A 56,573-nucleotide genomic window follows, 5' to 3' on the forward strand; every position below is an offset into this window, starting at 1 on the left:
CTGCGTTCGCTCTTGCAAGCAGGGCAAGGCGGTGGCAGGCAAGCTGCGCCGTCGATCGCCTCGCACACCCGGTCCAGCCCGAGCGAGGGCCGTAGCGCCTGCACGAGGTGCGCACGCTGGCGCCTTGTCAATGTACTTAATTGCCTTAGCCATAGTGTGAAGCGTCTTGCCTGCATGCCAGACTCCGCTAGATGGTCGAATGGCAGTTCGACCTCGCTAGAGCCCAGCAGTTCAATTTCTACACGTAGCGGTGACAGCGCCAAATTCTTACAGGGGATGGGTGCCCCGGCGCCGGTCAGGACGATGGCGCCGGGTAGGTCGTCGCGCTTCGGGGCCGGTGGCCCGTGTTGCAAGGACGCCTTTTTCGGGGGCAGACCGGGCGCAGTTGCGCCGGCCGGCCGGGAGCGTCGCCTAGTCGTTCTTGACCACGATGCTGGGAAACTTGCTCGTCATGTCTTTCGCCCGCTCGGCCACCTTGACGGCCACCTTGCGTGCGATCGCCTTGTAGACGCTTGCCACGGCGCCGTCCGGATCGGCGACCACGGTCGGACGGCCCGAATCGGTCTGCTCGCGGATCGACATCGTCAGCGGCAGCGCGCCCAGGAAGTCGACGTTGAAATCCTTGCACATCTTCTCGCCGCCGCCATGGCCGAAGATCGCTTCGGTGTGGCCGCAGTTCGAACAGATATGGGTGCTCATGTTCTCGACGATGCCGATGATCGGGATGCCGACCTTTTCGAACATCTTCAAGCCCTTGCGCGCATCGAGCAGCGCGATATCCTGCGGCGTGGTGACGATCACCGCGCCCGTGACCGGCACTTTCTGCGACAGGGTCAGCTGGATGTCGCCGGTGCCTGGCGGCATGTCGACGATCAGGTAATCGAGGTTGCGCCAGTTGGTTTGCTCGAGCAGCTGCTGCAGCGCCTGGGTGACCATCGGGCCGCGCCAGACCATCGGCTCGTCCGGATCGATCATGAAGCCGATCGAGGACACCTGCACGCCGTGGTTTTCCAGCGGCTCCATGGTCTTGCCATCCACGCTGTCCGGACGCGCATTAATACCGAGCATCATCGGCTGGGAAGGGCCGTAGATGTCGGCGTCGAGGATGCCGACGCTCGCGCCTTCGGCGGCCAGGGCCAGGGCCAGGTTCACGGCGGTGGTCGATTTGCCGACGCCGCCCTTGCCCGACGCGACCGCGATGATGTTCTTCACGTTCGGCATGACCTTCAGGCCGCGCTGCACCGCGTGCGACAGGATCTTTACCTGAACGCTGACGCTGACGTTGCCCACGCCGGGAATGGTTTTCACGCCGTTGACGACGGCGGCGCGCAGCAGCGCGATCTGGCTCTTGGCCGGATAACCGAGTTCGAGGTCGAAAGCGACGTCGGCGCCGTCGACCTGGATGTTCTTGACCGATTTGGAGGACACGAAGTCCTTGCCCGTATTAGGATCGATGACCTTTGCCAGTGCGGCCTTGACGTCGTCTGCAGTGATGCTCATGTATTTCTCCAATGTGATGGCGCAGTGTAGCAAAAAATGCTGCACCCCTCCTCCATCAACTTCGCAAAACCCGGGAATACCCCCTGCGCGTTCAGGGCCATCCACTGGTAAAATGTTTTTTTTCATCCCTACAATAGCGTTTCGACCATGACCCGCAAGCTGTTCGTCACTACCGCCCTGCCCTACGCGAATGCCGCCTTCCACATCGGCCACATGATGGAGTACATCCAGGCCGACATCTGGGTCCGCTTCCAGCGAATGCAGCGCGATGGCGACGCACGGCGCCAGGTCCACTTCGTCTGCGCCGACGACACCCACGGCACGCCGATCATGATCGCCGCCGAAAAGGAAGGCATCACGCCGCAGGAATTCGTGGCGAAGATCGCCGCCGGCCGCGCCCAGTACCTGGACGGCTTCCATATCGCCTTCGACAACTGGTATTCGACCGATTCGCCGGAAAACGTCGATCTCTCGCAAGGCATCTACCGCAAGCTGCGCGACGCCGGCCTGATCGTCACGAAGACCGTCGACCGCTTCTTCGACCCGGTCAAGGGCATGTTCCTGGCCGACCGCAACATCAAGGGCGAATGCCCGCAATGCCACGCCAAGGACCAGTACGGCGACAACTGCGAAGTCTGCGGCGCCGCCTACGAGCCGACCGAACTGGTCAAGCCCTACTCGGTCTTCACCGGCTCGACCCCGATCCTCAAGCCCTCGGAGCAGTATTTCTTCAAGCTGTCCGACCCGCGTTGCTTCCACTTCCTGAAAGCGTGGCTGAACACCCCGGGCCGCCTGCAGCCGGAAATGGTCAACAAGGTCTCCGAGTGGCTGGGCGAAGACGGCGAAAAGCTGGCCGACTGGGACATTTCCCGTGACGCCCCCTATTTCGGCATCCCGATTCCCGATGCGCCGGGCAAGTTCTTCTATGTGTGGCTGGACGCGCCGGTCGGCTACCTGGCGTCGCTGAAGAATTATTTCGACAGGCAGGGCCTCGACTTCGGGGCCTTCCTGAACGACCCGCAGGCCGAGCAGGTCCACTTCATCGGCAAGGACATCGTGTCCTTCCACCTGCTGTTCTGGCCGGCCATGCTGCACTTCTCGGGCCACCCGATCATCGACAAGCTCAAGGTCGCCGTCCATGGGCACCTGACCGTCAACAACGAAAAGATGTCGAAATCGCGCGGCACCGGCATTTCGCCGCTGCGTTACCTGGAACTGGGCATGAATCCGGAATGGCTGCGCTATTACCTGGCCTTCAAACTCAATGCCCGGGTCGAGGACCTGGATTTCAACGGCGACGATTTCGTCGCCCGCGTCAACAGCGACTTGATCGGCAAGTATGTCAACATCGCCAGCCGCTGCGCCGGCTTCATCGCCAAGAAATTCGATGGCAAGCTGGCCACGTCCCTGTCCGATGGCGCCCGCGGCTGGATTGCCAAGGCCTTGACCGCCGACGGCGCCGAGCGCCAGGCCGCGATCGCGGCGAGCTTCGAGGCCCGCGAGTTCGGCCGCGCGCTGCGCGAAATCATGGAAATCGCCGACGTCACCAACCAGTTCGTCGACGAAAACAAGCCGTGGGTCCTGGCCAAGGACGCATCGAAACTGGCCGAACTGCACGAGGTCTGCACCACCGCGCTGATCCTGTTCCGCCAGCTGACGATCATGCTGTCGCCCGTGCTGCCGCAGGTGGCCGCGCGCGTCTCGGAATTCCTCGGCGACGCCGCCTTTTCCTGGGCCGATACGCAAGGCGCGGCCGTCCACGAGAGCATGCTCGGCCGTTCGATCGGCGCCTACCAACATCTGATGCAGCGCATCGACGCCAGGATGGTCGAGGACCTGTTCGACAAACCCGCCGTTGCCGATCCGGCCACGGTCGTGTCCAGCGCCGGGCTGGCGGCCGCCGCCCTGGCGCCGGTCGAAGCCGCGGCGCCCGCGGTCGCCGCCGGCATCGAAGAGCTCGCTCCTGAAATCTCGATCGACGATTTTTCGAAGATCGACCTGCGCGTCGCCCGCATCGTCCATTGCGAACACGTCGAAGGCGCCGGCAAGCTGCTGCGCCTGACGCTGGACGCGGGCGAAGGCCGCCACCGCAATGTGTTCTCGGGTATCAAATCGGCGTTCAAGCCCGAAGAGCTGGTCGGCAGGCTGACGGTGATGGTGGCTAACCTGGCGCCGCGCAAGATGAAGTTCGGCATTTCCGAAGGCATGGTGCTGTGCGCATCGAGCGCCGACGAGAAGGCGAACCCGGGCCTGTACCTGCTCGATCCGATGGCCGGCGCGGCCCCGGGCATGCGCATCCGCTGAGCCCGGCGCGCTTCGACAACGCCCCTGGAGCAGCCGTTCCCGGGGCGCATGGCGGCGTTATAATGCCGTTTTCCAAAAGAAACACGCGCCAGGATTGGCTGGAACCCGCCCTACAAACTCTTTAGAGAGGTAGCTAATAACATGACCGAACTCACTCCCCTCCGCCACATCCCGACCGCCAACGTGTTCCGCAAGGGCGACGTCTTCGTCCTCTTCGGCGAACTGTTCGGCCGCGGCTATGCGAACGGCCTCGTCGACGAGGCGCGCTCGGCGGGCATGACGATCGTCGGCATCACGGTCGGCCGCCGCGACGAAGGCGGGGCCCTGCGCGCCCTCAGCGCGGAAGAACACCTGGAAGCCGAAGAAAAACTGGGCGGACGCATCATCAATGTGCCGCTGATGGCCGGCTTCGACATGGACGCGCCCGAAGGCGAGCAGAATCCGACCGAAATGCTGGCCGGTATCCGCCTGCAGACCTGGCAGGAAGACAAGCTGGACTGGGAAAAGATCGAGCGCTGCCGCGAAGCCGGCGTGCGCCGCTTCACCACCAGCGCCGCCCAGGCCATGGACGAGATCGACAAACTGATCCCGGCGGGCGCGAACGTCTTCTTCGCCCACACCATGGCCGGCGGCATTCCGAAGATCAAGGCATTCCTGGCCATTGCCAACCGTATCTACAAAGGCCGCGGCGAACGCTTCATGTCCTCGCGCGCCCTGCTTGAAAGCGACCTGGGCAAGTTGATCCTGATGAATTTCGACGAAGTCACCGCCAACACGCTGAAATACCTGATCGACGCTTCGAGCAAGATCCGTACGCGCGTGGAGCAGGCCGGCGGCGAAGTGCGCTACACGGCCTACGGCTACCATGGCACCGAAATCCTCATCAAGGGCGAATACGTCTGGCAGACCTATACCAACTACACCCAGGGCTACGCCAAGATGCGCCTGGAAAGCGTAGCCCAGGCCGCGTGGAAGTCGGGCGTCTTCGCGACCGTCTTCAACTGCCCCGAGATCCGCACCAATTCTTCCGACATTTTCGTCGGCGTCGAGCTGTCGCTTTTCCCGCTGCTGATCGCGCTGAAAAAGGAAGGCGGCGGCGCCTGGGCCGACCGGCAGTGGCAGATCTGCCAGGATTTGCTGGGCGAAGGCACCTCGCTCGCGTCGCTGCTGGCGACCATCGAGCAGTACAACAACGACCCGACCAGCGCCCAGTTCCGCAACTTCGAAGCCTGGCCAATGGACAACACGCCGGCCCTGGCCGAGGTCATGATCGGTACCTCGGAAGCCATCACCGGCCTGCACAAGGACAAGAAAGCCCTGATCACCGACCACCTGTCGTCGCTGGTGCTGGAAGGCGCCGGTCCGCTGATGTTCCATGGCGCTTCGGAAAAAATCGCGCCCGTCGTGTGGCTGAACCACGACATCATCGCACGCCAGCTCAACGCGCTGCACCCCTAACCCTTGACGCCGGGACGCGTGGGCAGAACAATCTGCCTCGCCGTCCCGGCTCTCATTTTTACTGCACACACCCATGCCTAAATTTAACGGTTACGTATCCGACCACACGAAGTTCATCGAAGAGTTGAAGGCGAAGACGCCGGGTATGGAACAGCGCCAGCAGGAAGGCCGCTCGCTGCTGTGGGACAAGCTGCCGATTTCGCTCGACGAAGAAGCGCGCATCAAGCAGTCGCGCCTGCGCCAGAACGCCTATCCGTACCAGAACAAGTTCTGAAGGCCCGCGGCATGCTGCCTGAGCAGGCCGCGCCGGAAGCGCCGGCCGTCGACGCGGGTACCGGGCTTGCGGACGACGGCGCCTTGCCGCCGGCAGCGTCGGATGGCGCCGCCCTCGACGATGCCGCCGCGGCTGCGATCGCGCGCCTGTACGGCGAGCCGCTGCTGCGCATGCCCAACGACCTGTACATCCCGCCCGACGCGCTCGAAATTTTCCTCGACGCCTTCGAGGGTCCCCTCGACCTGCTGCTTTACCTGATCCGCAAGCAGAACTTCAACATCCTCGACATCCCGATGGCGCAGGTCACGCTGCAATACCTGGTGTATGTCGAGCAGATCCGCAAGAGCAACCTGGAACTCGCCGCCGAGTACCTGTTGATGGCGGCGATGCTCATCGAGATCAAGTCGCGCATGCTGCTGCCCAAGCGCGAAAACGACCTGGTCGAGGACGTGGGCGACCCGCGCGCCGAACTGGTACGGCGCCTGCTGGAGTACGAGCAGATCAAGATCGCCGCCCTCAACCTGGGCGCCATGCCGCAGGAAGGACGCGATTTCCTGCGGCCGTCGCTGCCGGTCGAGCAAAGCCTGGAGCCGGTGTGGCCCCAGGTCGATCCGCACGACTTGCAGCGCGCCTGGCTCGACGTGCTGCGCCGTGCCAGACTGACCCAGCACCACCGCATCGGACGCCAGGAATTGTCGGTGCGCGAGCACATGTCGGCCATCCTGCGCACCCTGCAGTCGCAGCGCTTCGTCGAATTCGGCGAACTGTTCGCCGGCCAGGAGACGGTGCCGATCGTCGTCGTGCACTTCGTCGCCCTGCTCGAGCTGGCCAAGGAAACCCTGGTCGAAATCACCCAGGCCGAACCGTTCGCGCCGATCTACGTGCGCCTGGCATACTCGCCGGCATGAGCCGAGCGAACAACTTTACGTATTCACACCATGAAAATCATCACGACCATTGAAGAGCTGCGCGACCAACTGCGCGGCCAGCTGCGCACCGCCTTCGTCCCGACGATGGGCAACCTGCACGAAGGCCACTTGTCGCTGATGCGCCTGGCGCGCAAGCACGGTGACCCGGTGGTCGCCTCGATCTTCGTCAACCGCCTCCAGTTCGGGCCGAACGAAGACTTCGACAAGTATCCGCGCACTTTCCAGGCCGACGTCGAGAAACTGGAAAAGGAAGGCGTCTACGTGCTGTTCGCGCCGACCGAGAAAGACCTGTATCCGGAGCCGCAGGAATACCGGGTGCAGCCGCCCGACATGCTGGGCAATACGCTGGAAGGCAAATTCCGCCCCGGTTTCTTCGGCGGCGTATGCACGGTCGTGACCAAGCTGTTCTCCTGCGTGCAGCCGCGCGTGGCCGTGTTCGGCAAAAAGGATTACCAGCAGCTGATGATCGTGCGCAACATGACGCGCCAGTTCGCGATGCCGACCGAAATCATCGGCGCCGAAACCTTTCGCGCCGACGATGGCCTGGCTTTGTCCTCGCGCAATATGTATCTCTCGCCCGACGAGCGCGCCGAGGCGCCGGCCCTGTATGCAGGCCTGAACTTCGTTGCCAACGAAATCCGCAGCGGCCATCTCGACCTCTTCTCGGTCGAGCGCGAAGCGATGGCCCAGCTGGCCGCGCGCGGCTGGAAGCCGGACTACATCTCGGTGCGCAAGCGCATCGACCTGCAGCCGCCCTCGGCCGGCGACCTGGCCGAAGGCGCACCGTTGGTCGTGCTGGCCGCAGCCAAGCTCGGCACTACGCGCCTGATCGACAATCTCGAAATCTGATCGCCGCGTCGAGGCCGGCGCGCCACGGCCGGCCTGATATTTTGCAAATAACTCTTAACTTTTTGCAACATCAAGCGTTGCCGTCTATACTGTGAGGCTATACGGCATGTACGCCGGACTTCGCCGGCCACCATGCCGTGATTTCGCCGCAAGGATTGCCTCCGTGACCGACACCTCGCTTCCCCTGCCCCGCAAGGGCCCGCCCCGTCCCGCGGACATGCTCGAGCGCATCACGCCGCAGGCCGCGCCGCATGAGATGCGCGACCCCTTCGACATCGGCGAGACCTTGTCGAACCTGGCCGACTCCGGCGAGGCCATGACGATCTATCCTGCGGGACTGGGCGCGCCGATGCTGGCGCGCATCGCCTCCGTGCATCCGGAAGACCCGCGCTTCACCTTCGACGTGGCCGGCGCGGGCCCGATTTCGCCCGGACGCGCGACCTTCGTGGCGGCGCTGGGAGGCAACGCCAAGCTGCAGTTCGAGCTCGAAAGCGACTGGGCCAGCCTGCCCGGCCAGCCGAACCTGGTGCCGGCCGTGTTCCCCGATACCTGCCTGGTCCTGAACCGGCGCGCCGCGCCGCGCCTCGACACGCCCGTCAACGGCAGCTACGCCGCCACCTTCACGCTCCTGAACAAGCTGTTCGAGCTGCCGCTGTGCGACTACTCGGTCGGCGGCGTCGGCCTGCGCGCCACGCCCGACCAGGCGGCGGAACTGTATCTGGGACGGAAATTGAAAAGCGTGCGCCTGCAGCTCGGGCCGGCGCTGGCGATCGTGGCCGACCTGGAAATCCGCCTGCTGCGGCCCTTCCGCAGCTTCTTGCTGGGCGAGCAGGTGCAGATCGGGTGCAGCATCGACAATATCGAGATGCAGATGTACCAGCACCTAGAGCGGCTGGTGACGTCGAATCGCGGACGAACCTGAAGCGGCCGGCGAAGTGCCGCCGCCGCGACCGGCGAAGGCTTGTCCTCCCGGCTACTGCGTCACCGCCTGCGCCCACGCCAGCGCCGACAGGTGCGCCTTGTTCACCTCCAGCGGGCTGATGTCGAGCGACCCCGCCAGCGAGCCCACCAGGTTCGAGCTCAGCTCGCAAGCCTCGGCCAGCGCCAGGTAGGGTCCGTACATCCCCTCGCGCGCCATCAGCGCGCGCACCACTTCCGGCGGTAGCGGGATGGTGTCGAGCACCTCCTTCATCGGCAGGCCGAGCAGGCGGTCGAGCAGCGAGAACATGCCGGCGACGAACAGGTGTTCGGCCTCGCCCTTCGGCAGCGCATGCAGCCCCAGCAGTTCGGTAAGGCGGCCGCGCACCACGGCCGTTTCCATCAGCACCGGCGAGTAGCCGCTCGCGCTGGCGCTGGCCAGCAGCATGGTCAGCCAGCGGTACAGGGGCGCATAGCCCATCAGGCTAATCGCCTGGCGGATCGACTGCACCTCGCGCCCCGCGCCGAAGCCGGCCGAGTTGATGTTGCGCAGCAGTTTATAGGTGAGCGCCGGGTCGCGTTTCAGCACGCTTTCGAGCTTCGGGATGTCGTCGTTGTTCTGCACCATCTGCATCAGTTGCAGGATGATGGCCTGGGCCGGGTTCAATCCCTTGACCGGATTGCCGGGGCGCGGGGTCAGGTGGAGCTTGCCGACGAAAGCGTCCAGGCCGAGCATGGCGCAGGCGTCGTAGTCGACCCAGTTGGTGACCGGGCGCCCGACCATGCGCAGCGCCGACTGCTTGGCGGCGGCATAGGCGCGCGCCTGCGCGGCCACGTCGGTGCCGGCGAAGCGCATCTCGAGGTGCGAGGCGTACGGTGCGAGTGCGGCCGTCAGGTGCTTGACCTCGAGGCCGCGCAGGGAAATGCCGACGCCGCCGGCGCGCACGGCCTGGATAGCGGCGCGCGCGCCCGGGTCCATCAGGTGGCGTGCCTGCAGGCTCAGGACGGTGCGCTCGGGCGGCAGCTCGAACAGGGCGTCGGTGGAGAGCATCGCCGGCACGGCGTCGAGGAACAGTTGCTTGTCGCGCAGCAGCCAGCCGTGCTCGGCATGGTTGACATGTTCGGCGACGAAGCCGACCAGTTCTTCGAGGTCGGCGTCCGGCGTCGCCTGCCCGCGCTGCTGCCAGAGTAATTCGTAGCCGATGACGCGCTGGGCGGAATCGAGCAACGGTTCGCGAACAATATAATTGGTGTGATGCATGGAAGTGGCCGCGATAAAACAAGGGCGGCGAGGCGCCGCCGGGTGCTCAGGTACTCAGAAGCCCAGGCTATCGAGCAGGTCGTCGACCTGGCCCTGGTTCGCCACCACCTCGAGATTGTTTTCCGGCTTGATCTGCGGGCCATTCAGCAAGCCACTGTCGAGCTCGCGCTTGATTTCGCTGGGGGCGAAATCGATCAGCACTTGCACCAGCTGCTTTTCCAGGTCTTGCGCGATCGAGGTGATCTTGCCGATCACCTGGCCGGTCAGGTCTTGGAAGTCCTGGGCCAGCATGATGTTCATCAGCTCGGCACGGGTGGCGGTGGCGGCGCGTTCGTTCTCCGCCATCATCGCGACGGTGCGCTCGGCCAGGGAGCGCAGGCCGCCATCGAGGGCGGCGTCGCTGTCGAGCAGTGCCTGCCAGGCGCCGCGCACGTCGGCGCTGCGACTTTCGACCGCATCCTGCAAGGGGCCGGCCGTATCGGTGGCGTCGAGCACGCGCTTGGCGGCCTGTTCCGACAGCCGCGCCACGTAATCGAGGCGGTCGCGCGCATCCGGGATGTCGCTCGCCGCTTTCTCGACCAGCTTGTCCAGGCCGAGTCCGCGCAGGCTGTCGTGCAGCGCACGCGTCATGTGGCCGACCCGGCTCAGGACTTCCTCGTGTGCAACCCCTTCCGAAGCAAACGCAGCGACCGGCTCGTGCATGATCAGGCCTTTTCCATTTTCTCGAAGATCTTGTTCAGTTTCTCGTCGAGGGTGGCCGCGGTGAATGGCTTCACCACATAGCCGCTCGCGCCGGCCTGGGCCGCCGCGATGATGTTTTCTTTCTTCGCTTCGGCCGTCACCATCAGCACCGGCAACTTGGCCAGCGCGGGATCGGCACGGATGTTTTGCAGCATCGTCAGACCGTCCATGTTGGGCATGTTCCAGTCCGAGACCACGAAGTCGAATGGTTCGCTGCGCAGCTTGGCCAGCGCCATCACGCCGTCTTCCGCTTCATCGACGTTGGCGTAGCCCAGTTCTTTCAACAAATTCCGGACGATACGGCGCATCGTCGAGAAATCGTCAACCACCAGGAAACGCATCTTTGGATCAGCCATGAAATACTCCGTTGATTCTTGTACTTAAGGTTAGTGTGGCTTGGGTCGCTGCGACAAGCAACCTCAAGAATAGCATTTTTGTTGCCGTACGGCGATAAAACAGAGAGAAAAGGCGCGATCCGGATCAAACGCGCAACGCTCGTCCGCCGTGGGCCGACAGGTGGTCGAGCACCAGGCCGGGCAAGGCCGTCAGCGGCGCCACTTCGTGGGCCGCGCCGATGGCGATCGCTTCGCGCGGCATGCCGAAGACGACGCAGGATGCCTCGTCCTGGGCAAAATTGTGCGCGCCCGCGTGCTTCATTTCCAGCATGCCGGCAGCGCCGTCCTTGCCCATGCCCGTCAGGATCACCCCGACCGCGTTCTTGCCGGCTGCCACGGCGGCCGAACGAAACAGCACGTCGACCGAGGGGCGGTGGCGGTTGACCGGGTCGGTCTGCTCGATCCTGGTCATGTAGTTGGCGCCCGAGCGCGTCAGCAGCAGATGCGAATGCCCAGGCGCGATATACGCGTGCCCCGGCAGCACCCGCTCGTTGCCGGCGGACTCGACCACGCTGATCTTGCACAGCGAATCGAGGCGGCGCGCGAACGAGGTGGTGAACCCTTCCGGCATGTGCTGGGCGATCAGGATGCCCGGGCAGTCCGAGGGCATCTGCATCAGGAATTCGCGGATCGCTTCGGTGCCGCCGGTGGAGGCGCCGATGATGATCAGTTTTTCCGACGAGATCAACGGGCTGCGCATCGAGGGCAGCGCCATGGTCGGCGCGGCGCTGACATTGGCGCGCTTGACGCGCGCGCGCGCGGCGGCGCGGATCTTGTCGGCGATGAGCTCGGTGTACTCGCGCATGCCGCTCTGGATCGAGATCTTCGGCTTGGTCACGAAGTCGACCGCGCCCAGCTCCAGCGCGCGCATCGTGATTTCCGAGCCGCGCTCGGTCAGCGAGGACACCATCAGCACCGGCATCGGGCGCAGGCGCATCAGCTTTTCCAGGAAGTCGAGGCCGTCCATCTTCGGCATCTCGACGTCGAGCGTGAGCACGTCCGGATTGGTTTTCTTGATCAGTTCGCGTGCGACGAGCGGGTCGGGCGCGGTGCCCACGACTTCCATGTCCGCTTGCGAATTGACGATCTCGCTCATGACGCTGCGGATCAGGGCCGAGTCGTCGACGATCAGGACCTTTATTTTCATGCGTTATCCTTCGGATCAGTACGGGTCAGAACAAGTCGATTTCGCCGCCCATCGGCTCGACCTTGAGGCGCTTGGCATAATCGAGTTCGCGCTTGGCCAGCGTATCGTTCTGGGTTTGCATCAATTTTTTCACCAGCACCTTGCCCGTCTTCGGGAAGAAGTACACCTTGCGCGGGTGGATGTCGTTCAAGTCTTCGGCCAGCACCGGGATGCGTTCGGTCTTGAGAAAACTCATTACGAACTCGGCGTTGCGCTGGCCCACGTTCATCGCGGTAAAGCCGCGCAGCACGGCGCCGCCGCCGAAGACCTTCGCTTCCAGGTGCTCGCGGCGGGCGCCCGCCTTCAGCAAGTCGTTGATCAGGATTTCCATGGCGAAGGTGCCGTAGCGCATGGACGCCGACACCGGGCTGGCGGCATCGCCGCCGTCGGGCAGCATGAAGTGGTTCATGCCGCCCAGGCCGGTGACGCGGTCGCGGATGCAGGCCGAGACGCAGGAGCCGAGCACGGTCACGATCAGCATGTTCTTGCCGGTGTAGTAGTACTCGCCCGGCAGGATCTTGGCCGCGTCGCAGTCGAAGGTGCGGTCATAGTAGACGTTGGTGGCAAAATGCTTGTTCGATTCCATGGCTTTCCGCAGGTCCCGCTCAGGCGCGACGGTCGTTGAGTTCGTAGACGGTCTTGCCGCGCAGGCGCAGCGAGTCGGAAACGTAGAGGAAGTTCTCGGAGTGGCCGGCGAACAGCAGTGCATGCGGCTTCATCAGCGGCACGAAGCGCGCCAGGATCTTGCGCTGGGTGTCCTTGTCAAAGTAGATCATCACGTTGCGGCAAAAGATCGCATCGAACTGGCCGCCGTTTTGCGTGCCGAGCGGCCAGCTGTCCGACAGCAGGTTCAACTGGCGGAAGGTGACCAGCTGGCGCAGTTCCGGACGCACCCGCACCATGCCTTCGTGGCGGCCCTTGCCGCGCAAGAAGAAGCGCTTCAGGCGTTCGGGCGAGATCTTGTCCACCCGGTCGAGCCCGTACATGCCTTCGCTGGCCGTGGCCAGCACGCTGGTGTCGATGTCGGTGGCGATGATCTCCACCTTCGGCGTGAGCGTATTGAAGGCTTCGCACAGCGTCATCGCGATCGAATACGGCTCTTCGCCGGTGGAACTGGCCGAGCACCAGATGGTCAAGGGCGCGCTGTTGTCGCGCCCGCGCAGCAATTGCGCATGGTCGGCCAGCAGCGGGAAGTGGTGCGCTTCTCGGAAGAACGAGGTCAGGTTGGTCGTCAGCGCGTTCGTGAAGGACTCGAATTCCTCGCCCAGGCGCCCTGCTTCCAGGTCGTCCAGGTATTTGCCGAAGGAGTGGATGCCGGTCGCGCGCAGGCGCCGCGCCAGGCGGCTGTAGACCATTTCCTGCTTGCTGTCGGCCAGCGAGATGCCGGCGCGGCTGTAGATCAGCGCGCGCACGCGCTCGAAGTCGGCGCGCGTGAAGTCAAATTCCTTGACTGTGTCGGAGGTGTGTAACGGCACTTTGCCTTACCTGTCTGTTCTGCCGGTCAACAAGACCGGCGATTGCGTTGCCCCGTGCCGTACGTGCAGGTGCGTTTCAAGCAGCCAGCTTGTCGTCGATGAGGCCCATTTCCGCGGACGACATCAAGCGGTCGATATCGACCAGGATCAGCATGCGCTCGTCGACCGTGCCCAGGCCGATCAGGTAGTCGCTGGAGAAGGCGCTGCCCATGTCCGGCGCGGGCTTGACCTGGTCCGGCGTGAGCGTGGTCACGTCCGAGACGCTGTCGACGACCATGCCCATGACGCGGCCGGCGATGTTCAGGATGATCACGACCGTGAACTGGTCGTAGGTCGGCGTGCCGAGATTGAACTTGATGCGCATGTCGACCACGGGAATGATGATGCCGCGCAGGTTGATCACGCCCTTGATGAATTCCGGGGCGTTGGCGATGCGGGTGACGGCTTCGTAGCCGCGGATCTCCTGCACCTTCAGGATGTCGATCCCGTACTCTTCCGAGCCGAGCGTGAAGGCCAGGTATTCGCTGCCGGCGCCTTCGATGTTCTGGGCCGTGATGTGGGTGAGGGACATAGTCATTCCTTGTTGATTGGGTTAAGAAGCCAGCGCCTCGTCGGCCATCTGGCGTGACGAGCGCACCAGCGCCGCCACGTCGAGGATCAGGGAAACGCCGCCGTCGCCGAGGATGGTGGCCCCGGAAATGCCGGCCACCTTGCGGTAGTTCGCTTCCAGGTTCTTCACCACCACGTGCTGCTGGCCGACCAGGTCGTCGATCAGGAGCGCGGCGCGCTTGCCTTCGGATTCCAGGATGACGGCGATGCCGTCGGCCGGGTCCCTGGCGCGCGCATCGATGCCGAACACGCCGTGCAATGCGATCAGGGGCAGGTACTCGCCCCGCACCTTCAGCACCTGGCCGCGGCCGGCGATCTCGCGCACGTCCTCGCGGCGCGGCTGCAGCGACTCGACCACGTAGCCTAATGGAAGGATATAGATTTCCTGACCGCAACGTATAGTCATCCCGTCCAAAATGGCGAGTGTCAGCGGTAAAGAGATCGAAATCGTGGTGCCGAAACCACGGGCGGAGCGGATATCGACCGAGCCACCCATCGAAGTGATGTTACGTTTGACAACATCCATGCCCACGCCGCGGCCCGAGACATCGGTGACGACGTCGGCCGTCGAAAAGCCCGGCGCGAAGATCAGTTGCCAGACTTCGCTGTCGCTCATCGACGCCGACACGGCCAGGCCGTTCTGCGCCGCCTTGGCCAGAATGCGTTCCCGGTTCAGGCCGGCGCCATCGTCGGCCACTTCGATGACGATATTGCCGCCCTGGTGGCCGGCCGACAGGAACAGGCGTCCCGCTTCCGATTTGCCGGCGGCCATGCGCGCGGCCGGCAATTCGATGCCGTGGTCGATGCTGTTGCGTACCAGGTGCGTCAGCGGGTCGACGATGCGCTCGATCAGGCCCTTGTCGAGCTCGGTCGCGGCGCCGTGGGTGATGAAGTCGACCTTCTTGCCGAGTTTTCCGGCGAGATCGCGCACCATGCGCGGGAAGCGCGAGAACACGAAGTCCATCGGCATCATGCGGATCGACATCACCGCTTCCTGCAATTCGTGGGTATTCCTGGTCAGCTGCGATACCGACGACAGCAGGCGCTCATGCAGCATCGGGTCGAGCCCGCTGGAGCGCTGTTCGATCATCGCCTGCGTGATGACCAGCTCGCCGATCAGGTTGATCAACTGATCGACCTTTTCGACCGAGACCCGGATCGAGGACGATTCGGCGCCCTTTTCGTCTTTCTTGCCGACCTTTTTTTCGACCGGCTCGGCGATGTCGGCGCCGGCCGCGGCTTGCGCGGCAGGCGCATCGACGCCGGCCAGGGCGCGGATCTGCTCGATCGGCTGGAAGAAGCCGTAGCCGCGTTCGTCGTCCGACAGGTCGGCCTGGGCGGCCGGTACGGCCTCGGCCGGGTCGAAGAAGCCATAGCCCTGCTCGTGCTCGATGCGGGCGCGTTCCAGCGCCTCGATCGCGGCTTGCTCGGGCGTGAGCGGCGGCGCTTCGAAAATCTTCAGGTCGTCCGGATCGAGCACGAAGGAGCAGATGGCGACGATATCGTCCAGGCGCTCGTGGGTGGTGACGACGAGCGCGCTGCGTCCGCCCTCCAGGGGCGTGACCGAGACGCGGCCCATCAGGCCGAGCTCGTCGACCAGGGCGTTCACGTCGCGCTGCTCGACCGAAGGCAGTTCGATCTTGTAGCGGTGCGCGCCCTCGCCGGTCTGCGCTTTCGGTTCGGCGTGCAGGAAGGATGGCGCAGGCGGCGAGGCGGCCGGCACCAGGCCTTCGGACAGGTCGTGCAGCATCATGCGCACGTTGGCGACCGTGTCCTGATCGACGTGGGCGCCGTTGCGGTGGCCGTCGAGCTGCATCTTGAGCGTATCCTTGGCGGCCAGGAAGGCGTCCACGTGCTGGCTCGTCAATGCCATCTCGCCCTTGCGGATGCGGTCCAGCAGCGACTCGAGCACGTGGGTCACCTCGCTCATGTCGGTGATGCCGAAGGTCGAGGCGCCCCCCTTGACGGAATGGGCGGTGCGGAAGATCGCGTTCAGGTCTTCGCTATCCGGGGCGGCCACGTCGACGCCCAGCAGCAGCCGTTCCATTTCGGCGAGCAGTTCCTCGGCTTCGTCGAAAAAGACCTGGTAAAACTGGCTGATGTCGATCGTCATGGGGAAATCCTGCGAAGAGACGCGTGCATGCGGCGCTGCGCCATGCCCTAGCCGATCACTTTCTTGACCACTTCGATCAGGCGCTGCGGATCGAAGGGCTTGACCAGCCAGCCGTTCGCACCGGCCGCGCGGCCCTTCGCTTTCATTTCGTCCGAGGATTCGGTGGTCAGCATCAGGATCGGCACCTTCTGGTACTCGGGCAAGCCGCGCAGATGCTTGATCAGCGACAGGCCGTCCATGCGCGGCATGTTCTGGTCGGTCAGCACCAGGTCGACGACCTGGTTCTTCGCCTTGTCGAGGCCATCCTGGCCGTCGACCGCTTCGATCACCTGGTAGCCGGCGGCCTTCAGGCTGAACGCCACCATCTGGCGCAGCGAGCTGGAATCGTCGACCGCGAGAATTGTTTTAGCCATGTTTGCTCCTGCTGTTTTCTTGATGTGTGAGGGCGGACGAATTGTCAGAACAATTCGATGTCGCCGCTTTCGAGGTGCCGTTGTTCGACCGATTTGCGCAGCACGCTGCGCAGCTCGAGCGACTGGATCGCCAGCGCCATGCTGACCTTGCCCAAACGCTCGACGATTTCGTCGCTGCCCGTGTCGGCCTGGATATCGGCGCCGTGCTGGTCGAGCGTGCCGAGGAATTCGCGCAAGCCGGTCACGCGCTTCAGGGTACGCTCGATCAACTGGCTCGTCATGTCCTGGAACTGCATGCTGGTGATCGCCGTGTTGACGTGGGTGCCGATTTCGCCCGACATCGCCGCCAGCTTCGCCGTTTCCTCGGGCGTGGGCATGCCGCCGGCGAGCAGGCGGTCGATCGCTTCCTGGCGTGCGCCGACCGCGCTATGGATGGCGATGAAGCTGCCGGTGAGCTTGTCGACTGCTTCCTCGAGCAGCAGTTCGGTCTGCAGCAAGTCGGTTTCGACTTCATTCAGGTGGCGTCGGCCGTGCGCCGACACGCCCGACAGCAGGCGTTTTACATGCGAACCTAAAATTTTTTTTCTTGTCATTCTGTCCTCCTGGCCCGGAGCGTGCGGGCGCATGCCTTGGCGCTTATCTGGTCGCGGCGACGACGGCCTGCGCCGCCGCCTTGCCGTCCTCGGCCGGCACGTCGAGCGTGGCGGCGTCGCGCATGACGGCCTCTTCGGTGCGCTTGTTCATCACGATGATGCTGATGCGGCGGTTGATCGGATTGAAGGGATCGGCGCGGTCGAGCGGCGCGGCCGCGGCCAGGCCTACCACGCGCAGGATCTTCTCGTCGGCCAGGCCGCCGACCACCATCGCGCGGCGCGAGGCGTTGGCGCGGTCGGCCGAGAGCTCCCAGTTGCTGTAGCCGGCGTCGCTGGAATACGGGGTCGAATCGGTGTGCCCGGACAGGCCGATGCGGTTCGGCACGTCGTTGAGGACCATGCCGAGCACGTGCAGGATATCGCTGGTGTAGGGCTGCAGCGTCGCTTTCGCCAGCGCGAACATCGGGCGGTTCTGCTCGTCCACGATCTGGATGCGCAAGCCTTCGCTGGTGATGTCGAGCAGCAGCTGGTTCTGGTATTTCTTCAGCGTCGGATTGGCTTCGATGACCGATTCGATCTTCGCCTTCAGGCTTTTCAGGCGCTCGCCCTCGGCCTTTTCGAGTGCGGCCTTGGCCGCGTTCAGGTCGTAGGTCTTCTTGTCGGGTTCGATGTCGCCCTTCTTCACCTGGCCATTGCGGCGCGTGAGGTCGGTGCCGCCGCCCTTGATGACCGAGGAGCTGTCGCCGGAACCGGAGCCGCCTTCCATCGCCACCTTGAGGGGATTCTTGAAGAATTCCGAGATGCCGTCGAGGTCGCCCTTGGAGGTCGAGCCGAGCAGCCACATCAGCAGGAAGAACGCCATCATCGCCGTCACGAAGTCGGCGTAGGCGATCTTCCAGGCGCCGCCGTGATGCCCGCCAGCGGTCTTCTTGATCCGCTTGACGATGATCGGGCGCATTCCCTCGTCAGCCATGGCGATTCCGTCGGGTGTTCGGGTCAGGGGAAATGGAAGAGGACACGCTTATTTGCTCTTCGACTTCTTGATATGCTCTTCGAGCTCGGCGAAGGTCGGGCGCTCGGTCGAGTACAGTACCTTGCGGCCGAATTCCACCGCCAGCGCCGGCGCGTAGCCGTTCAGGCTGGCCAGCAGGGTGACTTTCACGCACTGGAACATCTTGCTCGACTCGTCCAGCTTTTGCTCCGCCAGGCTCGACAGCGGCGCGACGAAGCCATACGCCAGCAGAATGCCGAGGAAGGTGCCGACCAGCGCTTTCGCGATCAGGATGCCGAGTTCGGCCGGCGGAATGCCGACCGACTCCATCGTGTGCACCACGCCCATGACGGCGGCGACGATGCCGAAGGCCGGCAGGCCGTCGCCGAGCTTGGCGATGACATGGGCCGGCACCGCCCCCTCGTGGTGGTGGGTCTCGATCTCGTTGTCCATCAGATTCTCGATCTGGAAGGCGTCCATGTTACCGGAGACCATCAGGCGCAGGTAATCGGCCATGAATTCGATGATGTGGTGGTCGGCCAGTACCAGCGGGTATTTCGAAAACAGCGGACTGGCTTCCGGCGATTCGATATCGCCCTCGATCGACATCAGGCCTTCCTTGCGCACCTTGGACAGGACGTCGAACAGCAGCGACATCAGCTCCATGTACATCTCGCGCGTGTACGGCGAGCCCTTGAACAGGCCGGGCAGCGCCTTCATGGTCGCCTTGATCGACTTGTTGTTGTTACCGACAAAGAATGCGCCGACGGCCGCGCCGCCGATCATCAGCAGTTCGATCGGCTGGAACAAAATGGCCGCGTGCCCGCCGGCCAGGATGAAGCCGCCGAACACCGAGGCGCAGACGATGACGTAACCAATAATGACTAACAAGACACTTGCTCCAGAAGGCGGCCAGGCAGAATGCCCGAAGGTCCAGGATTCCGAGACAATGTATCTCAGAAAAAATATTTACGCAGGGAACTACTCCAGCTCGAACAATAGCTGGAGAATGGCCTGTGGGCAAGTAAAAAGGCCGGATCTGTGGTCTAAAAGTGCCAGATATAGAGAGTTCGACCCGTATCGTGCAGAAACAGCGATGCGTTCGGGGGCGCTTCCGGAATGGCGAATTCATAACTCATCAATATGCTGCCCGCACGCATCTCGCGCCGCGCCTTGCGCCACAGCGCCGTCATCGCCGCCGGCGACAGGTAGGCGAAGATGGCGTCGTAGCGGCCAAAGTCGAGCGACTCGTAGTCGCCGCGGATAAAACGGGCGCGGCTGCCGCTGAGCCTTGCGCGCAGATGGCTGGCCAGCCAGGGCAAGGGCGCCAGCTCGATGCCCGTCACTTGCGCATCCGGACGCCGCCGCGCCAGCTCCATGACCAGGCCGCCGAGGCCGCTGCCGATGTCGATCACGGACACGCCGCTCCCCTGCGGCAGCTGCGCGGCCACCGCCGCCCAGGCCGCCTTGCCGGACGGGTAATACGGCACCTGGGTGCGGAAGGTCGACCAGTAGAGCGCCAGCATGAAGAGGAACACGGCCAGGAACAGCCAGGGCGGCAGCGCCAGCTTGCCCGTCCCGTACAGCGCCGGCGGGAACAGCAGGCAGATCGCGACCCACCACCAGGCCAGGCGCCAGCGCCAGGTCAGCGCGGCGGCGAATACGCCTTGCAGGATGGCGGCCGCGAGATAGGACGGCTGGGCGCCGGCACGCGCCAGCAGGTAGACGGCAAGCAAGGTCAGGGGAAAGGCGGCGCACTGGCAGAGCAGCGCGCGTACCGCCGGTGCGCGCAGGAGGCGAAGCGTCACGGGCGCAGCGTCACGGCGAAACGGCCAGGCGGCGGCTCAGGGCTGGCCCTGGGCATCCTGGCGGGCGGCCGCTTGCGCGGCGTCAAGCGCGGCCGCGTCCTTTGCCTTGCGCGTCTTGCCGGCGCGCGAAGGCATGTGGCACAGGCCGCACAGGTAGTCGCTGTTCAGGTCGAAGGTATTGACGACGAACTTGCCCTTGCACTTGCCGCAGGGCGCGAGCGCCAGCATATTGCTCTGGAAGAAGCGTACGAGGGTCCAGGCGCGCGTCAGCGACAGCAAGGGCTCTTCGCCCGGCACGGCTGGCATCTGTTCGAGATAGAGCTTATAGGCCTTCATCACCGCCTGCACACCGGTGGCGCCGGCATGTTCGACCAGGAAATTATGAATATTGATGAACAGCGAGGAGTGGATGTTCGGTTGCCAGGTCAGGAACCAGTCCGTCGAAAACGGCAGCATCCCCTTGGGAGGCGACATGCCCTTGAGTTCCTTGTACAGCTTGATGAGGCGCTCGCGCGAGAGCGAGACCTCGCTTTCCAGCAGCTGCAGGCGGGCGCCCAATGTAATCAGCTCGATGGCGAGCTGGATTTCCTGCGCTTCCGATACGACGCTTTTTTTACTCATCCCACGGCTCCGGCTTTTCTCCCGGCTATCCTACACCATCGGCTAGAGCTCAGCGGGATATTACAATGTGTCTCAGCAGAAATATTTTCGCTGACGGGATTTAAGCAATCTCTTCGGCAGGCTGGCCGGCCATCAGGATGGCGGCATGCGACTGTGCGAGCGCGCGGTCCTTGGTGTGGCTGGTCAGCATCGACAGGATGGCGGTGTCGTCGAAGCGGAAGCGGGCCAGCATCATGTTACCCCCGGCAAGCTTCAGGATCTGGGCATTGCTCATGCCTTCGATCAGGTCGGCGATGTCGGCCGAGATGCCGAGACGGAAAATGGCAGTGACCTTGTCGGCGCGGATCATTTGCTGGGCCAGCATCAGGTAGCTCAGGTTGGCGTCCCGGATTTCAGCCATCATGTCGTTTACAGTCATTTTTCTTCTCCATCCCGTTGAACCTGGCGCTAATGTGTGTTGCCAGTGAGATAGATTCTGACCGTGGAGAAACATTTGGGAAATCGGACAGACCCTGTATTTTGGGTCCGGTAAACACGGATGCGCCCGTAGGAGTTTGTCTGACAAACCCAGGCTGGAAGAGGATGCGCCCCTATGAAACGAGGGACTGAAGCGGTCTTACAAAGTGCACTGTACGAACCGAATGAACGGCAGCCAAATTCTTCATTTGTTGGTTTACGTCAACAATTTTCAGAACTTGAGGGTGGAATCGGACTTTTTTACCGTCCGTTTCTTGCCTGATACACCTTTAACGGCAGCACTTCGAAGAACTTTAGGGCGATTTCAAATTATTTTTCGATTATTTTCGGTCACGCTCCAGCGCTTCTGACTCTTTTACGGCGGCCTCAGCTGGAACTTTAGGGTGCGAGGTAAAAAAATTTTCAAAAATCCGGAACATGGCCGCAGCGCTGACCCGGCCCCGCGAAAGATAACGATCCGTCATCGCGACGGTGCCGCCGGGCGGCTTTCTTGCTACACTCCGGCCCACGCCGGCGGCGCCCCGAGCCCCGCTCCCTGACTCCTCACCCATCTACCATGAGCGAACCTTCGATTACCCGCGCCGACTGCGTCCTGCGCGACGCCGACGATCCACTGGCGCCGCTGCGCGAGCGCTTCGACCTGCCCGCCGGCGTCATCTACCTGGACGGCAATTCCCTGGGCGCCCGTCCGCGCGCGGCGCTGGCGCGCGCCCAAGAGGTGGTGGCCCGGGAGTGGGGCCAGGACCTGATCAGGAGCTGGAACACGGCCGGGTGGTTCGATCTGCCCAAGCGCCTCGGCCAGCGCCTGGCGCCGCTGCTCGGCGCGCAGCCGTCCGAAGTGGCCGTCACCGACACCACCTCGCTCAACCTGTTCAAGGCGCTGGCCGCCGCCGTGCGCATCCAGGCCGAGGGGCCGCAGTCCGGCCGGCGCGTGCTCGTCACCGAGCGCAGCAACTTCCCGACCGATATCTACATGGCCGAAGGCCTGGCCGAGTGGCTCGGGCGTGGCTACCGCGTGCGCCTGGTGGACAGCGTCGAGGAACTGCCCGCCGCCATCGACCAGGAGTGCGCCGTCGTCATGCTGACCCATGTGAACTACCGGACCGGCTACCAGCACGACATGGCGGCCCTCACCCGCCATGCGCACCGATCCGGTGCACTGATCGTGTGGGACCTGGCCCACTCGGCGGGCGCCGTGCCGCTCGACCTGAACGCCGCGCAAGCCGACTTCGCCGTGGGCTGCACCTATAAATACCTGAACGGGGGTCCCGGCTCGCCGGCCTTCATCTGGGTACCGCAGCGCCATCAGGCGCGCTTCGCCCACCCCCTCACCGGCTGGTGGAGCCATGCCAGGCCCTTCGCGATGGCGCACGGCTTCGCTCCCGCCGACGGCATCGGCCGCGCCCTGTGCGGCACCCAGCCGGTGGTCTCGCTGGCCCTGGTCGAATGCGGCCTCGAAATATTCGAAGAAACGAGCATGGACGCCGTCCGCGCCAAGTCGCTCGCCTTGACCGACCTCTTCATCGACCTGGTGGAGGCGACCTGCGCCGGTCACCCGCTGGGCCTGGTCACGCCGCGCGAGCACGCCCGGCGCGGCAGCCAGGTCGGTTTCACCCATCCCCATGGCTACGCCGTGATGGCCGCCCTGATCGCGCGCGGGGTGATCGGCGACTACCGCGAACCCGAGATCATGCGCTTTGGCTTCACGCCGCTCTACACCCGTTTCGTCGATGTCTGGGACGCGGTGGCGGTCCTGAAGGATATCCTCGACCGGGAAGACTACGACGTGGCCGCCGAACGCGGCGCAGTGACGTGAACGAGCACGAGGCGCACATGGACGACACCGACAAGAAGGCGCCCGACTGGCACGGCGCGACAATGGATTTCCGGGAGTCGATGAGCTATGGCGACTACCTGGGCCTGGACCAGCTCCTGTCGGCGCAGCACCCGCGCTCGCCGAACCACAACGAGATGCTGTTCATCATCCAGCACCAGACCAGCGAACTCTGGATCAAGCTGATGCTGCACGAACTGCACGCCGTGCGCCTCCACCTGCGCGCCGGCGCACTCGACCCGGCCTTCAAGATGCTGGCGCGCGTGGCCCGCATCATGGACCAGCTGGTACATGCCTGGGACGTGCTGGCGACCATGACGCCCTCCGAATACACGGCGATCCGGCCCTACCTGGGCGCGTCCTCGGGCTTCCAGTCGCACCAGTACCGCGAGCTCGAATTCATCCTCGGGAACAAGAACGCGGCCCTGCTGGCGGTGCACGAAAAGAATCCGCCGGCCCACGCGGCGCTGAGCGCGGCCCTGGCGGCGCCCTCGATCTACGACGAAGCGGTGCACCTGCTGGCGCGCAGCGGCCATGTCATCGCGCCGGAGCGCCTGGCCCGCCCGCCCGGCGAGCCCACCGTCCGGGACGACTCGGTGCAGGCGGCCTGGCTCGCCGTCTACCAGGATCCCGACCGGCACTGGGGCCTGTACGAGCTGGCCGAAAAGCTGGTCGACCTCGAGACCGCCTTCCGCTTCTGGCGCTTCCGCCACGTGACCACGGTCGAGCGCATCATCGGCTTCAAGACCGGCACCGGCGGCACCGCCGGCGTGAGCTACCTGCGCAAGATGCTCGACGTGGTGCTGTTCCCGGAACTGTTCGCGCTGCGCACGGCGCTGTAAGCGCGCCGTCGACCGCCCCGGGTAGAATGGCCTGCATCGACAAGGAGGGCGCATGGATGGCGACGTACTGATTCTTTCGGGCTTGTGGAATTCGGGGCCGCAGCATTGGCAGTCGCACTGGGAGGCACGCCATCGGCAGTGGCGCCGGGTCGAACATCGCGACTGGAACAATCCGGTGCGCGACGAATGGGTGGCCGAGCTCGACGCCGCCGTCGGCGCCTGCGCCGGCGCGCCCGTGCTCGTCGCCCACAGCCTGGGCTGCATGCTGGCCGCCCACTGGGCCGCCTGCGGCTCGCCGCTGCGCGCGGCGGGCGCCTTCCTGGTCGCGCCCAGCGACGTCGACGCTCCGTCCTACCCGATCGACGCCAACGGCTTCGCCCCGGTGCCGATGGCGCGCCTGCCCTTTCCCAGTGTGGTGGTCGCCAGCACGAACGACCCGTTCGTCACACGCGAGCGCGCCCTGGCCTTCGCCGAAGCCTGGGGCAGCCGCCATGTCGAGATCGGCCCTGCCGGCCACCTGAACGCCGATGCCGGCTACGGCCACTGGCCCGAGGGCGAACGCCTCTTGCTCGAATTTCTCGAACAGGTGCGCACATAGCCACGCGCGGCCATATTTATACTTTGCATTTGATTATGCGTTTATGATGGCGGCTGCATAACCAGGCACCGCCATGGCAGATCCCGCGCCTCCCCTTCCGCGTCCGTTCTCGCTCTACCTCGACTGCTGCCGCTTCCTGGCGGCGGTCCTGGTCGTGGTCAGCCATTTCCGGCCCTACGGCGCCATCGCGGCCGGTTCCGGCTACTGGTGGCTGGGCCTGGGGCGTGAATCGGTCGTGGTGTTCTTCGTGCTGTCCGGTTTCGTGATCGCCTATACCGCCGAGCGCAAGCCGACGGGCCTGCGCGGCTATTGCGTGGCACGCTGCACGCGCATTTATTCGGTCGCCCTGCCCGTGGCGCTGCTCGCCTTCGGCGCCGCCGCCCTGCTCGTGCTGGCCAAGCTGGCGACGCCGCAGCAGTTTTACCAGCTGGGCAAACCCTGGCTGTACCTGCCGCTGCACCTGCTCTTCATGGGCGAGCTCTGGACCCTGTCCGAGACGCCGCCGCTGCTCGCGCCCTACTGGTCGCTCGGCTACGAGGTCTGGTACTACGCGCTGTTCGGCGCGGCCTTTTACCTGCGCGGCCGGCGCCGGCTGCTGGCCGTCGGCGCGATGCTGCTGTTCGTCGGCCCCAAGCTGTGGCTGTTGCTGCCGGTCTGGCTGGCCGGCGTCGCCGCCTACCACTGGCAAAAAACGCACACGCTCGGGCGCACGCAGGCGCTTGCCGGATGGGTCCTGTCCCTGCTGCTGCTGGCGGCGTTCAAGGCGAGCGAGCTCGATGCGGCGCTGCGTGCCCTGGCCCACGCCGGCTGGCCCTTCCCGGGCCTGCCCCTGAAAAGCGCGGACCGCTTCCTGGCCGATTATGTCGTGTGCATGCTGGTCGTGATGAACTTCCTGTGCGCCAGGAGCGCGGGCTTGGGCCTGTTGCTGCGCATCGAGCGCCCGGTGCGCTGGCTTGCCGCGTATACCTTCACGCTCTACCTTGCGCACGCGCTGGTGATGCAGGTGTGGCTGATCGTCTACCCGCACCGGCGCACCGACCTGGCCGACGTGCTGTCGCTGGCGGCGGTGATCGTCTCGGCGACCTTGCTGATCGGAGAACTGACCGAGCATCGCAAGGGGTGGTGTGCGCGCTTGTTCACGTGGGCGGCGGCGCGCCTGCCGTTCGCGCAGCAGGCGGGCGGCGCCGCGAAATCCATGCGGTGAGCGCGCGGACCCGGAGGGCCAACGTGCGAACGACGTAAAAAACCGGGCGCAGCGCGGCAGCTGGCCCGGTGTTCGTTCGACGGCAGGATTACTTCGCCGTCGCCAGCAGCATCTCGTTCAGGCGCTTGACGAAACTGGCCGGATCGGCCAGGCTGCCGCCCTCGGCCAGCATCGCCTGGTCGAACAGGATGTGCGACCAGTCGGCAAAGCGCGGGCTGCTCGCGTCTTCGTACTTCAGGCGCGTCACCAGCGGGTGGTTCGGGTTGATCTCGAGGATCGGCTTCGAATCGGGCGCGTTCTGGCCGGCCGCTTTCAGCATGCGCACCAGGTTAGCCGACAGCTCGTGCTCGTCGGCCACCAGGCAGGCCGGCGAATCGGTCAGGCGGTGCGTCACGCGCACGTCCTTGGCCTTCTCGAGCAAGGCGCCTTTCATCTTCTCCACGAGGTCCTTGTACTGGGTCTCGGTCTCCTCGTGTTCCTTTTTCTCGGCCTCGTCTTCCAGCTTGCCCAGGTCCAGCCCACCCTTGGCCACCGAGGTCAGTTCCTTGCCGTCGAATTCGGTCAGGAAGGACAGCATCCATTCGTCGACGCGGTCGGTCAAGAGCAGCACTTCGACGCCTTTCTTGCGGAAGATCTCGAGGTGCGGGCTGTTCTTGGCGGCGTTGAAGTTATCGGCCGTGACGTAATAGATCTTGTCCTGGCCTTCCTTCATGCGCGCGATGTAGTCCGCGAATGAGACGGTCTGTTCGTCGGTCTCGTTGTGGGTCGAGGCAAAGCGCAGCAGCTTGGCGATGCGGTCCTTGTTGGTCGCGTCCTCGCCGATGCCTTCTTTCAGGACCTGGCCGAATTCCTTCCAGAAGGTGACGTACTTGTCCTTCGTTTCCTGTTCGTCCGCGTTGGCCAGCTCTTCCAGCATGCCCAGCACGCGCTTGGTCGATCCTTCGCGGATCACCTTCACGTCGCGCGACTCCTGCAGGATCTCGCGCGAGACGTTCAGCGGCAGGTCGGCCGAATCGATCACGCCCTTGATGAAGCGCAGGTAGGTCGGCATCAGCTGCTCGGCGTCGTCCATGATGAAGACGCGCTTGACGTACAGCTTGATGCCGCCGCGCTTGTTGCGGTCCCACAGGTCGAACGGCGCATGGCCCGGCACGTACAGCAGCTGCGTGTACTCGCTGCGTCCTTCCACGCGGTTGTGCGTGAACGTCAGCGGCTCCTGGAAGTCGTGCGAGACGTGCTTGTAGAATTCGTCGTACTGCTCCTTGGTGACCTCGGACTTGTTGCGCGCCCACAGCGCGCTGGCCTGGTTCACGGTCTCGAATTCGTCGCGGGCGACGGTGGCCTTCGCCTCTTCGTCCCACTCTTCCTTCTGCATCAGGATCGGCAGCGAGATGTGGTCCGAATACTTGCGGATGATCGACTTCAGTTTCCAGTTCGACAGCAGCTCGTCCTCGCCCTCGCGCAGGTGCAGGATGACGTCGGTGCCGCGGCCGGCCTTCTCGATCGCCTCGACGCTGTAGTCGCCTTCGCCGGTCGATTCCCAGCGCACGGCCTGCGTGCTGTCCGCGCCCGCGCGCCGCGTTTCCACCGTGATGCGGTCGGCCACGATGAAGCCCGAATAGAAGCCCACGCCGAACTGGCCGATCAGGGCCGCGTCCTGCTGCTGGTCGCCCGACAGGCGCGAGAAGAATTCCTTGGTGCCCGACTTGGCGATCGTGCCCAGGTGCGAAATGACTTCCTCGCGGCTCATGCCGATGCCGTTATCGGAAATGGTAATGGTCTTCGCTTCCTTGTCGAGGCTGACCTTGATCCTGAGTTCGTGGTCGTTGCCATACAGGGCGTCGTTGTTGATCGCTTCGAAGCGCAGCTTGTCGGCGGCGTCGGAAGCGTTCGAAATGAGTTCGCGCAGGAAGATTTCCTTGTTCGAATACAAGGAGTGAATCATCAATTGCAGCAGCTGCTTTACTTCAGCTTGAAAGCCAAGGGTCTCTTTTTCGGCGACGGCCATGTTGTTCCTCGTGATGACAAATTAAACGGATTACGGTTGAACGGATTGCTGCAATATTGGGATAGCGTTACGGTTTTCAAGAGCTCTTCTCGCGTACCGACCAATACATGTCGATGACAAGCTGTTGCGCCGGTGGTGCCACCGCGCCTTCGACGCCGTACAATACCGGCTTCATCCACCGCATTGGAATTTCCATGTCCGTCTACGACAAACTGAAGGAATTGAACATCACCCTGGAGCAAGCCGCCACCCCGGCTGCCGCCTATGTCATGTACGTGCAGACCGGCAACCTGGTCTTCATCTCCGGCCACATCGCCAAGCACGCGGACGGTTCGGTCAATGTCGGCCAGCTCGGCAAGGACAAGAGCACGGCCGACGGCCAGGCGGCCGCGCGCGCGATCGCGGTCGACCTGATGGGCACGCTCCAGGATGCCTGCGGCGGCGACCTGACCCGCGTCAAGCGCATCGTCAAGCTGATGAGCCTGGTCAACTCGACCCCGGAGTTCACCGAGCATCACCTGGTCACGAACGGCGCTTCGGAACTGTTCGGCGAAGTCTTCGGCGACGCCGGCAAGCATGCCAGGAGCGCCTTCGGCGTGGCCCAGATCCCGCGCGGGGCCTGCGTCGAGATCGAAATGATCGTCGAAGTGGCCTGACACCCTTCCGATCGGCAGCGATTCACGGGGCCAGGCTACCCGCCGGGCCCCTTCGCGGGCAGCTTACCGAGCGCCCATCATGGCCGGGTCGCACCGGCGCCACCTCACAGCGAGACCAGCATGAACATCCAAGATCCCCATCCCATCAAGTGGCAGTTTTCGGAACGCGCGCAAGGGCTGCAAAGCTCCTTCATCCGCGAGATCCTGAAGATCACCCAGCGTCCCGAGATCATTTCATTTGCCGGCGGCCTGCCCTCGCCGGCCACCTTCCCGGTCGAGCGCATGCGGGCGGCCTACGACAAGGTGCTGCTCGACGCCGGCAAGGTGGCGCTGCAATACGGTCCGACCGACGGCTTCGCGCCGCTGCGCGCATGGATCGCCGACTCGCTCTCCACCGAAGGCACGAAGATCCTGCCCGAGCAGATCTTGATGGTGTCGGGTTCGCAGCAGGCGCTTGACCTGATCGGCAAGGTGCTGATCGACGAAGGCAGCCGGGTGCTGGTCGAAACACCGAGCTACCTGGGCGCGCTGCAGGCCTTCTCGGTCTACCGCCCCGAATTCGCCTCGGTCGATACCGACGACGACGGCCTGGTCCCCTCCTCGATCGACGCCGTCGCCAAGGGCGCGCGCCTGCTGTACGCGCTGCCGAACTTCCAGAACCCGACCGGCCGCTCGCTCTCGCTCGCGCGCCGGCGCGAACTGGTGGAAACCTGCGCCCGCCTGCGCCTGCCCCTGATCGAGGACGATCCCTACGGCGCGCTGTCGTACACGGGCGCGCCGATGCCGAAAATGGTGGCGATGCATCCGGACGGCGTCATCTACATGGGTTCCTTCTCGAAGGTGCTCACGCCCGGCATCCGCCTCGGCTACGTGTGCGCCCCGCTGCCGCTGGTGCGCCGCCTCGAGCTGGCGAAACAGGCGGCCGACCTGCATACCGCCCAGCTCACGCAGATGGTGGTGTACGAAGTGGTCAAGGACGGCTTCCTCGACGAGCACATCCCGACCATCCGCGCGCTCTACGGCAGGCAGTGCCGGGCGATGCTCGACGCCATGGCCGAACACTTTCCGGCGGCCGTCAGCTGGACCAAGCCGGAAGGCGGCATGTTCATCTGGGTCACGCTTCCGAAAAGCATCGACGCCATGCAGCTGCTCGATACGGCGATCGCCTCGCGCGTCGCCTTCGTTCCGGGCGCGCCCTTCTACGCCAACGCAGGAGAGACCAATACGCTGCGCCTGTCGTTCGTCACCGTGCCGCCGGAACGCATCCGGGAAGGGATTGCGATCCTCGGCAAGCTGATTGCTGCACTGCTTTGACACGGTCCGGCAGCGGCGCGTGCGCCGCCGCTGCCCGCGTGTCCAAGGAGGGGAAGCCGGGTTTTAATTGCCGAATCAAAACATTTCGGCGTAGCCGCGGCAGCGACGCCCTGACGTTGCGGCACTGCAGTAAAATGTACTAGCTATCAGACAACAAAAGTTCCCACTGCAGTCGACATCGGGGTATGATTTTGCACGAGATCAAACCCGTCGCCATGGCGAACTGCAATGTCCAACCTAGACCACGCACCTGCCGCAACGCCGCGCCAGACCGCTATCCTGATCGTCGACGACGCTCCCGCGCAGCTCGGATTGATACGCTCCATGATGCTGCAGCAGGGCTACCACACCTTCGTGGCGAACAGCGGCGAACGGGCGCTTGTCATTGCCCAGCGCGCCCAGCCGGACCTGATCCTGCTCGACATCGTCCTGCCCGGCATGGACGGCATGGAAGTGTGCCGGCGCCTCAAGGCGCACCCGAGCACCTGCAACATTCCCGTCATTTTCATGAGCGCGCGTACCGATACCGACGACATCGTGGCCGCCTTCGACATCGGCGCCTCCGACTATATTCCGAAGCCGCTGCGCCTGGCCGAGGTCTGCGCCCGCGTGCGTGCCCAGCTGCACTTCCGGCACACCAGTACGTCGCAGCAGCAGCAAGCCGATCGCCTGCGCCTGATCGTCGACAGCATGGACGAAGGCTTGATGGTGCTCGAACCCTCGGGCCGCATCCAGTACACCAATCCGGCCTGCAACCGCTACCTCGGCTATGCGCCCAACGAGCTGGCCGGCTGCTCGCTCGACGACCTGCTGGCGCCCTCGGTGGCGCAGGAATACCTGGAGCTGTTCAGCCAGAGCGTGCTGGACGCCTCGGCGCCGAACTGGCGCGGCGCGCGCGAGGTGCTGATCCGCCAGCGCGACGGCATGCTGCGCGCGATGGATTTCACCCTGACGCCGATGGGGTCCGAGCAGCCGCTGTTCGTCGCACTGCTGCATGACATCACGCACCACAAGCAGTCCGAAAATGCGCTGCAGCGCGCGGCCTTGATCGATCCGCTGACGAAAATCGCCAACCGCCGCCATTTCGACACTTTCCTCGACAAGGAATGGCAGCGCGCGCTTCGCTCGGGCGAGCCGCTCTCGCTGATCGTGCTCGACGTCGACCATTTCAAGGGCTATAACGACAGCCTGGGCCACGCCGCCGGCGACGCCTGCCTGCAACAGGTGGCGATGGCGCTGCAGTCGCATGCGCTGCGCGCCACCGACCTGGCCGCGCGCTACGGCGGCGAGGAATTCGTGCTGCTGTTCGGCGAGACCGGCTTCGAGGCCGCCTGCCTGCTCGCCGAAACGATCCGCGCCCACGTCGAGTCGCTGAATATCGCCAATCCGCGCTCGGCCACCTCGCGCTGGGTCACCGCCAGCCTGGGCGTGGCCACGATCGTGCCGACCCAGTTCGACGACATCAAGGAATTTTTCGTCTGCGCCGACCGCGCCATGTATGCGGTCAAGGAGGCCGGACGCAATGGCGTGCGCGCGGTGCAGACCGGCGCCACCTTCGACACCATCGCCGACGTCCTCGCGTCCTGAAGAACTTGCGTGGAAGCGAACGCGGGTCCGGCCGCGCGAACTGGCCGGCGCCGGTATTTATCGGCTTATAATGGTCGCTTTCGCATCGCGCCCACCAAGACCGCCGTGAATCCGCCGTGAATCCAAACCTCGACAAACTCCACCCCTATCCCTTCGAAAAGCTGCGCGCCCTGTTCGCCGGCGTAACGCCCAATCCCGGCCTGGCTCCGATCAGCCTCGGCATCGGCGAACCGAAGCACCCGACCCCGCTCTTCATCGAGAAAGCCCTGATGCATGCGGTGGCCGGCCTGTCGAACTATCCGAGCACGGTCGGTGGCGAGCCGCTGCGCACGGCCATCGCCGCCTGGATCGAGCGCCGCTACGGCGTGCCGGGCCTGGACGCGGCGACGATGGTCTTGCCGGTCAACGGTTCGCGCGAGGCGCTGTTCGCGATCGCCCATGCCGTGGTCGACGCCAGCCGTGCCGAGCCGCTGGTGCTGTGCCCGAACCCGTTCTACCAGATCTACGAAGGCGCGGCCTACCTGGCCGGCGCGACGCCGTATTTCGTCAATTCCGAACCGGCGCGCAACTTCGCCCCCGACTACGGCGCCGTGCCCGACGCGGTATGGTCGCGGGTGCAGCTGCTGTATGTCTGCTCGCCCGGCAATCCGACCGGCGCGGTGCTGGGCCTGGACGACTGGCGCGCGCTGTTCGACCTGAGCGACCGCCACGGCTTCGTGATCGCGTCCGACGAGTGCTATTCCGAGATCTACACCGGTGCCACGCCGCCACTGGGGGCGCTGGAAGCGGCGCACGAGCTTGGCCGCAGCCGCGGCGATCGGCCGTATGCGAACCTGGTCGTGTTCTCGAGCCTGTCGAAGCGCTCGAACGTGCCGGGCATGCGCTCCGGCTTCGTCGCGGGCGACCCCGCCGTGCTCAAGAAATTCCTGCTCTACCGCACCTACTGCGGCGGCGCGATGTCGCCGACCGTGCAGGCGGCCTCGATCGCGGCCTGGGGCGACGAGTCGCACGTGCAGGACAACCGCGTACTCTACAAGGAAAAATTTCACCTGATTACCCCGCTGCTGCGCGAGGTGATGGATGTCGAACTGCCCGACGCCGGCTTTTACCTGTGGGCCGACGTGCGCCGCAGCGGCCTGTCGGACACCGACTTCGCACGCCGGCTGTACGCCGAATATAATGTGACGGTTCTACCCGGATCGTATCTCGCGCGCGACGCGCACGGGACCAATCCGGGCCGCAACCGCATCCGCATGGCCCTGGTGGCTGGCGTCGACGAGGGGCTCGAAGCAGCCAATCGCATCGTCCAGTTCTGCCGCGGCCTCGGCACCATGCACCAGCCTTCCGCTTCCTGAAAACGAGACCACTATCATGACCCAACAACTGCAGAACATCATCGACACCGCGTGGGAGCAGCGCGCGGACTTCAGTCCTTCCAGCGCGCCCGCCGACGTACGCGAGGCGGTCGCCCACGTGCTCGCCGGCCTCGATGGCGGCACCCTGCGCGTGGCGCAGAAGGAAGGCGGCGAATGGCAGGTGAACCAGTGGATCAAGAAGGCCGTCCTGCTGTCCTTCCGCCTCGAGAACAACGTCCCGGTCGAGGCGGGTGGCATGCAGTTCTACGACAAGGTCCCGACCAAGTTCGCCGACTACACCGCGGAAGACTTCGCCAAGGGGGGCTTCCGGGTAGTGCCGCCGGCCGTCGCCCGCCGCGGCTCCTTCATCGGCAAGAACGTGGTGCTGATGCCGTCCTACGTGAACATCGGCGCGTACGTCGACGAAGGCACGATGGTCGACACCTGGGCCACGGTCGGCTCCTGCGCCCAGATCGGCAAGAACGTCCACCTGTCGGGCGGCGTCGGCATCGGCGGCGTGCTCGAGCCGATGCAGGCCAACCCGACCATCATCGAAGACAACTGCTTCATCGGCGCCCGTTCGGAAATCGTCGAAGGCGTCATCGTCGAAGAGAACTCGGTGATCTCGATGGGCGTGTATATCGGCCAGTCGACCAAGATCTACAACCGCGAAACGGGCGAAGTCAGCTACGGCCGCGTGCCCTCGGGTTCGGTCGTCGTGTCGGGCAGCCTGCCCTCGAGCGACGGCAAGTACAGCCTCTACTGCGCCGTGATCGTCAAGCGCGTCGATGCGCAGACGCGCTCGAAGACCGGCATCAACGAGCTGCTGCGCGGGATCTAAGCACCCGGCTCGGATCGGCACCCAGCCATCCGGCTGCGCGCCGATCGACCGCGTAGGCTCCCGAGCCCACGCGGTCGATCCCCTGCCGTACGATAAAAGCACCATTCCGGGAGACCAGCAGCATGGCCATGGACCGCCTGTTCCAGCTCATGAAAGAAAAAAACGCGTCGGACATGTTCTTCGCGGTCAATTCTCCCGTCCACATCAAGATCAACGGGAACCTCATCCCGATCAACCAGCACCGCCTCGACCGCGACAACATCGATTCCCTGCTGTCGGAAATCGCCTCGCCCGGGCAGCTCGATGAACTGAACCGCACCAACGAACTGAACATGGGCATTTCCGTGCCCAACCTGGGCCGTTTCCGCCTCTCGGCCTTCCGCCAGCGCGGCAGCGTCTCGGCCGTATTCCGCTTCGTGCCGGCCACCATCCCGCCGCTGGGCGAACTCGGCCTGCCGGCCGTGCTGTCCGAACTGATCATGGAAAAGCGCGGCCTGCTGCTCATCGTCGGCGCCACCGGTTCCGGCAAATCGACCACGATCGCCTCGATGCTCGACTACCGCAACGAACAGCGCACCGGCCACATCCTGACGCTGGAAGACCCGATCGAATATCTTTTCAAGAACAAGAAATCGATCGTCAACCAGCGCGAAATCGGCAGCGACGCGCTCGATTTCGAACTCGCCCTGCGCAACAGCCTGCGCCAGGCGCCCGACGTGATCCTGATCGGCGAAATCCGCGACCAGGCCACGATGGGCGCGGCCCTTGCCTACGCCCAGTCCGGCCACCTGGTCGTCGCCACCCTGCACGCGAACAACAGCTACAACGGCCTGAACCGGATCATCGGCTTCTACCCGGTCGAGAACCGCCCCGCCCTGCTGCAAGACCTGGCCTCGGCCACGCGCGCGATCGTCTCCCAGCGCCTGGTGCGCTCGGCCGCCGGCGGCACGCGCCAGCCGGCCGTCGAAGTCATGCTCAACACGCGCTACATCGCCGACCTGATCGAAAAGGGCGAACTCAGCCAGATCAAGGAAGCGATGGACAAGAGCCTTTCGCCCGGCTCGCAATCCTTCGAAGGCGCGTTGCTGGCGCTGGTCCAGGCCGGCCTGGTCACCCAGGAAGAAGCGCTGGCGAACGCGGACTCGGCGACCAACCTGCTCTGGCTGCTCAACAACGGCCCGCCGTCCAATGCCGAGGAGAGCGCCCGCAAGAACGACGAGCCGCCGGAAACCTCGTTCACCGAGTTCACGCTCAATACCTGAATACGCCCAACCTGGGTACGCCCGATCAGGGCAAGCGCCGGACGACCACCTCGGTAGTGAAGGCGAGCGGCTCGAAGCGCAGGTGCAGCGCCTGGTCCTGGGTGACGAATTCGAGCGGCCCCACCGCCCTCAGCCTGACCGGTTCGGTGCCGTCCAGGCGCGCCCAGGCACGGTTGCCGCGCCGCTCGATGCGCAGCGTGTCGCCATCGGACAGGGGATAGGCCCCGTACAGCTCGGCCATTTCATGGGGCACGTGGTAATACTCTCGTGTGGCGCAGCCGGATGCGGCGAGCAAGGCGAGCGCCGCGGCCAGCGCACCGGGTACGATCCGCATAGCTTTCATGATGTCCTCCTGTCCGGGAAGGCCGCGCGCTGCGGCCCCTATCCCTATGACAGGCCGCCTGCCCGGCAGTTCGATATGGAACGGCCGTGTGCGACATCTGCCGCCAGGATGGGCATGTCTATCCTCCCGTCCCCGAACCACCGGGCTCTCGCCAAGCTCCCTTGCCCGGCACTATCGACGCTCATGAAAATGACGCTCTACGGCATTCCAAGGTAGGGCTTGGTCCACATGAGTCGACGCTACGGTTGTAAGCCATTGATAATCATTGCCTTTCAACAAACCGACGTACCACGATGCAGAGCACAGGCCCGCGTTCCGATGATGCGTGGTGCTGCCCTGTCGTCGCTACACGTGGGGCATCGGATGGTGGGCTATCTCATCAGGCGCGATGGCCGCGACAGTTACCGTCGGCGCTACCCCAGCGAGGTTGCCAAAGTCATTGGAAAGACGGAGTTCGTGAAGGTGCTCGGCACGAGTAGCAGACGCCAACGTGAAATTTCATGATCGCCATGCTTCCTGACGCAGCTCGATGGCAAAATCATGCTCAGCGGTCACTGACTGGCAAGGTTCTAGATGCTGCCTTAACTCCACAGCGCAAGTACTTTCAGATTCCAAAAGTTATCGAAATGTCGAAAAATTCGATTGAACAAGTTTATGAATTTTTTAAAAAAATTTTTTGACAACTGTAAATTTGCCCGCAATAATATGATTGAACGTATTTCGCTTTATATGATGAAAGTCAACAACTTCAATAGTTGCCACTGCTTCAGCTTCTTAAATTCCATTTCTTAAAATCCATTTCTTGAATTCCATTTCTTGAATTCTACTTCTTGAATTCTACTTCCCAAATTTTATTTCTTTAAGTATATTTTTTTAAGTTTAGTTATTAAATTATATTCTTGTATTCCATTCTAACCAAACCCATCATTATGACTCTGCCGGGAGATTGGCCATGTGCTCGATCAATAGGATTTGTACTATGCTCGTTACAAATTTCCATCGACTAAGTCGGACTGCACTGCCTTTTCTCTTGTTGCACGCGAAAAACCTTAATAGAAAACTTCAAGTTTGTTGCGCGTTATCTGTAAGCATCCTATTTTTGCATGACAACTTTTCGTATGCGCAAGATTCCGGCGTATCAATGTCCTTAAAAACTGTTCCAGTGCCGGGTCCATCTCCGGCAATGCTGTCCGAATTTGTAAAAGACAAAAAAGCTGCCATCCAGCTTGGAAAAGCGCTATTTTGGGATACCAGAGTAGGTAGCGATAATAAAACTTCGTGTGCGACTTGTCACTTTAGCGCCGGCGTGGATAATCGCAGCAAGAATCAATTAGATCCAGGAGCGTTAAGGCGTTTCCCGAGGTTGGCGCCGAACTCGCCATACCCGGATTCCGGATTCCAGCTTGGCGGTGGCCCGAACTATCAACTCAGGATTGAAGACTTCCCGTTCACCCGACACATTAACGAGGCAGATGCAAACGGTGCTGGCTCCAAAATAGCCGATGTTAATGAGGTTGCCTCGTCGCAGGGAGTATTCACCGCAAATTTCAGGGGTATTTCTGGAAAGACAGAAAACGGGCCGGATGAATGTGATGTCATCATCGATCATCATGATGGATTCAGCATAAACAATATCAATACTAGGCGTGTTGAACCCCGCAACACACCATCGGTCATCAATGCCGTCTTCAACTTTAGAAACTTCTGGGATGGCCGGGCGAACAACGTTTTTAACGGAGGGGATCCTTTTGGATTAAGAAACACTGCTCCGCTAATTTGGAAGCGCGAAGCAGGTTTGCTTCGCCAGGTGAAGGTTGCGCTCCCGTCTTCTTCATTGGCGTCGCAAGGGTCTGGTCCACCCCTGTCCGGTACTGAAATGAGCTGCACGGGAAGGGCTTTTGTAAAACTCGGTCAAAAACTGTTACACCAGAAAATTTTAACTGATCAAACGATCTCTGCAAGTGACAGCGTATTAGGACAATACGCAGCTGGAAAACCGATTTATCGTGCAATGATTGCTAAAGCGTTTCATGCAGACTACTGGCAGTCGCCTTCGATCATACGTTTTACCAGAAATAATGCGAAACGCATAGGCTCCATGGATCTCGATAAGCCACGCCCGTTCGATAATTTTATAGATACTAATGCAAGCCAGATGGAGGCGAACTTTTCCTTGTTCTTTAGCCTTGCTGTGCAGCTATACCAATCAACGTTGATTGCCGATGATAGTCCATTCGATCGTTATGCAGAAGGCAAGGGAACGTTGTCGGATCAAGCGATCGACGGTCTGAAGATATTTCGCGGAAAAGGCCAGTGTATCAACTGTCATGGTGGTGCAGAGATGACCAATGCGTCGTTTCGCAATGTTATCAGTCAGCGTTTGGAAAAAATGACGATGAGCGACGGATCAGTGAAAACCTATGACAACGGGTTTTATAATATTGGCGTGAGACCGACGAGTGACGATATCGGAATCGGCGGAGTGGACCCTTTCGGCAACCCATTATCGGAAACCTTGTTGTTCGCTATTTCAGCCGAGAACTCGTCTTTGCTCGGAAATAACTTTGATCCGAGCAAATATGAACGGCCCGGTGTAGATAAAGTCAGTGTCAACGGCGCATTTAAGACGCCGGGCTTACGCAACGTGGAGCTGACCGGTCCTTATTTTCATAATGGCGGCAAGGCGACGTTGATGCAGGTTGTCGACTTCTACAATCGCGGCGGCGATTTCGCTCAAGAAAACAGGGATAATCTGGCCCCGGATATACGACCTCTCAACTTAAGTGAGCAGGAAAAAGAAAGCCTCGTGGCATTTCTCGTGTCGTTGACAGATGAACGAGTCAGGTACGAAAGAGCACCATTCGATCACCCGTCACTGTGCCTCCCACATGGGCATCCGGGCGACACTAAAGTGGTCACGAACAGTGGCAATGGAAATGCAACCGATATTAATCCGTTGAAATGTTTGAAGGCAGTCGGGGCAAGTGGAAGCAGCAGGAAGATCACTCCATTTCTTGGGTATGGTGTACCTCCAAAACAACGGTGATGAGCCTTTGAAATATTGCACGACAAGTTCAGCCGGATAGCGCTGCGAGGTGCTGGACGACGTGATTTGCACGTCGATCCCGGGTGGCTGCACATGCGCTTGGTGACCGGCCTGCGCGGCCGCGCGGCGGGCTAAAAGCTGGTTTCCATCGGGCTTGCATTCGTACGGGGAGCTGCAACGGGCTGTAGTACGGGCTCTGTCGCATTGTCGAGCCGGGCACGGATTTTCCCGTGCTGAGCATGCCCCTGTTTACTCTGGGCGGACTTGTCCTGCCAATGAATAAAACTGGTCAGCGAACGACATGACAGCGGTACTGTCGATGGCAGACTGGCGCTTGCGAGTCATGTGCATGAACCCAATGCCAGCCAGCACATTGCCGGCAGACCGGAATGACTGAAGGCCCAGCATGGCCCTGGTCAAGCGCTTGATCGCTCGACGGTCCTGTTCAACAATATTGTTCGGGTGTCCGACCCGGCGTACAGGGATCGGCACCGCGAGGCCGGCGTCAATCCCGTCGCTCGCCGCCTTGATGGCGCCGCAGGTGGCCACCTCCATCATCGCAGCGCCAAGCTGCCAGCGGCGGCAAACGCCACGGCAACGAACGTAGCCTTCACTGCCGCAATCAGCGGCCGTCAGACTGCCCTGAACGCGGTGGGCGCAGCCCCGGTGGACCTGGCCACGGCGAACACTGCCAGCGTCGACGCGCTGGTCATTGCTATGGCCGCCAAGCGCGCGGCAAGGGCCAAGGCCAACCAAGTGCTGCTGGCCAGCATGAACCCGCGCAGTCCGGATACTGCGCCGTAGGCACATCGCCCCGTACCCTTACCCCGCAATCCTCGTCGTTTGCCTCGCATCGCCATCTGGATCGCGAGAGCTGCGACGACAGCCCCATCAGTCTGGTATGGTATCCTTCGCGCCCCTACGCCAAGTACGTCCGTACCATACGAATCTTCCACGTCGTACGCACGCATCAGCTTGGAACATTGCGAGTGCTTGATTCCATTATGCAAAAAACGCTCTACGGTATTCCCAACTGCGACACCGTCAAGAAGGCCCGTGCCTGGCTGCTTGAAAACGGCCACGACGTCGCCTTCCACGATTTCAACAAGGCGGGCCTGGAGCGCGCCACCGCCGCGCGCTGGCTCGATGAACTCGATTGGGAAATCCTGGTCAACCGCAAGGGCACGACCTGGCGCAAGCTGCCGGACGAGCGCAAGGCGGCCATTGTCGACAAGGCCTCGGCCCTCGAACTGATGCTGGAACATACCTCGGTGATCAAGCGTCCGGTGCTCGAAGGCGACGGCGCGCTCGCGGTGGGTTTTAGTCCGGACCACTACGCGCGCCTGATGGGGGCCGCATGATCCGCACTTCGCGCACCCAGGAACTGGCGGCCGAACTGATCGCGCTCGACTCGATCACGCCGCAGGATAAAGGCTGCCAGCAGCGAATCTCTGAATTGCTGGCGCCGCTGGGCTTCGTCTGCGAGCGCATCGAATCGAACGGCGTGACCAACCTGTGGGCGCGCAAGGGCACCGAATCGCCCGTGTTCGTCTTCGCCGGCCACACCGACGTGGTGCCGACCGGTCCGGTGCACCAGTGGGCCTCCGACCCGTTCACGCCGACCGTCCGCGACGGCAAGCTGTACGGACGGGGCGCGGCCGACATGAAGACCTCGCTCGCGGCGATGGTGATCGCCTGCGAGGAGTTCATCGCGGCCCACCCGGACCACCGGGGGTCGATCGCCTTCCTGGTCACGAGCGACGAGGAAGGCCCGGCCACCGACGGCACCGTCGTCGTTTGCGAACTGCTGGAGGAACGCGGCGTCAAGCTCGACTATTGCCTGGTCGGGGAGCCGACCTCGAGCCACATCCTGGGCGACGTGATCAAGAACGGGCGGCGCGGCTCGCTCTCGGGCCATCTCGTCATCAAAGGCGTGCAGGGCCACATCGCCTATCCGCACCTGGCGCGCAACCCGATCCACGAGGCCGCGCCCGCGCTGGCCGAACTGGCCGCCGAGGTCTGGGACGAAGGCAACGACTACTATGCGCCGACCTCCTGGCAGGTGTCGAACATCCATGCCGGCGCCGGCGCCAACAACGTCATTCCGGGCCAGCTGACGCTGGAATTCAACTTCCGCTTCTCGACCGCCAGTACGGCCGAGGGCCTGGAAGCGCGCGTGCATGCGATCCTCGACCGCCACGGCCTGGAATACGACCTGGCGTGGACGCTGTCGGGCCTGCCTTTCCTCACGCCCAAGGGCAGGCTGTCGGACGCGGTCTGCGGCGCGATCCGTGCCGAGACCGGCGTGACGGCCGAACTGTCGACCACCGGCGGGACCTCGGACGGGCGCTTCATCGCCCGCATCTGTCCCCAGGTGATAGAATTCGGCCCACCAAACGCCAGCATTCATAAAATCGACGAACATGTCGAGCTGCGCTTCATCGAGCCACTGAAAAACATCTACCGCCGCACGCTGGAAAATCTGCTGGCCTCCTGACCAGAATCGAGCAACCCAGACCGCGAGAAACCGCCATGAACACGACACCTTTCAGCACCCCGCGCGACCTGTTGCGCTATGCCGTCACCCGCTTCAATGCGGCCAAGCTGTTCTTCGGCCACGGCAGCGCCGAGGCCTACGACGAAGCGGCCTACCTGGTGCTGCATACGCTGAAGCTGCCGCTCGACCGGCTCGATCCTTTCCTCGATGCGAAGCTGCTGCCGGAAGAAGTGCTGCAGGTGCTGTCCGTGATCGAGCGCCGCACCGTCGAACGCGTGCCGGCCGCCTACATCACCAACGAAGCCTGGCTCGGCACCTACGCCTTCTATGTCGACGAGCGCGTGCTGGTGCCGCGCTCCTTCATCGCCGAGCTGATCCCGAACTGGTTCAGCCCGTGGGTGGCCGACCCCTATGCCGTCGAGAACGTGCTCGAACTGTGCACCGGTTCCGGCTGCCTGGCGATCATGCTGGCCGACGTCTACCAGAACGCCGTGGTCGATGCGGTCGACATCTCGAAGGACGCGCTGGCCGTGGCCGAACGTAACATCCGCGACTACAAACTCGAAGGGCGCGTCAATCCGATCGAGTCCGACCTGTACGAGAACGTGCCGTTCAAGAAGTACGACCTGATCGTCACCAACCCGCCCTACGTGAACGCCGATTCGATGGCCAGGCTGCCGCCGGAATACCAGCGCGAGCCGCAGATCGCCCTGCATGGCGGCGCGGACGGGATGGACCTGGTACGCAAGATCGTCGCCGGCGCCGCCGAACGCCTCACTCCCGAGGGCATCCTGGTCGTCGAGATCGGCAACGAGGCCGACTACGCCGAAGCCGCCTTCGGCCACCTGGGCCTGACCTGGCTCACCACAAGCGCCGGCGACGAGGCAGTTTTCCTGCTCACCGCCGAGCAGCTTCAACACGCATGAATAGAATCGACCACGCATGATCCGCTTCCTGAACGTCAGCCTGATGCGCGGCATAAAGCCGCTGCTGGAAAACGCCGACCTGACCCTGAACCCCGGCGACAAGATCGGCCTGATCGGCGCCAACGGCGCCGGCAAATCGAGCCTGTTCGCCATGCTGCGCAACGAACTGCACGCCGACCAGGGCGAGATCGACTTCCCCGCCAAATGGCGCATGGCCTATGTGGCGCAGGAGACCCCCGCGCTGGACCGCCCTGCCCTGGAATACGCGATCGACGGCGACGTCACGCTGCGCCGCCTGCAGAAGGAGCTGGAAGACCTGGAAGCGGCGCCGCACACGCACGACAACGGCATCGAGATGGGCAACGTGCACGGCGCGCTGATGGATGCCGACGCCTACACCGTGCAGTCGCGCGGCGAGCAGTTGCTGCTGGGCCTGGGCTTCACGCTCGACCAGATGCAGCAGCCCGTCGCCAGCTTTTCCGGCGGCTGGCGCATGCGCCTGAACCTGGCGCAGGCGCTGATGTGCCCGTCGGACCTGCTGCTGCTCGATGAACCGACCAACCACCTCGACCTCGATGCGATCATCTGGCTCGAGGACTGGCTCAAGCGCTATGCGGGCACCCTCGTCATCATCTCGCACGATCGCGACTTCCTCGACGAGATCGTCAACGTGGTGGTCCACATCGACGAGCGCAAGCTCAAGCGCTACTCGGGCAACTACTCGTCCTTCGAGCGCCAGCGCGCCGCCGCGATGGTCCTGGCCGCCAGCGCCATGGAAAAGCAGCAGCGCGCGCGCGCCCACCTGGAATCGTTCATCGACCGTTTCAAGGCGAAAGCGAGCAAGGCGCGCCAGGCCCAGAGCCGCATGAAGCAGCTGGCCAAGATGGAAGAACTGGCGCCGCTGCGCGCGGCCGCCGAATTCTCGTTCGAATTCCGCGAGCCGCTCGCCGCCCCCAATCCGCTGCTGGTGATGGAAGACGTGGATGCCGGCTATCCGCTCCTGGACGGCCACGGCGACAAGGTCGGCGCCAAGACCATCGTCAACGACATCAACTTCTCGCTGCAGATCGGCCAGCGCATCGGCCTGCTGGGCGTGAACGGCGCCGGCAAGTCGACGCTGATCAAGACCATCGCCGGCGAACTGGCGCCGCTGACCGGCGAATCGACGCTCGGCAAGGGCCTGTCGATCGGCTACTTCGCCCAGCACCAGGTCGAGATGCTGCGCCACGACGAGTCGCCGCTCTGGCACCTCGCCAAGATCGCCCCGACCGTGCGCGAGCAGGAACTGCGCAACTTCCTGGGCGGCTTCAACTTCCCGGGCACGATGGTGACCAGCCCGATCCGGCCGTTCTCGGGCGGCGAAAAGGCGCGTCTGGCGTTGGCCCTGATCGTCTGGCAGCGTCCCAATCTGCTGCTGCTCGATGAACCGACCAACCACCTCGACCTGGAGACGCGCGAGGCGCTGACGATGGCGCTGGCGCAGTTCGAAGGCACGCTGGTCGTCGTCTCCCACGATCGCCACCTGCTGCGCGCCACCACCGACGAATTCATCATCGTCGCCAACGGCCGCCTGCAACCCTTCGACGGCGACCTGGACGACTACAAGGACTGGCTGTTCAAGACCAAGCTGGGCAAAGGCACCGACCTGCTGCCGCTGCCGAAGGCTGCCGTGGCCGCGGCGCCGGTGGTGGCCGCGCCGCCCGCGCCGCCGGCCGAGCGCAAGGAGCAAAAGCGCCTCGGCGCCGAAGAGCGCCAGCGCATCGCGGCCCTGAAGAAGCCGCTCGAGAACCGCCTCAAGCGGGTCGACGAGCAGATGGCCAGGCTCAATGCGAAGAAGGCCGACATCGATGCGCGCCTGCTCGATCCGGCGATCTACGACGCCGACAAGAAGGAAAGCCTGAAGACGCTGGTCGCGGACCAGGCCTTCTGCGTGCGCGACCTGGCGACGCTGGAGAACGAGTGGCTGGAGTTGCAGGAGCAGCTGGAAGGCTTGGCCGCTTGAGCGCTAGCCGCGCACCGCGCGGGTGCGGGAACCGGGTTCACGCCACCTGGCGCGCGCTGGCCTTCTGGTCGATCGACATCAGGCGGTCGATATCGACCAGGATCAGGCGCCGCCCGTTCGTGACGCCCAGCCCGATCAGGTAATCGATCGCCCCGCCGTCGGTGCCGGGAATCGGCGAAATCTGCCCGGGCGCCAGGGTGACGACGTCGGTGATGCCGTCGACCACCATGCCCATCACGCAGGTCGACAGCTTGAGAATGATGACGTCGGTGGTCGGCGTCGACGTCACGGGGTGGCCGCAGAAGGCCGCACGCATGTCGACGATGGGCATGATGACGCCGCGCGAGACGGCCACGCCTTCGACGATGGCGCCGTCGGCGGCGAAGCGTTCAAGCGACTTGAGGATGCGCAGCTCCTGCACCTTGCCGAAATCGAGTCCGTATTCGAGGCCGCCGAGCTTGAAACTGAGGAATTGATTGTCCGCCGGGTGAACTGCCATGGTGTCCTCCTGCATGATGGTTCCTTTGGGTAACAACACCATGCTAAGGCCAGGCCTGCCTGCTTCCATTGCGTGCAGTCAATATTTCCTTACGCCATCATTACCGGCGCGGTCCGCGGCGGCGCTGCCGTGAGCTTGTCACGCGCCCGGCAGGGTATAGCTGCCGCAAGCGGCCGCATGCAGGGTCTCGCCCTCGTTGCCGCGCAGGCGCGCCTTGATCTCGCGCGCTGGCAGGTCGTAGAAACAGGCGCCGTCCGGATCGTAGGCGAGCCGGCGTACCTGGGTCTCGCCCTTGAGCTGGCCGAGCGTGACCGCGGTGCCGGCGGCGCGCTCGCTGCGCTGGGCCGAAAAGCGCGCCAGCAGTGCCTCGCCCTCTGCCCGCTCGGCCTCGACCGCCTTGCGCGCGTTCGCCACTTCGCCGATCCGGGTCAGGCAGGCGGCCACGCCCTGCCTCATCTGCTTGAACTGCTGCGCCTGTGCCGGGCTCAGATGCGTCTCGCCGCTGCGCACCTTGCCGGCGATCTCGAGGTAGTTGCGGACCCCGGGCTCGGCGCACAGGAGCGCCACTTCGGCCTTGTGGCGGGCGATCGCAGCGTCGAATTGCGCCAGGCGCGCGCCGATCTGCTCGAGCACCGCGTCGATGCGGCCGCAGTCCGCCGCCAGGGCATACACCAACATCTCGCTGCCGCGCCAGGGAGCGGTGCTGTCGATCGCCAGGCGCCGCGCCGCCACCGCGCAGCCCTCGGCGTCGCCGATCGAGACTTCGTCGGCGATGATCTCGCAGTTGAGCGCCCGCTCGATGCGCACGCGGGTGCCAGAGATGACGCAGTTCTCGGCGCGCTGCAGGACCACCGCGCCGCCCGTGGCCTGCAGGATGGCGTTGGCCGTCACGCCGTCGACCTGGATGTCGCCGCGCTTGTTGTGGATGCTGCCGCCGACCAGGTTGGCGTGCAGGCGCACCATGCCGCCGCGCGAGAAGATGTCGCCGTACACGTTGCCGTGCACGGTGATGCCGTTGCCCTCGATGACGCGCTTTTCCTGGATGTCGCCGAATTCCTCGTAGTCGCCCGTCAGCTGCAGGTTGCCGGTGGTGCGGGCGCTGACGCCGTCGTGGCTGACGACCTTGTCGCCGACGGCGATGCTGCGCGTCTTCGGATCGACCTGCAGGAAACCGGTGCGCGCGGCCACCAGGTAGTGGCCGGTGGCGTCCCTCTCCACCCTGGTGCCTTCGCCGGCATGGCATGAGAGATCGAGGTCGGCCGGCGCCGCCGGCGCGATCAGGATGCCCGACAGCTCGACACCGGGCTGGCCGGCGCGCGGCGGCAGCTTTTGCAGCAGCTTCGTGCCGCCCTGCACCTGCGGGAAGCGGTTCTGGAAGCACATCAGGTCGAGCTTGCCGTTCGAGAGCTGGCGCGGCGCATCGCTGCGGTGGATGTCGTCGGACACCTCGACCACGACGGCATCGACGCCGGCGACCGGCTCGAGCCGGCGCGCGACCACGGTGCGGCCGAGGCCCGGATTGCCGATCCCCGCCCGCACGGCGGCCACGTCGATGCCGAAGCGGATGCCCTTGGTCCACATGTCGGCCACGAATTCGTCGAGGTCGAGGCGGGTCGCGATTTCCTCGCCCTCGGGTCCGGCCAGGAAGACCGGTTCGAAGCAGTATTCGGCCACGCCGCCGGCAATGCGCACCGAGCGGTACAAGGCACGGCGCTGGACGTCGAAGGGAAGGATGTCGTTCGCCAGGCGCACCAGCGGCCGGCCGTCGGGCCCGGTCGGAAGCGCCGGGCCGCTATCGTAGAGCGCCTTGACCAGGACCGCATAATCGACGCCGGAAAGATAGCTGCCCGAGCGCAGGATGCTGTCGATGGCGGCCAGTACCGTCGTGCCGAGCACGTCCGGGTCGGCGTAAATGCCGTCCGGGTGACGCATGATGCAATGCCCGGGGCCGGTCGAATCGAAGGGGGTGCCGGGGGCGGGCGGGACGGGAATGGCGGCGTCGGACACGTTCATGCTCCAGTGGGAACCGGACCTTGACAATATATCAAGAATCGCTCCCCATCAGCCTACCATGTTGTAGGAAATAAATAAATCATAGTTAACGACAACTGCCATGACCAGTATTAAGCCAAGCACGATTCCCGGCGCAAGAAAAAAGCCGGGACGAGCCCGGCTTCCTGTCGACTGCGATGCGCGCGTTCAGCGGCGCTGCGCGTTGGGGTAGATATCCATCCCCACCTCGTTGATCTGGCGGCGCAGGTCGCGCCGTTCGTCCGGCGTCAGGCGCCCGCCGCGGCGGCCGCCGTCGCCCTGGGACTGGGCAGCCTGGCGGCGCTGCTCCTCGAAGGCCCGCTGTTCGCGCTGCTGCTCGACCATGCGCTGTTCGCGCGGCTGGTCGATCTGCGGCGCCTGCACCCGCTCGGCGCGGGCCCCGGGCGGCGGGGACAACTGGGCATCGTCGCGGCGGCCATGGTATTGTGCCTGGGCCGCACCGATGCCGGCACAGGCGAGCAGGGCCACGGCAACACCATGGCGCGCCAGGCGGGCGAGCCGGCCCTGGGCCTGGGCTGCTGCATTGGTTTTATCGAGCGCGTTTGTCATGGTGTTCCTCTTCCGTGGTGCGGGATAAACGGATAAGCTGTGCTTCATTGGTCCCCAGTGTATGTGGAACTGCCGTGGGGTATAAGCCCAATTGGGTAAAGTTTGTAACACAATGTAATGACCTATCTGTATCGCCTGAAACCGGGGCGAAGAGAAGTTACCATAGCGACATGAATTTGACAAACTGACAGCATATGAATCCAGCTTCCACGAATATGGGCAACAACGCCAACCCGGCCGCGACGGGCGGTCACAGCGCCAGGATCATGGTCGTCGACGACGACGTGCGCCTGCGCGACCTGCTGCGCCGCTATCTCACCGAGCAGGGCTTCCAGGTCGTCACGGCCGAAAGCGCGCCGGCGATGAACAAGCTGTGGCTGCGCGAGCGCTACGACCTGCTCGTGCTCGACCTGATGCTGCCGGGCGAGGACGGCCTGTCGATCTGCCGCCGCCTGCGCGGCGCCGGCGACCAGACCCCGATCATCATGCTCACCGCGAAAGGCGAAGACGTCGACCGCATCGTCGGCCTCGAGATGGGCGCGGACGACTACCTGCCCAAGCCATTCAACCCGCGCGAACTCGTGGCCCGCATCGGTGCGGTCCTGCGCCGCAAGGGTCCGGACGAAATCCCCGGCGCGCCCTCGGAAACCCCGCAGACCTTCGAGTTCGGCCAGTTCGTGCTCGACCTGGGCACGCGCACGCTGAAGAAAAACGGCGAGACGGTGCCCTTGACGACCGGCGAATTCTCGGTACTGAAGGTGTTCGCGCGCCACGCCCGCCAGCCGCTTTCGCGCGAGAAGCTGATGGAGCTCGCGCGCGGGCGCGAATACGAAGTCTTCGACCGCTCGCTCGACGTGCAGATCTCGCGCCTGCGCAAGCTGATCGAGCCCGATCCTTCCAGCCCGCTCTACATCCAGACCGTATGGGGCCTGGGCTATGTCTTCATCCCTGAAGGACAGCCGCGCTAGTGCTCGCCTCGTTTTCTCCACCCAAGCCGGGGCGCATGGCATGGATGAAAAGCGGCCTGTTCTGGCGCACCTTCTTCCTGCTGTCGCTGCTCACGACGCTGTCGATGGGTTCCTGGATCGGCATGCTCAACGTGTTCCAGCGCGGCCCGCAAGTCCAGCAGACGGCCGAGCTGGTGGTGTCGGTGGTGACGATCACAAAAGCGGCGCTGACCCATTCGGCGCCCGAGCTGCGGCGCGAGCTGCTGTTCGAACTGGTTTCGAACGAAGGCATCCGCATCTTCACGCTGGAGGACACCGACCAGGTCGATCCGCCGCCGGCGAACCCGCTGATGCCCGAAATCGCCGCCGCGGTGCGCGACAAGCTCGGCAACCAGACCCGCTTCTCCAGCCGCGTGAACGGCATGGCTGGCTTCTGGATCAGCTTCAGCATCGAGGACGACCAGTACTGGCTGATGCTCGAGCGCGAGCGCATCGCCGGCCTGACGCGGGTCCAGTGGCTCGGCTGGGCCAGCGTGGTGGGCGTGCTCTCGCTACTGGGCGCGGCCTTCATTTCGAGCCTGATCAACCTGCCGCTGGCGCGCCTGACGGCCGCCGCGCGCGTGATCGCCAAGGGCGAGCGGCCGCCTGCGCTGCCCGAGAAAGGCCCGAAGGAGATCATCGAAGCGAACCGCAGCTTCAACCAGATGGTGGAAGACCTGGCGCAGGTCGAAAAGGACCGCGCCGTGATCCTGGCCGGCATCTCGCATGACCTGCGCACGCCGCTGGCGCGCATGCAGCTCGAGCTGGAGATGGCGAGCCTGTCGCCCGATGCGCGCGACGGCATGCAGTCCGATATCGCCCAGATGGACGCGATCATCGGCCAGTTCCTCGACTACGCCAAGCCGACCGAGGCCTCGAGTTTCGTCCCGGTCGAGATCTCGCACCTGCTGGCCGACTGCGCCCAGCATGCCACGCGCCTGCCCGGCATGCGCGTGACGACCGACCTGGAAGAGGACGTGCAGGTGCTCGGCAACGAAATCGACCTGCGGCGCGTGATCAACAACATCGTCGAGAACGCGCGCCGCTACGCGCGTACGCCCGGCCAGGACTACACCGAACTCGATTTCGCCTGCCACGTGCGCAGCACGCCGCAAGGCCGGCGCGCCGTCGTCGACATTGCCGACCATGGTCCCGGCGTCCCGGCCGACCAGATCGCCCAGCTCCTGAAACCGTTCACGCGCCTCGACACGGCGCGCGGCCAGGCCAACGGCGCCGGCCTGGGCCTGGCGATCGTCGAGCGCGTCGTCACCCGCCACAACGCCGAACTGACGGTGCGTAACCGCGAGGGCGGCGGCCTGCTGGTACAGCTGGCCCTGCCGCTTGCTTCCTGATCCCCCTCCATTTCCCTACTTTATGAGCGATACCGCCCTCCTCGCCTGCAGCGACGTCGAACAGGCCGCCGCCCGCCTCCGGGGCGCCGCCCACCGCACGCCGGTGCTGACCTCGGCCACCGCCGACGCACGCACGGGCGCGCGGCTGTTCTTCAAGTGCGAGAACTACCAGCGCATGGGCGCCTTCAAGTTCCGCGGCGCCTTCAATGCCATCGCGCGCTTTACCCCGGCCCAGCGCGCGGCCGGCGTGCTGACCTTCTCGTCCGGGAACCACGCCCAGGCGATCGCCCTGTCGGCGCGCCTGGCCGGCATCCGCGCGACCATCATCATGCCGCACGATGCGCCGGCCCTGAAGGTGCAGGCGACCAGGGAGTACGGCGGCGAAGTGCTGTTCTACGACCGCTACACGGAAAACCGCGAAGAGATCGCGCGCCGCCTGGCCACCGAACGCGGCATCACCCTGGTCCCCCCTTACGACCATCCGGACGTGATCTGCGGCCAGGGCACGGCGGCCCAGGAACTGTTCGAGGACGTGGGGCCGCTCGACGTGCTCCTGGTGCCGCTCGGCGGGGGCGGCCTGCTGGCCGGCTGCGCGCTCGCCGCGAGCGGCCTGGCGCCCGGCTGCAAGGTGATCGGCGTCGAGCCGGAAGCGGGCAACGACGGCCAGCAGTCGCTCAGGCGCGGGCAGATCGTCCACATCGGCGTGCCCAAGACGATCGCCGACGGCGCCATGGTGACGCACGTGGGCGAGCATAATTTCGAGGTGATCCGGCGCCGCGTCGACGATATCGTCACCGTCAGCGACGCGCAGCTGGTCGAGACCATGAAATTCCTTGCCGAGCGCATGAAGATGGTGGTCGAGCCGACCGGCTGCCTGGGCGCGGCCGCGGCCCTGTGCGGCGTGCTGCCGGTGGCGGGCAAGCGCGTCGGCATCCTGATCAGCGGCGGCAACGTCGACCTGTCGCGCTTCGCCGCGCTGGTTGCCTGAGGCAGACCGGGCTCGCCGCACGGCGTCCCTGAGCGCGACCGGACGTCCTGGCGCGGCTGGGTCAGCTCATCCGTGGTTTTTTTGACAATGTTCGCGCACCGTGAAGCACCGAACATACCGAGGCAGTCTCGGCCGGGACAATGGCTCCATCGTATCGATGGAGGTGACCATGAAACGCCTGGCCTCTCAGCTCAGTATCGTCTTCGCGGCGATTGCCGCTGCCCCCGCCGCCCTGGCGGGTTCCGAAGTATTGAAATGCGTCGATGCCGGCGGCCACGTCACCTTGACCGACCAGGCTTGCGACAGCGGCTCGCGCGTCACGCGCCTGACCTCGGCCGGCGAACCGGAGCGCGCCGCGGCCCCGGCGGGCGAGGTGCAGCCGGTGGCATTGCAGCGCTACGAGGCTTCGCCGACGCTGCTGCGCCAGCAGACCTGGCGTCCGCGCGTGCCCCGGGGCGACCGTCCGCTGGCGAGCGACGTCGCCACCCTCAAGGCGGCGCGGGCGCAGTTGATGCTGATCGATGCCGATCGCGCGCATCGTCCGACCCTGGCGGGAATTCAATGATACGCGGCGCGGGACGGGCGCCGTGCCCCCGCCTGCGCCGGCTCGATCCAGCTTCACTCAGTGAAGCTTCATGATTCCGCGCAGATCCAGCGCCGCGCCCTTGCCCAGGTTCGGCAGCATCTCCAGCAGCTGCGGATCCTGGATGAAACTGGCCGACGAAGCCGCCGCCAGCATGCGCTCGGGCGGCTGCGAACGCGACACCGCCCAGCCCTGCACGTAGTCGACGCCGATCTCGGCCAGGGTCTGCACCGTGGCCGCGTCTTCGGCCCACTCGGCGATCGTCTTCATGCCCAGGTTGACCGCCAGGCTGACGATGGCTTCGACGATGGCTACGTTGGCCGGATGGGCGTTGATGTTGACGATGAAGTTGCCGTCGATTTTCAGCACGTCGGCCGGCAATTCCTTCAGGTAGGAGAAGGAGGTGTAGCCGGCGCCGAAATCGTCGAGCGCGACCTTCACGCCGAAATTGCGCACCTGGTCGATGAAGCGGCGCGTGTTGTCGAGGTCGTGCAGCGCCACGCTCTCGGTGATTTCCATGCACAGGCGGCTGGCCACGTGCACGTAGCGCGCCAGGATTTCCAGCGTGTCTGCCACGAAGCGCTCGTCGTTGAGCGATGCGCCCGACAGATTCATGCACACGAAACGGGTGTTCGGCAGGCGCTGGATGTTGTCGGCGATCCAGCCGAGCGTGGTCGTCAGCACCCAGCGGTCGATCACGCCCGCCTGGCCCGACTTTTCGGCGGCGCCGATCAGCGGCCCGGCCGGCATCACGCGGCCGTCGAGCCCGCGCATGCGCAGCAGGACCTCGAAGTTCAGCGAATCCTGCGGATGCTTGAGCGACATGATCGGCTGCATCTCGACGAACAGCCCGTCCGTGGCGCCGGCGCCCTGCAGCTTGGCCACCAGGTTCAACTCGGCCTCGCGCTCGTGGAAGGCCGCGGCATTGCGTTCGTAGACGACCAGGCCGTCGCTCGCATCCTTCGCCTCGCGGCAGGCGCGGTCGGCGGTCGAGACGACGTCCTTCATCGGCATGCCCGCGGACACTTCGATCAGGCCGATCGAGCCGCGCACGTGGAAGGCCTTCTCGCCGACGCGGTAAGGCGTGGCGCCGATGCGCTCGACGATGCCGCGGCAGATCAGCGATGCCAGCGGGATGGCGGTATCGGGCATGACGATCACGAATTCGTCGCCGCCGACGCGGCCGATCTGCTGCCCGCCCGCCAGCATCATCGCCATGCGCTCGCAGACCTGCTTGAGCACTTCGTCGCCGGCGCTATGGCCGAACAGGTCGTTGATCAGCTTGAAGCGGTCGAGGTCGAGATAGGCCAGCGCCATCGGCTTGCCGGCCGCCAGCGAGGTAGCGGCGAGCTCGATCATCTTTTCGATGCCGCGTCGGTTGTACACCTTGGTCAGCGGATCGTTGTTGGCCATGAAACGCAGCTGCTCGGTGGCCTTGTACTTTTCGGTAATGTCCTGCAGCACGCCCTCGATGCGCCCGCGCGCCAGCGTCGCGCTGACCAGGAAGCGCCGGCTACCGTCGCTGTTGGCGATCTCGAGCTCGGCATCGCTGCGGCCATGCACCTGCTCATGCAGTTCCATCCAGACGCGCTCGCTGAAGAAGTGGCGCCATGCCATGCGGCCCGCTTCGATCCCGGCGGCGCCGAGCATTTTCCGCAGCGCCGGGTTGGCGCTCAGGAACTGGCCGCGCATGTCGAGCGTGAACAGGCCCACCGGCATGGCCTCGTAGGCCTGCTCGAGCTTGCGCTGGGCTTCCTCGCGCTTTTCGGTCTCTGCGCGCATCTGCTCGGCCACCGCCAGCGCGGCCAGCAGGCTCGAGGCGAGGGCCGCGGTGACGCTGTTGATGACGCCGGTCACCTCGCGCGTGCCGAGCGCCGCCGCGACGATCTCGACCAGCGTGGCGACGATCGTCAGTGCGAACGAGGCGGCAAACCAGGTGGCGACGCGGTTGCGCGACTCGATGACCACCTTGGCCAGGCCCGTCATCATGATGGCCAGGCACAGGGCGCAGATCGTCCATACGATCGGCAAATAGACGTGGTACGGCAGCAGCACCGCGGCCGCCACGATCGGCAGGCACAGCCACTGCATGGCGCGCATCGTCACGGCATAGCGCAAGCCTTTGAGGCTGCCGCGCAGCAGGTGCTGGTACAAGGTCAGGGTCGCGATGCCATACAAGGTCAGCGTCATCGAGCGCGACAGCAACAGCCAGTCGGCGGGAACGGTCTGGCCCAGCCACTGGATGTCCCAGCCGGCCGACAGCGCCGCCACCCGCAGGTTCAGGATCAGCCAGCCGGCGAAGAGCACGTACAGCGGCTGGCGGTTGATCAGGGCAGTCAGGAGGACGAACAAGGCCAGCACGATCATGCCGCCGTCGAGCAGGCCGGACTTGCGGTGGAACTGCTCCACCGACAAGGCAAACTGTTCCGATGGCCACTGCACCACGCTCACGCGCGCTGGACCGGCGAAGGTGCCGCTGCACAGCATCTGGGCCGGCAGGCGTTCCATGCGCACGGCGAAACCGGCTTTGACGGCGCTGATCGCGCCGCTCGCATGGCTGCGGCTGGCTTCGCCGATGGGGCGCAAGTTTGTCGCATCCCAGCAACGAACCGACAGCGCATGGCGCGAGGGGAATTCGATGACGTCCTGCTCGACCGAAGCCGACATCGGCGCAAAACTGAACCAGAAGGGACGGGTGCTGAGCTTGGAATCGTGGCTGGCGACGGTCGGCGCGGACGCGAGGCGGGCAAGCGCCTCGGCGGGCGTGGGTGCGGCGCCCTCGGCCTGCACGACGACGCGCAGGGGCAGCGCTTCCGGCTCGCTGATCTGGTATTGGTTGTGCCAGAACAACAGCGCAACGACGGAAAAGAGACCGATCCCGAGCGGAATCAGGTAATACGCGAACACCCGCAGCACCCGCTCGAGGACGGCGGTGGCCGCCGACGAAGGAAACCTGTGGTGCTTGTGGGTAGTATTTGGCATAAGCGGTATCGAGCAATCGATAAAGGCCGCGATATGGTATCGCAGCCTGATCTAGCGTCAGGATACAGCTTTAACGTAATACCGTCATGCAATATCTATGTCAAATGCATGCCGGCTCGCGCTTGGCGGCTCCGCTCGATGTTGCCCGCGCTTGCAGCGGGACATGCAAGATGCTGCCCAGCGGCTCGCTCCCCAGGCCGACGTCGATGTCCGGATGGTGGGTATGGCGGAAGAACTTGAGGAGCGGATGGCCGGCCGCGCGCCAGCGCGCTTCGCCGGTGGCGATTTCAAAGGCCATGATCCGGTGCGGGATGTTGCCGATGTGACGCAGCGGCACCATCTCGTTTTTCCCGAACACATCCAAGAACAGCAGCTGCTCGTACTGGCGGTCCACCGGAGTACGGCCCGAGATGACGGCGTATTCGAGGCCGCTCTTCTCGAAGTATTCGAAAAAGGCCTTCACCAGCGCGACCTTGACCACGTGGCCGATGCGTCCCTGGCTCACGCCCAGGCGCTCGACTTCGCCCAGGGTGCGCCCCTGCAGCCAGTGCGGCAGCGCCACCGATTCCTCGATGTGCAGCGGATGGTGGATATTCGTGCGGATACGGGCCGTTCCCAGCGGCGTGCCGTCGAGCTTGGACTCGGCCAGCAGCACGACGGTGTCGCTCTCGTAGTCGGCGTCTTCCGGCAAGGCCAGCGAACGCGCGAACTCGGGAACGTGGCGGGCGTAGGCGGCGTGGCGGATCTGCACCGCCTTCAGGAGCTCGTCTTCGTTGCGCACGCGCCGGATCGTGAAGGGCAGGTTCTCGACTGTCCGCTGCGCGCCCGGTGCGTGACCAACCTGGGGGACTGCAGCAGCATTTGCTTGGGGGATGACGTTTGCTTGGCACAACTCCATGGCGATTCCTCAGATTGTTTAAACGCAGAAGGCTTGGTTCCTGATAATTATCAATCTTCGGTTAAAAAACTTAACGGATGAGTAAGCGTACTTTTACCCTTTAATTCAAAATTGATAAAATTTCATGGCGACTGAATCGGCGCCGGCAGCATCCGTGCCGTGCCCGACACGCGGATCGACCCGCCCCGCTCCATCCCGATTTCCGCGCGCAGGCGCGAGCGCATGCCCATGTCCTCGCCCTGCACGATGTCGATGGCCCCGCCGTGCGGCCAGCCGAGCGCGCCCAGGTAGCCGGCCAGCGCTGCCGTGCCAGCACCGGTGGCGGGATCCTCGTATACGCCGCCCGAGGCGAACGGGTTACGGGTGTGGAACAGCGTATCGGTCTCGGCCCAGGCCAGCACGACGGTGACGATGCCGAGCGCGCGCATGAAGCGCCGTCCCGCATCGAACTCGTAGTGCATGGCGGCCAGCAGCCCGCGGCTGCGCAAGGCCAGCACCAGGTGCCCGGCCCCGCCGTGCGCCAGCGCCGGCGGAATGCGCGGGTCGAGATCCCCGGGGCGATAGCCGAATAGTGCCAGCGCCTGCGCCACCACCTCGGGCGGGGCCGGCGCGCTGCGCGTGGGCGGCGACTGCCGCGCGGCCGAGGTCAGCACCTGTCCATCGGCGCCCACGCCGCGCCGCCCTTCGACCGTGATGGCGGCATCGTTCAGCAGGAGCGGATAGACGCCGTCGCCGCGGCTGGCCGCCAGCGCCGCGCCGAGCGCGATCGTGGCGTGGCCGCAGAAAGGCACTTCAGATTCAGGAGAGAAATAGCGTACGCGCCAGCCATCGCCCAGCGGCGCCGCAAAGGCCGTTTCCGAATAGCCGACCGCGCTGGCAACGCGTTGCATGACGGGATCCGGCGGCAGGGTGTCGCCGATCCAGACGCCGGCCGGGTTACCGCCTTGCAGGCCATCGGAAAACGCGGCGATGCGCTGGACGTCGTCGACGCCGATGCGCGTGGCGCCGTCGCGTGGCGCGATCGGGATCGGGTGCATGGCTTGCTCCTCTGCAATGAAAGAGCGCCGATATTAGCCCGATTACAACATCTCTGCCAGCTAAGCCTTGACTCAGGGATAACGCACCGGTTTGCCCTGCGTTTGCGGCAAGGGGATGCATTCGGTCTCGCCCGGCACCTGCGGAAAGGCGCCGGCCTGCCAGTCGCGCCGGGCCTGCTCGATCCGCTCTTCGGAACTGGCGACGAAATTCCAGGACAGGAAGCGCGGCCCGTCCATCGGCTCGCCGCCCAGCAGCATGATGCGCGTCGGCCCCGGTCCGGGCGCGCCCAGCAGCACTTGCGCGCCCGGCTTCAGCACCACCAGCTGGCCCGGCTCGAAGACGCCGTCGCGTCCCAGGTCGAGACCGCCTTCGACGATATAGATCGCCTGCTCCGGATACTCGGGCGGCATGGCGATGCGCGCGCCCGCCCGCAGTCTGACGTCGACATAGAACAGGTCGGACAGCGTCGCGACCGGCGCGCGCCGGCCCCAGAAGCTGCCGGCCACGACGCGCGCCTCGACGCCCTCGCCCTCGATGCAGGGCAAGGCGCCGGCCTCGACGTGGGCAAAGGCGGGATCGGTTTCCTCGTGCCGGGACGGCAGCGCGACCCAGCACTGCAGGCCGAAGAGGCTGGAACGGCCCTGGCGCAGCACGCTGCCGGTGCGTTCCGAGTGGACGATGCCGCGCCCGGCGGTCATCCAGTTGACTTCGCCGGGACGGATCGCCTGCACGCTGCCGACGCTGTCGCGGTGCACGATTTCGCCGTCGAAGAGGTAGGTGACCGTGGCCAGGCAGACATGCGGGTGGGGCCGCACGTCGAGGCCGCGGCCGGCGTCGAACACGTGCGGCCCCATCTGGTCGAGAAAAACGAAGGGCCCGACCATGCGCCGCTGCCGGCTCGGCAGTGCGCGCCGCACCTGGAAGCCGTCGCCCAGGTCGTGGGTGGGCGGCACGATCACGATGTCGAGTGCGCTCGGGTGGTCCTGGGTGTCCATGCTGTTCCCCTCGATGGTGTGCTGCCGGACCAGTCTACGTGACGGCGCGTTTTCCTGCAAAGGTCCGGATTGCCTTGCGCAGGGCTTGATTGCTGAGCGTTACGGTCCCGCCTCGGTTACAATACCGTCATCCATTGGGGAGTAGCCTGCTTCCGCCCGCGCCTGCGGCGGAGGATCCCGTATCAACATACTCGATGCCATCGCATCGTGGTACGGGCAGCTGCCAGGGTGGGTGGAACCAGCCTCCAGCGCCAGGCGCGGCGTCGACAACGGGATGCCGCTCCGGCGCGACGAATGCAACGCAGCCGTGGAGGCTTTTTTTCACACACTCGTCGGTCGGCAAGACCTTTGGCATGCCAGCGCGCGAGTTCGGGCCGCGCCGGCCTGCCTCTGCGTTCGCCCGACGGAAAGCCTCCCATGA

Annotated in this window: 52 protein-coding genes, 1 pseudogene and 1 riboswitch (1 of these 54 running past the window's edge); of the genes and pseudogenes, 27 read left to right on the forward strand and 26 right to left on the reverse strand. The window is 64.4% G+C overall.

The genetic code is table 11. The features are described 5' to 3' along the window. Positions 1 to 411 precede the first annotated feature (411 nt). Entirely contained in the window at positions 412 to 1,500 is a 1,089-nt protein-coding gene (gene apbC / locus ACFPOU_RS17190; protein ID WP_379723876.1) for an iron-sulfur cluster carrier protein ApbC, read from the reverse strand. 132 nt (positions 1,501 to 1,632) lie between these two features. Between apbC and metG the strand changes: the two are divergent. The 6 genes and pseudogenes from metG to ACFPOU_RS17220 all read left to right on the forward strand — a co-directional run. Further along, positions 1,633 to 3,804 (forward strand): annotated as a pseudogene (metG, locus tag ACFPOU_RS17195) (methionine--tRNA ligase); the annotation flags it as partial. A 141-nt stretch (positions 3,805 to 3,945) separates the two neighbouring features. Continuing rightward, positions 3,946 to 5,262 carry an enoyl ACP reductase FabMG family protein gene (locus ACFPOU_RS17200; RefSeq protein WP_379723879.1) on the forward strand — a complete coding sequence of 439 codons (1,317 nt, stop codon included), beginning with the start codon at positions 3,946 to 3,948 and terminating at the stop codon, positions 5,260 to 5,262. A gap of 73 nt (positions 5,263 to 5,335) precedes the next feature. Next, positions 5,336 to 5,536 carry a DUF3460 family protein gene (locus ACFPOU_RS17205; protein WP_379723882.1) on the forward strand — a complete coding sequence of 67 codons (201 nt, stop codon included), beginning with the start codon at positions 5,336 to 5,338 and terminating at the stop codon, positions 5,534 to 5,536. A gap of 11 nt (positions 5,537 to 5,547) precedes the next feature. Then, positions 5,548 to 6,444 (forward strand): segregation and condensation protein A, encoded by an 897-nt coding sequence (locus ACFPOU_RS17210; RefSeq protein ID WP_379723885.1) that lies wholly within the window; start codon positions 5,548 to 5,550, stop codon positions 6,442 to 6,444. A gap of 30 nt (positions 6,445 to 6,474) precedes the next feature. Further along, complete coding sequence (gene panC, locus ACFPOU_RS17215) at positions 6,475 to 7,314, forward strand: pantoate--beta-alanine ligase (RefSeq protein WP_379723888.1); 840 nt, start codon at positions 6,475 to 6,477, stop codon at positions 7,312 to 7,314. Between the two features lie 163 nt (positions 7,315 to 7,477). Beyond that, the gene (locus tag ACFPOU_RS17220; protein ID WP_379723891.1) at positions 7,478 to 8,236 is read left to right on the forward strand and encodes a PilZ domain-containing protein; all 759 of its coding nucleotides are present in this window, start codon (positions 7,478 to 7,480) and stop codon (positions 8,234 to 8,236) included. A 51-nt stretch (positions 8,237 to 8,287) separates the two neighbouring features. On the opposite strand, the gene ACFPOU_RS17225 is transcribed toward ACFPOU_RS17220, so the two are convergent. The 15 genes from ACFPOU_RS17225 to flhD form a co-directional block, all read right to left on the reverse strand. Then, the gene (locus tag ACFPOU_RS17225; protein ID WP_379723894.1) at positions 8,288 to 9,493 is read right to left on the reverse strand and encodes an EAL and HDOD domain-containing protein; all 1,206 of its coding nucleotides are present in this window, start codon (positions 9,491 to 9,493) and stop codon (positions 8,288 to 8,290) included. 54 nt (positions 9,494 to 9,547) lie between these two features. Next, positions 9,548 to 10,195 carry a protein phosphatase CheZ gene (gene cheZ / locus ACFPOU_RS17230; RefSeq protein WP_379723897.1) on the reverse strand — a complete coding sequence of 216 codons (648 nt, stop codon included), beginning with the start codon at positions 10,193 to 10,195 and terminating at the stop codon, positions 9,548 to 9,550. A gap of 2 nt (positions 10,196 to 10,197) precedes the next feature. Further along, positions 10,198 to 10,590: a chemotaxis response regulator CheY gene (gene cheY / locus ACFPOU_RS17235; RefSeq protein ID WP_379723901.1), complete on the reverse strand. Its 393-nt coding sequence runs from the start codon at positions 10,588 to 10,590 to the stop codon at positions 10,198 to 10,200. Positions 10,591 to 10,714: 124 nt separating this feature from the next. Then, positions 10,715 to 11,776, reverse strand: a complete 1,062-nt coding sequence (locus ACFPOU_RS17240; RefSeq protein WP_379723904.1) for a protein-glutamate methylesterase/protein-glutamine glutaminase — start codon at positions 11,774 to 11,776, stop codon at positions 10,715 to 10,717. Positions 11,777 to 11,801: 25 nt separating this feature from the next. Next, positions 11,802 to 12,401: a chemoreceptor glutamine deamidase CheD gene (gene cheD, locus ACFPOU_RS17245; RefSeq protein ID WP_379723907.1), complete on the reverse strand. Its 600-nt coding sequence runs from the start codon at positions 12,399 to 12,401 to the stop codon at positions 11,802 to 11,804. Positions 12,402 to 12,420: 19 nt separating this feature from the next. Next, positions 12,421 to 13,290, reverse strand: coding sequence for a CheR family methyltransferase (locus ACFPOU_RS17250; RefSeq protein ID WP_379723909.1), 870 nt, complete (start codon positions 13,288 to 13,290; stop codon positions 12,421 to 12,423). A gap of 76 nt (positions 13,291 to 13,366) precedes the next feature. After that, positions 13,367 to 13,861, reverse strand: a complete 495-nt coding sequence (locus ACFPOU_RS17255; RefSeq protein ID WP_379723911.1) for a chemotaxis protein CheW — start codon at positions 13,859 to 13,861, stop codon at positions 13,367 to 13,369. 21 nt (positions 13,862 to 13,882) lie between these two features. Beyond that, a complete protein-coding gene (gene cheA / locus ACFPOU_RS17260; RefSeq protein WP_379723914.1) occupies positions 13,883 to 16,012 on the reverse strand; it encodes a chemotaxis protein CheA in 2,130 nt (709 codons plus the stop codon). Positions 16,013 to 16,059: 47 nt separating this feature from the next. After that, positions 16,060 to 16,425, reverse strand: coding sequence for a response regulator (locus tag ACFPOU_RS17265; RefSeq protein ID WP_379723917.1), 366 nt, complete (start codon positions 16,423 to 16,425; stop codon positions 16,060 to 16,062). A gap of 44 nt (positions 16,426 to 16,469) precedes the next feature. Next, complete coding sequence (locus ACFPOU_RS17270; RefSeq protein ID WP_379723920.1) at positions 16,470 to 17,018, reverse strand: chemotaxis protein; 549 nt, start codon at positions 17,016 to 17,018, stop codon at positions 16,470 to 16,472. Positions 17,019 to 17,061: 43 nt separating this feature from the next. After that, on the reverse strand, positions 17,062 to 17,991 hold the full coding sequence (gene motB / locus ACFPOU_RS17275) for a flagellar motor protein MotB (RefSeq protein WP_379723923.1): 930 nt from the start codon (positions 17,989 to 17,991) through the stop codon (positions 17,062 to 17,064). A gap of 48 nt (positions 17,992 to 18,039) precedes the next feature. Next, the gene (motA, locus tag ACFPOU_RS17280) at positions 18,040 to 18,900 is read right to left on the reverse strand and encodes a flagellar motor stator protein MotA (RefSeq protein WP_379723926.1); all 861 of its coding nucleotides are present in this window, start codon (positions 18,898 to 18,900) and stop codon (positions 18,040 to 18,042) included. Positions 18,901 to 19,055: 155 nt separating this feature from the next. Further along, positions 19,056 to 19,817 carry a class I SAM-dependent methyltransferase gene (locus ACFPOU_RS17285; RefSeq protein ID WP_379723929.1) on the reverse strand — a complete coding sequence of 254 codons (762 nt, stop codon included), beginning with the start codon at positions 19,815 to 19,817 and terminating at the stop codon, positions 19,056 to 19,058. A 36-nt stretch (positions 19,818 to 19,853) separates the two neighbouring features. Then, positions 19,854 to 20,438 (reverse strand): flagellar transcriptional regulator FlhC, encoded by a 585-nt coding sequence (gene flhC, locus ACFPOU_RS17290; RefSeq protein ID WP_379723932.1) that lies wholly within the window; start codon positions 20,436 to 20,438, stop codon positions 19,854 to 19,856. A gap of 100 nt (positions 20,439 to 20,538) precedes the next feature. Further along, positions 20,539 to 20,856 carry a flagellar transcriptional regulator FlhD gene (gene flhD, locus ACFPOU_RS17295; RefSeq protein ID WP_379723935.1) on the reverse strand — a complete coding sequence of 106 codons (318 nt, stop codon included), beginning with the start codon at positions 20,854 to 20,856 and terminating at the stop codon, positions 20,539 to 20,541. A 615-nt stretch (positions 20,857 to 21,471) separates the two neighbouring features. Here flhD and kynU point away from each other — a divergent pair. From kynU to ACFPOU_RS17315, 4 genes are all read left to right on the forward strand, one after another. Then, complete coding sequence (kynU, locus tag ACFPOU_RS17300) at positions 21,472 to 22,731, forward strand: kynureninase (protein ID WP_379723938.1); 1,260 nt, start codon at positions 21,472 to 21,474, stop codon at positions 22,729 to 22,731. Between the two features lie 17 nt (positions 22,732 to 22,748). Beyond that, on the forward strand, positions 22,749 to 23,591 hold the full coding sequence (gene kynA / locus ACFPOU_RS17305; protein ID WP_379723941.1) for a tryptophan 2,3-dioxygenase: 843 nt from the start codon (positions 22,749 to 22,751) through the stop codon (positions 23,589 to 23,591). Between the two features lie 52 nt (positions 23,592 to 23,643). Next, complete coding sequence (locus ACFPOU_RS17310) at positions 23,644 to 24,189, forward strand: RBBP9/YdeN family alpha/beta hydrolase (RefSeq protein WP_379723944.1); 546 nt, start codon at positions 23,644 to 23,646, stop codon at positions 24,187 to 24,189. Positions 24,190 to 24,262: 73 nt separating this feature from the next. Continuing rightward, positions 24,263 to 25,393: an acyltransferase family protein gene (locus ACFPOU_RS17315; protein WP_379723947.1), complete on the forward strand. Its 1,131-nt coding sequence runs from the start codon at positions 24,263 to 24,265 to the stop codon at positions 25,391 to 25,393. Positions 25,394 to 25,481: 88 nt separating this feature from the next. On the opposite strand, the gene htpG is transcribed toward ACFPOU_RS17315, so the two are convergent. Further along, positions 25,482 to 27,401 (reverse strand): molecular chaperone HtpG, encoded by a 1,920-nt coding sequence (gene htpG / locus ACFPOU_RS17320; RefSeq protein WP_379723949.1) that lies wholly within the window; start codon positions 27,399 to 27,401, stop codon positions 25,482 to 25,484. 194 nt (positions 27,402 to 27,595) lie between these two features. Between htpG and ACFPOU_RS17325 the strand changes: the two genes are divergently transcribed. From ACFPOU_RS17325 to ACFPOU_RS17350, 6 genes are all read left to right on the forward strand, one after another. Beyond that, complete coding sequence (locus ACFPOU_RS17325; RefSeq protein WP_379723952.1) at positions 27,596 to 28,057, forward strand: RidA family protein; 462 nt, start codon at positions 27,596 to 27,598, stop codon at positions 28,055 to 28,057. 120 nt (positions 28,058 to 28,177) lie between these two features. After that, on the forward strand, positions 28,178 to 29,371 hold the full coding sequence (locus ACFPOU_RS17330) for an aminotransferase-like domain-containing protein (protein WP_379723955.1): 1,194 nt from the start codon (positions 28,178 to 28,180) through the stop codon (positions 29,369 to 29,371). Between the two features lie 228 nt (positions 29,372 to 29,599). Further along, positions 29,600 to 30,958 carry a diguanylate cyclase gene (locus ACFPOU_RS17335; protein WP_379723958.1) on the forward strand — a complete coding sequence of 453 codons (1,359 nt, stop codon included), beginning with the start codon at positions 29,600 to 29,602 and terminating at the stop codon, positions 30,956 to 30,958. 116 nt (positions 30,959 to 31,074) lie between these two features. Then, a complete protein-coding gene (dapC, locus tag ACFPOU_RS17340; RefSeq protein ID WP_379723961.1) occupies positions 31,075 to 32,313 on the forward strand; it encodes a succinyldiaminopimelate transaminase in 1,239 nt (412 codons plus the stop codon). 16 nt (positions 32,314 to 32,329) lie between these two features. Further along, positions 32,330 to 33,154, forward strand: a complete 825-nt coding sequence (gene dapD, locus ACFPOU_RS17345; protein WP_379723964.1) for a 2,3,4,5-tetrahydropyridine-2,6-dicarboxylate N-succinyltransferase — start codon at positions 32,330 to 32,332, stop codon at positions 33,152 to 33,154. A 122-nt stretch (positions 33,155 to 33,276) separates the two neighbouring features. Beyond that, a complete protein-coding gene (locus ACFPOU_RS17350) occupies positions 33,277 to 34,416 on the forward strand; it encodes a PilT/PilU family type 4a pilus ATPase (protein ID WP_379723967.1) in 1,140 nt (379 codons plus the stop codon). Positions 34,417 to 34,441: 25 nt separating this feature from the next. Here the strand turns inward: ACFPOU_RS17350 and ACFPOU_RS17355 are convergent, their stop codons facing one another. Beyond that, the gene (locus ACFPOU_RS17355) at positions 34,442 to 34,759 is read right to left on the reverse strand and encodes a hypothetical protein (RefSeq protein WP_379723970.1); all 318 of its coding nucleotides are present in this window, start codon (positions 34,757 to 34,759) and stop codon (positions 34,442 to 34,444) included. Positions 34,760 to 35,259: 500 nt separating this feature from the next. Between ACFPOU_RS17355 and ACFPOU_RS17360 the strand changes: the two genes are divergently transcribed. Beyond that, complete coding sequence (locus ACFPOU_RS17360) at positions 35,260 to 35,439, forward strand: hypothetical protein (RefSeq protein WP_379723973.1); 180 nt, start codon at positions 35,260 to 35,262, stop codon at positions 35,437 to 35,439. A gap of 299 nt (positions 35,440 to 35,738) precedes the next feature. Then, positions 35,739 to 37,805, forward strand: a complete 2,067-nt coding sequence (locus ACFPOU_RS17365; RefSeq protein ID WP_379723976.1) for a cytochrome-c peroxidase — start codon at positions 35,739 to 35,741, stop codon at positions 37,803 to 37,805. Between the two features lie 249 nt (positions 37,806 to 38,054). Here ACFPOU_RS17365 and ACFPOU_RS17370 read toward each other — a convergent pair whose 3' ends face one another. Then, positions 38,055 to 38,363 (reverse strand): DDE-type integrase/transposase/recombinase, encoded by a 309-nt coding sequence (locus tag ACFPOU_RS17370; RefSeq protein WP_379723979.1) that lies wholly within the window; start codon positions 38,361 to 38,363, stop codon positions 38,055 to 38,057. Positions 38,364 to 38,809: 446 nt separating this feature from the next. Between ACFPOU_RS17370 and ACFPOU_RS17375 the strand changes: the two genes are divergently transcribed. The 4 genes from ACFPOU_RS17375 to ACFPOU_RS17390 are packed head-to-tail and all read left to right on the forward strand — an operon-like array spanning position 38,810 to position 43,230. Continuing rightward, positions 38,810 to 39,166, forward strand: coding sequence for an arsenate reductase (locus ACFPOU_RS17375; protein WP_379723982.1), 357 nt, complete (start codon positions 38,810 to 38,812; stop codon positions 39,164 to 39,166). Beyond that, positions 39,163 to 40,302, forward strand: coding sequence for a succinyl-diaminopimelate desuccinylase (dapE, locus tag ACFPOU_RS17380; protein ID WP_379723985.1), 1,140 nt, complete (start codon positions 39,163 to 39,165; stop codon positions 40,300 to 40,302). Before ACFPOU_RS17375 ends, dapE begins: the two co-directional genes overlap by 4 nt. A 35-nt stretch (positions 40,303 to 40,337) precedes the next feature. After that, complete coding sequence (gene prmB / locus ACFPOU_RS17385; protein WP_379723988.1) at positions 40,338 to 41,228, forward strand: 50S ribosomal protein L3 N(5)-glutamine methyltransferase; 891 nt, start codon at positions 40,338 to 40,340, stop codon at positions 41,226 to 41,228. Between the two features lie 16 nt (positions 41,229 to 41,244). Then, the gene (locus ACFPOU_RS17390; protein ID WP_379723991.1) at positions 41,245 to 43,230 is read left to right on the forward strand and encodes an ATP-binding cassette domain-containing protein; all 1,986 of its coding nucleotides are present in this window, start codon (positions 41,245 to 41,247) and stop codon (positions 43,228 to 43,230) included. A gap of 37 nt (positions 43,231 to 43,267) precedes the next feature. Here the strand turns inward: ACFPOU_RS17390 and ACFPOU_RS17395 are convergent, their stop codons facing one another. The 3 genes from ACFPOU_RS17395 to ACFPOU_RS17405 form a co-directional block, all read right to left on the reverse strand. Beyond that, the gene (locus ACFPOU_RS17395; RefSeq protein WP_379723994.1) at positions 43,268 to 43,729 is read right to left on the reverse strand and encodes a chemotaxis protein CheW; all 462 of its coding nucleotides are present in this window, start codon (positions 43,727 to 43,729) and stop codon (positions 43,268 to 43,270) included. A 138-nt stretch (positions 43,730 to 43,867) separates the two neighbouring features. Beyond that, a complete protein-coding gene (locus tag ACFPOU_RS17400; RefSeq protein ID WP_379723997.1) occupies positions 43,868 to 45,742 on the reverse strand; it encodes a flagellar assembly protein A in 1,875 nt (624 codons plus the stop codon). A 186-nt stretch (positions 45,743 to 45,928) separates the two neighbouring features. Further along, a complete protein-coding gene (locus ACFPOU_RS17405) occupies positions 45,929 to 46,330 on the reverse strand; it encodes a hypothetical protein (protein ID WP_379724000.1) in 402 nt (133 codons plus the stop codon). A 215-nt stretch (positions 46,331 to 46,545) separates the two neighbouring features. On the opposite strand from ACFPOU_RS17405, the gene ompR reads away from it, so the two are divergent. The 4 genes from ompR (at position 46,546) to ACFPOU_RS17425 (ending at position 50,221) form a co-directional block, all read left to right on the forward strand. Continuing rightward, on the forward strand, positions 46,546 to 47,298 hold the full coding sequence (gene ompR / locus ACFPOU_RS17410; RefSeq protein ID WP_379724103.1) for an osmolarity response regulator transcription factor OmpR: 753 nt from the start codon (positions 46,546 to 46,548) through the stop codon (positions 47,296 to 47,298). 35 nt (positions 47,299 to 47,333) lie between these two features. Beyond that, positions 47,334 to 48,668, forward strand: a complete 1,335-nt coding sequence (locus tag ACFPOU_RS17415) for an ATP-binding protein (RefSeq protein ID WP_379724003.1) — start codon at positions 47,334 to 47,336, stop codon at positions 48,666 to 48,668. 22 nt (positions 48,669 to 48,690) lie between these two features. Next, entirely contained in the window at positions 48,691 to 49,656 is a 966-nt protein-coding gene (locus ACFPOU_RS17420) for a threo-3-hydroxy-L-aspartate ammonia-lyase (RefSeq protein WP_379724006.1), read from the forward strand. Between the two features lie 169 nt (positions 49,657 to 49,825). Next, entirely contained in the window at positions 49,826 to 50,221 is a 396-nt protein-coding gene (locus ACFPOU_RS17425; protein ID WP_379724009.1) for a DUF4124 domain-containing protein, read from the forward strand. Positions 50,222 to 50,278: 57 nt separating this feature from the next. Here the strand turns inward: ACFPOU_RS17425 and ACFPOU_RS17430 are convergent, their stop codons facing one another. The 4 genes from ACFPOU_RS17430 to ACFPOU_RS17445 form a co-directional block, all read right to left on the reverse strand. Next, positions 50,279 to 53,221, reverse strand: a complete 2,943-nt coding sequence (locus tag ACFPOU_RS17430) for a putative bifunctional diguanylate cyclase/phosphodiesterase (protein ID WP_379724012.1) — start codon at positions 53,219 to 53,221, stop codon at positions 50,279 to 50,281. A 100-nt stretch (positions 53,222 to 53,321) separates the two neighbouring features. Then, positions 53,322 to 54,119, reverse strand: coding sequence for a hypothetical protein (locus ACFPOU_RS17435; RefSeq protein WP_379724015.1), 798 nt, complete (start codon positions 54,117 to 54,119; stop codon positions 53,322 to 53,324). A gap of 122 nt (positions 54,120 to 54,241) precedes the next feature. Continuing rightward, a complete protein-coding gene (locus tag ACFPOU_RS17440; protein WP_379724018.1) occupies positions 54,242 to 55,156 on the reverse strand; it encodes a PhzF family phenazine biosynthesis protein in 915 nt (304 codons plus the stop codon). Between the two features lie 72 nt (positions 55,157 to 55,228). Beyond that, positions 55,229 to 56,152, reverse strand: coding sequence for a pirin family protein (locus ACFPOU_RS17445; protein WP_379724021.1), 924 nt, complete (start codon positions 56,150 to 56,152; stop codon positions 55,229 to 55,231). A 124-nt stretch (positions 56,153 to 56,276) separates the two neighbouring features. Next, positions 56,277 to 56,435: riboswitch (yybP-ykoY riboswitch) on the forward strand. A 134-nt stretch (positions 56,436 to 56,569) separates the two neighbouring features. Between ACFPOU_RS17445 and ACFPOU_RS17450 the strand changes: the two genes are divergently transcribed. Next, positions 56,570 to 56,573 carry the start of a manganese efflux pump MntP gene (locus tag ACFPOU_RS17450; protein WP_379724024.1) on the forward strand. The gene runs 569 nt beyond the window's last position, so 4 of the gene's 573 nt are visible here — the first part of the coding sequence; its start codon is at positions 56,570 to 56,572; its stop codon lies beyond the right edge, outside the window.

This window comes from Massilia jejuensis, from assembly GCF_042656795.1.
GTDB classification, from domain to species: Bacteria; Pseudomonadota; Gammaproteobacteria; order Burkholderiales; family Burkholderiaceae_D; genus Telluria; species Telluria jejuensis.

Excerpts from the sequence above, each read along its gene's own strand:
- apbC (WP_379723876.1), bottom strand. The coding sequence starts at position 1,500 with ATGAGCATCACTGCAGACGACGTCAAGGCCGCACTGGCAAAGGTCATC.
- ACFPOU_RS17200 (WP_379723879.1), top strand. The coding sequence starts at position 3,946 with ATGACCGAACTCACTCCCCTCCGCCACATCCCGACCGCCAACGTGTTC.
- ACFPOU_RS17205 (WP_379723882.1), top strand. The coding sequence starts at position 5,336 with ATGCCTAAATTTAACGGTTACGTATCCGACCACACGAAGTTCATCGAA.
- ACFPOU_RS17210 (WP_379723885.1), top strand. The coding sequence starts at position 5,548 with ATGCTGCCTGAGCAGGCCGCGCCGGAAGCGCCGGCCGTCGACGCGGGT.
- panC (WP_379723888.1), top strand. The coding sequence starts at position 6,475 with ATGAAAATCATCACGACCATTGAAGAGCTGCGCGACCAACTGCGCGGC.
- ACFPOU_RS17225 (WP_379723894.1), bottom strand. The coding sequence starts at position 9,493 with ATGCATCACACCAATTATATTGTTCGCGAACCGTTGCTCGATTCCGCC.
- cheZ (WP_379723897.1), bottom strand. The coding sequence starts at position 10,195 with ATGCACGAGCCGGTCGCTGCGTTTGCTTCGGAAGGGGTTGCACACGAG.
- cheY (WP_379723901.1), bottom strand. The coding sequence starts at position 10,590 with ATGGCTGATCCAAAGATGCGTTTCCTGGTGGTTGACGATTTCTCGACG.
- ACFPOU_RS17240 (WP_379723904.1), bottom strand. The coding sequence starts at position 11,776 with ATGAAAATAAAGGTCCTGATCGTCGACGACTCGGCCCTGATCCGCAGC.
- cheD (WP_379723907.1), bottom strand. The coding sequence starts at position 12,401 with ATGGAATCGAACAAGCATTTTGCCACCAACGTCTACTATGACCGCACC.
- ACFPOU_RS17255 (WP_379723911.1), bottom strand. The coding sequence starts at position 13,861 with ATGTCCCTCACCCACATCACGGCCCAGAACATCGAAGGCGCCGGCAGC.
- cheA (WP_379723914.1), bottom strand. The coding sequence starts at position 16,012 with ATGACGATCGACATCAGCCAGTTTTACCAGGTCTTTTTCGACGAAGCC.
- ACFPOU_RS17265 (WP_379723917.1), bottom strand. The coding sequence starts at position 16,425 with ATGGCTAAAACAATTCTCGCGGTCGACGATTCCAGCTCGCTGCGCCAG.
- ACFPOU_RS17270 (WP_379723920.1), bottom strand. The coding sequence starts at position 17,018 with ATGACAAGAAAAAAAATTTTAGGTTCGCATGTAAAACGCCTGCTGTCG.
- motB (WP_379723923.1), bottom strand. The coding sequence starts at position 17,991 with ATGGCTGACGAGGGAATGCGCCCGATCATCGTCAAGCGGATCAAGAAG.
- flhC (WP_379723932.1), bottom strand. The coding sequence starts at position 20,438 with ATGAGTAAAAAAAGCGTCGTATCGGAAGCGCAGGAAATCCAGCTCGCC.
- flhD (WP_379723935.1), bottom strand. The coding sequence starts at position 20,856 with ATGACTGTAAACGACATGATGGCTGAAATCCGGGACGCCAACCTGAGC.
- kynU (WP_379723938.1), top strand. The coding sequence starts at position 21,472 with ATGAGCGAACCTTCGATTACCCGCGCCGACTGCGTCCTGCGCGACGCC.
- kynA (WP_379723941.1), top strand. The coding sequence starts at position 22,749 with ATGGACGACACCGACAAGAAGGCGCCCGACTGGCACGGCGCGACAATG.
- ACFPOU_RS17310 (WP_379723944.1), top strand. The coding sequence starts at position 23,644 with ATGGATGGCGACGTACTGATTCTTTCGGGCTTGTGGAATTCGGGGCCG.
- ACFPOU_RS17315 (WP_379723947.1), top strand. The coding sequence starts at position 24,263 with ATGGCAGATCCCGCGCCTCCCCTTCCGCGTCCGTTCTCGCTCTACCTC.
- htpG (WP_379723949.1), bottom strand. The coding sequence starts at position 27,401 with ATGGCCGTCGCCGAAAAAGAGACCCTTGGCTTTCAAGCTGAAGTAAAG.
- ACFPOU_RS17325 (WP_379723952.1), top strand. The coding sequence starts at position 27,596 with ATGTCCGTCTACGACAAACTGAAGGAATTGAACATCACCCTGGAGCAA.
- ACFPOU_RS17330 (WP_379723955.1), top strand. The coding sequence starts at position 28,178 with ATGAACATCCAAGATCCCCATCCCATCAAGTGGCAGTTTTCGGAACGC.
- ACFPOU_RS17335 (WP_379723958.1), top strand. The coding sequence starts at position 29,600 with ATGTCCAACCTAGACCACGCACCTGCCGCAACGCCGCGCCAGACCGCT.
- dapD (WP_379723964.1), top strand. The coding sequence starts at position 32,330 with ATGACCCAACAACTGCAGAACATCATCGACACCGCGTGGGAGCAGCGC.
- ACFPOU_RS17350 (WP_379723967.1), top strand. The coding sequence starts at position 33,277 with ATGGCCATGGACCGCCTGTTCCAGCTCATGAAAGAAAAAAACGCGTCG.
- ACFPOU_RS17355 (WP_379723970.1), bottom strand. The coding sequence starts at position 34,759 with ATGAAAGCTATGCGGATCGTACCCGGTGCGCTGGCCGCGGCGCTCGCC.
- ACFPOU_RS17360 (WP_379723973.1), top strand. The coding sequence starts at position 35,260 with ATGATCGCCATGCTTCCTGACGCAGCTCGATGGCAAAATCATGCTCAG.
- ACFPOU_RS17365 (WP_379723976.1), top strand. The coding sequence starts at position 35,739 with ATGCTCGTTACAAATTTCCATCGACTAAGTCGGACTGCACTGCCTTTT.
- ACFPOU_RS17370 (WP_379723979.1), bottom strand. The coding sequence starts at position 38,363 with ATGATGGAGGTGGCCACCTGCGGCGCCATCAAGGCGGCGAGCGACGGG.
- ACFPOU_RS17375 (WP_379723982.1), top strand. The coding sequence starts at position 38,810 with ATGCAAAAAACGCTCTACGGTATTCCCAACTGCGACACCGTCAAGAAG.
- dapE (WP_379723985.1), top strand. The coding sequence starts at position 39,163 with ATGATCCGCACTTCGCGCACCCAGGAACTGGCGGCCGAACTGATCGCG.
- prmB (WP_379723988.1), top strand. The coding sequence starts at position 40,338 with ATGAACACGACACCTTTCAGCACCCCGCGCGACCTGTTGCGCTATGCC.
- ACFPOU_RS17390 (WP_379723991.1), top strand. The coding sequence starts at position 41,245 with ATGATCCGCTTCCTGAACGTCAGCCTGATGCGCGGCATAAAGCCGCTG.
- ACFPOU_RS17395 (WP_379723994.1), bottom strand. The coding sequence starts at position 43,729 with ATGGCAGTTCACCCGGCGGACAATCAATTCCTCAGTTTCAAGCTCGGC.
- ACFPOU_RS17400 (WP_379723997.1), bottom strand. The coding sequence starts at position 45,742 with ATGAACGTGTCCGACGCCGCCATTCCCGTCCCGCCCGCCCCCGGCACC.
- ACFPOU_RS17405 (WP_379724000.1), bottom strand. The coding sequence starts at position 46,330 with ATGACAAACGCGCTCGATAAAACCAATGCAGCAGCCCAGGCCCAGGGC.
- ompR (WP_379724103.1), top strand. The coding sequence starts at position 46,546 with ATGGGCAACAACGCCAACCCGGCCGCGACGGGCGGTCACAGCGCCAGG.
- ACFPOU_RS17415 (WP_379724003.1), top strand. The coding sequence starts at position 47,334 with ATGGCATGGATGAAAAGCGGCCTGTTCTGGCGCACCTTCTTCCTGCTG.
- ACFPOU_RS17420 (WP_379724006.1), top strand. The coding sequence starts at position 48,691 with ATGAGCGATACCGCCCTCCTCGCCTGCAGCGACGTCGAACAGGCCGCC.
- ACFPOU_RS17425 (WP_379724009.1), top strand. The coding sequence starts at position 49,826 with ATGAAACGCCTGGCCTCTCAGCTCAGTATCGTCTTCGCGGCGATTGCC.
- ACFPOU_RS17430 (WP_379724012.1), bottom strand. The coding sequence starts at position 53,221 with ATGCCAAATACTACCCACAAGCACCACAGGTTTCCTTCGTCGGCGGCC.
- ACFPOU_RS17435 (WP_379724015.1), bottom strand. The coding sequence starts at position 54,119 with ATGGAGTTGTGCCAAGCAAACGTCATCCCCCAAGCAAATGCTGCTGCA.
- ACFPOU_RS17440 (WP_379724018.1), bottom strand. The coding sequence starts at position 55,156 with ATGCACCCGATCCCGATCGCGCCACGCGACGGCGCCACGCGCATCGGC.
- ACFPOU_RS17445 (WP_379724021.1), bottom strand. The coding sequence starts at position 56,152 with ATGGACACCCAGGACCACCCGAGCGCACTCGACATCGTGATCGTGCCG.